Source organism: Candidatus Binatia bacterium (genome assembly GCA_036563615.1).
Taxonomy (GTDB): domain Bacteria; phylum Desulfobacterota; class Binatia; order UBA12015; family UBA12015; genus DATCMB01.
This window is the reverse complement of the sequence record DATCMB010000016.1, coordinates 170,679-228,349: the sequence shown is the minus strand read 5'-3', so window position 1 is coordinate 228,349 and position 57,671 is coordinate 170,679. Positions and strand designations below refer to the sequence as shown.

Annotated in this window: 42 protein-coding genes and 2 pseudogenes (2 of these 44 cut by a window edge); 24 read left to right on the top strand and 20 right to left on the bottom strand. The window is 71.6% G+C overall.

Annotated features, from left to right (window positions below; all coding sequences use genetic code 11):
• The 3 genes in view from VIS07_13725 to VIS07_13715 are tightly spaced (at most 38 nt apart) and all read left to right on the top strand, a layout consistent with a single transcriptional unit that may run on beyond the window.
• Positions 1 to 3,392 carry the 3' portion of a glycosyltransferase gene (locus VIS07_13725; protein HEY8516564.1) on the top strand. Its footprint begins 91 nt before the window's first position, so the window shows 3,392 of its 3,483 coding nt (coding positions 92-3,483); the start codon falls outside the window, past its left edge; its stop codon occupies positions 3,390 to 3,392.
• 38 nt (positions 3,393 to 3,430) lie between these two features.
• Positions 3,431 to 5,443 (top strand): hypothetical protein, encoded by a 2,013-nt coding sequence (locus VIS07_13720; protein ID HEY8516563.1) that lies wholly within the window; start codon positions 3,431 to 3,433, stop codon positions 5,441 to 5,443.
• Entirely contained in the window at positions 5,443 to 6,684 is a 1,242-nt protein-coding gene (locus VIS07_13715) for a hypothetical protein (protein ID HEY8516562.1), read from the top strand. The genes VIS07_13720 and VIS07_13715 overlap by 1 nt, the downstream gene beginning before the upstream one ends.
• Here the strand turns inward: VIS07_13715 and VIS07_13710 are convergent.
• Both VIS07_13710 and VIS07_13705 read right to left on the bottom strand, forming a co-directional pair.
• Positions 6,681 to 7,436, bottom strand: coding sequence for a methyltransferase domain-containing protein (locus VIS07_13710; protein HEY8516561.1), 756 nt, complete (start codon positions 7,434 to 7,436; stop codon positions 6,681 to 6,683). The two genes, VIS07_13715 and VIS07_13710, sit on opposite strands and share 4 nt — an antisense overlap.
• A 56-nt stretch (positions 7,437 to 7,492) precedes the next feature.
• The gene (locus tag VIS07_13705) at positions 7,493 to 8,416 is read right to left on the bottom strand and encodes a hypothetical protein (protein HEY8516560.1); all 924 of its coding nucleotides are present in this window, start codon (positions 8,414 to 8,416) and stop codon (positions 7,493 to 7,495) included.
• A 65-nt stretch (positions 8,417 to 8,481) separates the two neighbouring features.
• Between VIS07_13705 and VIS07_13700 the strand changes: the two genes are divergently transcribed.
• Positions 8,482 to 9,411, top strand: a complete 930-nt coding sequence (locus VIS07_13700; protein HEY8516559.1) for a methyltransferase domain-containing protein — start codon at positions 8,482 to 8,484, stop codon at positions 9,409 to 9,411.
• Between the two features lie 29 nt (positions 9,412 to 9,440).
• Here VIS07_13700 and VIS07_13695 read toward each other — a convergent pair whose 3' ends face one another.
• The gene (locus tag VIS07_13695) at positions 9,441 to 12,158 is read right to left on the bottom strand and encodes a S8 family serine peptidase (GenBank protein ID HEY8516558.1); all 2,718 of its coding nucleotides are present in this window, start codon (positions 12,156 to 12,158) and stop codon (positions 9,441 to 9,443) included.
• A 302-nt stretch (positions 12,159 to 12,460) separates the two neighbouring features.
• Between VIS07_13695 and VIS07_13690 the strand changes: the two genes are divergently transcribed.
• From VIS07_13690 to VIS07_13680, 3 genes are all read left to right on the top strand, one after another.
• Entirely contained in the window at positions 12,461 to 13,360 is a 900-nt protein-coding gene (locus VIS07_13690; protein ID HEY8516557.1) for an alpha/beta hydrolase, read from the top strand.
• Positions 13,361 to 13,451: 91 nt separating this feature from the next.
• Positions 13,452 to 14,855: an OB-fold domain-containing protein gene (locus VIS07_13685; GenBank protein ID HEY8516556.1), complete on the top strand. Its 1,404-nt coding sequence runs from the start codon at positions 13,452 to 13,454 to the stop codon at positions 14,853 to 14,855.
• Positions 14,852 to 16,012, top strand: a complete 1,161-nt coding sequence (locus tag VIS07_13680; GenBank protein HEY8516555.1) for an acetyl-CoA acetyltransferase — start codon at positions 14,852 to 14,854, stop codon at positions 16,010 to 16,012. Before VIS07_13685 ends, VIS07_13680 begins: the two co-directional genes overlap by 4 nt.
• 134 nt (positions 16,013 to 16,146) lie before the next feature.
• On the opposite strand, the gene VIS07_13675 is transcribed toward VIS07_13680, so the two are convergent.
• The 3 genes from VIS07_13675 to VIS07_13665 all read right to left on the bottom strand — a co-directional run bounded on the left by VIS07_13675 (position 16,147) and on the right by VIS07_13665 (position 22,281).
• Complete coding sequence (locus tag VIS07_13675; GenBank protein ID HEY8516554.1) at positions 16,147 to 17,547, bottom strand: cobyric acid synthase; 1,401 nt, start codon at positions 17,545 to 17,547, stop codon at positions 16,147 to 16,149.
• A gap of 55 nt (positions 17,548 to 17,602) precedes the next feature.
• Positions 17,603 to 19,141, bottom strand: a complete 1,539-nt coding sequence (locus VIS07_13670; protein HEY8516553.1) for a hypothetical protein — start codon at positions 19,139 to 19,141, stop codon at positions 17,603 to 17,605.
• Between the two features lie 80 nt (positions 19,142 to 19,221).
• Positions 19,222 to 22,281, bottom strand: coding sequence for a M1 family metallopeptidase (locus VIS07_13665; protein ID HEY8516552.1), 3,060 nt, complete (start codon positions 22,279 to 22,281; stop codon positions 19,222 to 19,224).
• A 117-nt stretch (positions 22,282 to 22,398) separates the two neighbouring features.
• Between VIS07_13665 and VIS07_13660 the strand changes: the two are divergent.
• Both VIS07_13660 and VIS07_13655 read left to right on the top strand, forming a co-directional pair.
• A pseudogene (locus tag VIS07_13660) lies at positions 22,399 to 22,563 on the top strand (3-ketoacyl-ACP reductase).
• A 101-nt stretch (positions 22,564 to 22,664) separates the two neighbouring features.
• Positions 22,665 to 22,814, top strand: a pseudogene (locus VIS07_13655) (hypothetical protein).
• A gap of 183 nt (positions 22,815 to 22,997) precedes the next feature.
• Here the strand turns inward: VIS07_13655 and VIS07_13650 are convergent.
• The 6 genes from VIS07_13650 to VIS07_13625 form a co-directional block, all read right to left on the bottom strand.
• Positions 22,998 to 23,366: a hypothetical protein gene (locus tag VIS07_13650; protein HEY8516551.1), complete on the bottom strand. Its 369-nt coding sequence runs from the start codon at positions 23,364 to 23,366 to the stop codon at positions 22,998 to 23,000.
• A 53-nt stretch (positions 23,367 to 23,419) separates the two neighbouring features.
• The gene (locus tag VIS07_13645) at positions 23,420 to 24,313 is read right to left on the bottom strand and encodes a rod shape-determining protein (GenBank protein HEY8516550.1); all 894 of its coding nucleotides are present in this window, start codon (positions 24,311 to 24,313) and stop codon (positions 23,420 to 23,422) included.
• Between the two features lie 18 nt (positions 24,314 to 24,331).
• Entirely contained in the window at positions 24,332 to 24,748 is a 417-nt protein-coding gene (gene rnk, locus VIS07_13640) for a nucleoside diphosphate kinase regulator (protein HEY8516549.1), read from the bottom strand.
• A gap of 132 nt (positions 24,749 to 24,880) precedes the next feature.
• Positions 24,881 to 26,500: an aldo/keto reductase gene (locus VIS07_13635; GenBank protein HEY8516548.1), complete on the bottom strand. Its 1,620-nt coding sequence runs from the start codon at positions 26,498 to 26,500 to the stop codon at positions 24,881 to 24,883.
• A 40-nt stretch (positions 26,501 to 26,540) separates the two neighbouring features.
• A complete protein-coding gene (locus VIS07_13630) occupies positions 26,541 to 28,592 on the bottom strand; it encodes a PQQ-binding-like beta-propeller repeat protein (protein HEY8516547.1) in 2,052 nt (683 codons plus the stop codon).
• Positions 28,593 to 29,018: 426 nt separating this feature from the next.
• A complete protein-coding gene (locus VIS07_13625) occupies positions 29,019 to 29,741 on the bottom strand; it encodes a hypothetical protein (protein HEY8516546.1) in 723 nt (240 codons plus the stop codon).
• A 269-nt stretch (positions 29,742 to 30,010) separates the two neighbouring features.
• Here VIS07_13625 and VIS07_13620 point away from each other — a divergent pair, with 269 nt between their 5' ends.
• Positions 30,011 to 32,101: an ATP-binding domain-containing protein gene (locus VIS07_13620; GenBank protein ID HEY8516545.1), complete on the top strand. Its 2,091-nt coding sequence runs from the start codon at positions 30,011 to 30,013 to the stop codon at positions 32,099 to 32,101.
• A 60-nt stretch (positions 32,102 to 32,161) separates the two neighbouring features.
• On the opposite strand, the gene VIS07_13615 is transcribed toward VIS07_13620, so the two are convergent.
• Positions 32,162 to 32,416 (bottom strand): hypothetical protein, encoded by a 255-nt coding sequence (locus VIS07_13615; GenBank protein HEY8516544.1) that lies wholly within the window; start codon positions 32,414 to 32,416, stop codon positions 32,162 to 32,164.
• A gap of 168 nt (positions 32,417 to 32,584) precedes the next feature.
• Here VIS07_13615 and VIS07_13610 point away from each other — a divergent pair, with 168 nt between their 5' ends.
• The 4 genes from VIS07_13610 to VIS07_13595 all read left to right on the top strand — a co-directional run bounded on the left by VIS07_13610 (position 32,585) and on the right by VIS07_13595 (position 36,699).
• Complete coding sequence (locus tag VIS07_13610) at positions 32,585 to 33,016, top strand: CBS domain-containing protein (protein ID HEY8516543.1); 432 nt, start codon at positions 32,585 to 32,587, stop codon at positions 33,014 to 33,016.
• Positions 33,017 to 33,027: 11 nt separating this feature from the next.
• The gene (locus VIS07_13605; GenBank protein HEY8516542.1) at positions 33,028 to 34,431 is read left to right on the top strand and encodes an SRPBCC family protein; all 1,404 of its coding nucleotides are present in this window, start codon (positions 33,028 to 33,030) and stop codon (positions 34,429 to 34,431) included.
• A 103-nt stretch (positions 34,432 to 34,534) separates the two neighbouring features.
• A complete protein-coding gene (gene accC / locus VIS07_13600; protein HEY8516541.1) occupies positions 34,535 to 35,902 on the top strand; it encodes an acetyl-CoA carboxylase biotin carboxylase subunit in 1,368 nt (455 codons plus the stop codon).
• Positions 35,903 to 35,913: 11 nt separating this feature from the next.
• Entirely contained in the window at positions 35,914 to 36,699 is a 786-nt protein-coding gene (locus VIS07_13595; GenBank protein ID HEY8516540.1) for a DUF1573 domain-containing protein, read from the top strand.
• Positions 36,700 to 36,756: 57 nt separating this feature from the next.
• Here the strand turns inward: VIS07_13595 and VIS07_13590 are convergent, their stop codons facing one another.
• A complete protein-coding gene (locus VIS07_13590) occupies positions 36,757 to 37,122 on the bottom strand; it encodes a hypothetical protein (GenBank protein HEY8516539.1) in 366 nt (121 codons plus the stop codon).
• Positions 37,123 to 37,274: 152 nt separating this feature from the next.
• Here VIS07_13590 and mfd point away from each other — a divergent pair, with 152 nt between their 5' ends.
• The 3 genes from mfd to VIS07_13575 all read left to right on the top strand — a co-directional run bounded on the left by mfd (position 37,275) and on the right by VIS07_13575 (position 43,970).
• Positions 37,275 to 40,865: a transcription-repair coupling factor gene (gene mfd, locus VIS07_13585; protein ID HEY8516538.1), complete on the top strand. Its 3,591-nt coding sequence runs from the start codon at positions 37,275 to 37,277 to the stop codon at positions 40,863 to 40,865.
• 41 nt (positions 40,866 to 40,906) lie between these two features.
• Entirely contained in the window at positions 40,907 to 42,808 is a 1,902-nt protein-coding gene (locus VIS07_13580) for a potassium transporter Kup (protein HEY8516537.1), read from the top strand.
• 61 nt (positions 42,809 to 42,869) lie between these two features.
• Positions 42,870 to 43,970: an aromatic ring-hydroxylating dioxygenase subunit alpha gene (locus VIS07_13575; protein ID HEY8516536.1), complete on the top strand. Its 1,101-nt coding sequence runs from the start codon at positions 42,870 to 42,872 to the stop codon at positions 43,968 to 43,970.
• A 100-nt stretch (positions 43,971 to 44,070) separates the two neighbouring features.
• Here VIS07_13575 and VIS07_13570 read toward each other — a convergent pair whose 3' ends face one another.
• Positions 44,071 to 44,952, bottom strand: coding sequence for a 5'-3' exonuclease H3TH domain-containing protein (locus VIS07_13570; GenBank protein HEY8516535.1), 882 nt, complete (start codon positions 44,950 to 44,952; stop codon positions 44,071 to 44,073).
• Positions 44,953 to 45,046: 94 nt separating this feature from the next.
• Between VIS07_13570 and VIS07_13565 the strand changes: the two genes are divergently transcribed.
• Positions 45,047 to 45,499: a hypothetical protein gene (locus VIS07_13565; GenBank protein HEY8516534.1), complete on the top strand. Its 453-nt coding sequence runs from the start codon at positions 45,047 to 45,049 to the stop codon at positions 45,497 to 45,499.
• An 88-nt stretch (positions 45,500 to 45,587) separates the two neighbouring features.
• Complete coding sequence (locus VIS07_13560) at positions 45,588 to 47,093, top strand: HTTM domain-containing protein (protein ID HEY8516533.1); 1,506 nt, start codon at positions 45,588 to 45,590, stop codon at positions 47,091 to 47,093.
• Positions 47,094 to 47,173: 80 nt separating this feature from the next.
• Here the strand turns inward: VIS07_13560 and VIS07_13555 are convergent, their stop codons facing one another.
• Positions 47,174 to 47,473, bottom strand: coding sequence for a hypothetical protein (locus VIS07_13555; protein HEY8516532.1), 300 nt, complete (start codon positions 47,471 to 47,473; stop codon positions 47,174 to 47,176).
• 155 nt (positions 47,474 to 47,628) lie between these two features.
• Here VIS07_13555 and VIS07_13550 point away from each other — a divergent pair, with 155 nt between their 5' ends.
• Positions 47,629 to 48,810 carry an alpha/beta hydrolase gene (locus VIS07_13550; protein HEY8516531.1) on the top strand — a complete coding sequence of 394 codons (1,182 nt, stop codon included), beginning with the start codon at positions 47,629 to 47,631 and terminating at the stop codon, positions 48,808 to 48,810.
• A gap of 22 nt (positions 48,811 to 48,832) precedes the next feature.
• On the opposite strand, the gene VIS07_13545 is transcribed toward VIS07_13550, so the two are convergent.
• Positions 48,833 to 51,328 (bottom strand): mechanosensitive ion channel domain-containing protein, encoded by a 2,496-nt coding sequence (locus VIS07_13545; GenBank protein ID HEY8516530.1) that lies wholly within the window; start codon positions 51,326 to 51,328, stop codon positions 48,833 to 48,835.
• Between the two features lie 166 nt (positions 51,329 to 51,494).
• Between VIS07_13545 and VIS07_13540 the strand changes: the two genes are divergently transcribed.
• Complete coding sequence (locus tag VIS07_13540) at positions 51,495 to 51,911, top strand: NfeD family protein (GenBank protein HEY8516529.1); 417 nt, start codon at positions 51,495 to 51,497, stop codon at positions 51,909 to 51,911.
• A gap of 37 nt (positions 51,912 to 51,948) precedes the next feature.
• A complete protein-coding gene (locus VIS07_13535; protein ID HEY8516528.1) occupies positions 51,949 to 52,881 on the top strand; it encodes a stomatin-like protein in 933 nt (310 codons plus the stop codon).
• A 59-nt stretch (positions 52,882 to 52,940) separates the two neighbouring features.
• Here VIS07_13535 and VIS07_13530 read toward each other — a convergent pair whose 3' ends face one another.
• The gene (locus tag VIS07_13530) at positions 52,941 to 54,344 is read right to left on the bottom strand and encodes an MFS transporter (protein ID HEY8516527.1); all 1,404 of its coding nucleotides are present in this window, start codon (positions 54,342 to 54,344) and stop codon (positions 52,941 to 52,943) included.
• Between the two features lie 33 nt (positions 54,345 to 54,377).
• Between VIS07_13530 and VIS07_13525 the strand changes: the two genes are divergently transcribed.
• The gene (locus VIS07_13525) at positions 54,378 to 55,358 is read left to right on the top strand and encodes an NAD(P)-dependent oxidoreductase (protein ID HEY8516526.1); all 981 of its coding nucleotides are present in this window, start codon (positions 54,378 to 54,380) and stop codon (positions 55,356 to 55,358) included.
• A 38-nt stretch (positions 55,359 to 55,396) separates the two neighbouring features.
• Here the strand turns inward: VIS07_13525 and VIS07_13520 are convergent, their stop codons facing one another.
• Positions 55,397 to 56,947: a SagB family peptide dehydrogenase gene (locus VIS07_13520; GenBank protein ID HEY8516525.1), complete on the bottom strand. Its 1,551-nt coding sequence runs from the start codon at positions 56,945 to 56,947 to the stop codon at positions 55,397 to 55,399.
• Between the two features lie 79 nt (positions 56,948 to 57,026).
• Positions 57,027 to 57,485: a MaoC family dehydratase gene (locus VIS07_13515; GenBank protein HEY8516524.1), complete on the bottom strand. Its 459-nt coding sequence runs from the start codon at positions 57,483 to 57,485 to the stop codon at positions 57,027 to 57,029.
• Positions 57,486 to 57,558: 73 nt separating this feature from the next.
• Between VIS07_13515 and VIS07_13510 the strand changes: the two genes are divergently transcribed.
• Positions 57,559 to 57,671, top strand: partial view of a GNAT family N-acetyltransferase gene (locus VIS07_13510; protein HEY8516523.1) — the 5' end (the start) only. It continues 1,075 nt past the right edge of the window; only the first 113 of its 1,188 coding nucleotides appear in the window; it begins with the start codon at positions 57,559 to 57,561; the stop codon falls past the right edge of the window.

The window sequence follows — 57,671 nt, the reverse complement described above, 5'->3', positions numbered from 1 at the left end:
CCTTGACGCCACCGCTGCGCATTCCGCCCGACGCGTACAGCCGCAACTGGTGGATCGCCCGCCTGTGCCACCGGGCCTTCGCGTCCGGCGAGCCCTTCACGGTGCTCGACGTCGGCGGGTCGGGCGGGCTGATGGGCGAGTTCCTGCACGACGTGCGCGTCGTCGACCTGCGTCGCGGCTCGGACGTCGACACCGTCGCCGACGCTCGCCGGCTGCCGTTCGAGGATCGGTCGTTCGACGTCGTCTGCTGCAGCGACGTCCTCGAGCACGTCGCCGAGCGTGACCGCGGGCTCGTGCTGAGCGAGCTCGTGCGCATCGCGCGCGAGCTGGTGATCGTCGCCGGGCCGTACCGCACGCCCGAGATCGAGCAGGCCGAGGACGCGCTGCGCGAGTTCCACCGTCGCTCGACCGACGGGCTGCCGCACCAGTGGCTCGAGGAGCACCTGCAGCACGGACTGCCCTCGCGCGCCTGGCTCGAGGAGTGGATCACCGCATCGGGACGCAGCTTCCGCCGGCTCGCGACCAACGACGTCGGCAACTGGCTGCTCGTCCAGATGCTGATCTTCCTCAACATGTTCGACCTCGACCCGCAGGTCGGCGACTTCTTCGAGGACTACAACCGCGACATGGCGGCGTACGGCGACGTCTCGCACTCGCCGTACCGGTACATCCACGCGATCCCGCTCAGCGCGCGGCGTGACGCCGGCCTGCAGTCGGTCGAGGAGGAGAACCAGGCGCTCGCCGAGCGCGCGCCGAAGGGTCCGTCGCCGGCGCTGGTGGCGCGCGTGTTCGGCGCGGTCGGCGGCGCCATTGCGGCGAAGAACACCCGCCACGAGGCGACGATCGCGGCGGCGGCGCGGCGCGTGGTCCTGCTCGGCGCCGGCGAGCACGCGCTGCGCGACGGCGAGCGCTCCCGCACGCAGCTCTCGCACGAGGAGGCGCTCGCGCGTTGCGCCGACCTCGAGGAGCAGCTGCGCCTCGCGCGCGAAGCGATCGAGGGTCACGAGGCGTTCATCCACCAGCAGCACGAGCAGATCGAGCACACGCGCGCGATCCTCGACGCGGTGCTGCGCTCGAAGTCGTGGAAGATCACCGCGCCGCTGCGCCAGCTCGCCGAGTCGGCGCGCCAGCTCAGCGACCTGCCGCGCCGCCTTCTCGGCCTCGAGCCGCGCCGCCCGCCGATGCTCGGCGGCGAGCCGCGCAAGGCGGTGCTGTTCCTGAGCGGCTGTCCGGGCGACGCCAAGCGCTACCGCTGCGACCACCACGCGGAGCAGCTGCAGCTCCTCGGCATCACCGCCGACGTCGCGATCTACGGCGAGATCAACCTCTCGTGGGCGCTGCGCACCTACGGCTACTTCGTCCTGCACCGCGTGCCGTTCGGTCCCGACGTCGACCACTTCATCCGCGAGGTGCGCCGCACCGGCCGCACGGTCGTGTTCGACACCGACGACTGGGTGTTCGACGTGAGCTCGATGCCCTACGTCGCGGCGCTCGAGGGCAAGCCGCGCGAGGAGCGCGAGCTCTACCGCCGCGGCCTCGAGCGCTACCGCGCGACGCTGCAGCGTTGCGACGGCGCGATCGTCTCCACCGAGCCGCTCGCGCGCCGCGCCAAGGGCCTCGTCCCCCAGGTGCTCGTGCACGAGAACGTCGCGAGCCGCGACATGGTGCAGCTCGCGGCGCAGGCGCGGCGCGTTCGCGAGCTGCGCGGGCAGGCGAGCCGGTCGACCGGAGAGGTCGTGATCGCGTACCTGAGCGGCACCCCGACGCACCGCCGCGACTTCGCCGAGGCCGAGAAGGCGATCGTCTGGCTGATGGATCGCTATCCGGGCGTCCGCCTGCTCACCGTCGGCCACATCGACGTCAGCGGCACCTTCGGCCGCTTCGGGCCGCGCCACTCGCACGTGCCGCTGATGCCGTGGCAGCGCCTGTTCGCGCTGATGGCGAAGGTCGACATCAACCTCGCACCGCTCGAGAAGGGCAACCCGTTCACCGAGTGCAAGAGCTCGATCAAGTACCTCGAGGCGGCGCTGGTCGGCGTGCCGACCGTGGCGAGCGCGCACCCCGACTTCGAGCGCGTGATCGAGCACGGGCGCAACGGGCTCCTGGTGCCCGACCGCGACGGCTGGCGCGACGCGCTCGCCCGGCTCGTCGAGGATCCCGCCGAGCGCGAGGCGATGGGCGCGCGCGCGCTCGAGGACGCGCTCGCGCGTCACCGCACCACCACCGCCGCGCCCGGGCTGTTCACGAAGCTCGCGTCGCTGCGCAAGCGCGGCGCGGTCGAGCGCCCGCTGATCATCAACTGGATCGTGCGCGCGCCGATCGCCGGCACCGGCGGCGGCTACTGGACGATCTTCCGCCTCGCGAACCACCTCGGCGCCGCGGGGCACCGCGTGCGCGTCTACGTCGAGCCGATCGCGCACCTCGAAGGGCTCTCCGAGGAGGAGATCCATCGCTTCCTCGAGGAGAACTTCGGTCCGCTGAAGGTCGATCCGGTGATCGGCCACCAGCACATCCTGCCCGCCGACGTCTCGATCGCGACCAACTGGCCGACCGCGTACACCGTCGACCGGCTCGCGGACTCGCTGTTCAAGGCGTACTTCGTGCAGGACTTCGAGCCGGAGTTCTACGAGGCGCGCGATCCGCTCTACCGCAGGGCCGAGGCGACGTACGAGCTGCCGCTGCAGATCATCACCATCGGCCGCTCGCTCGCGCGTCGCATGGAGGAGGTGACGGGGCGTCCGGCGTTGTCGATCGACTTCGCGGTCGACCACTCGATCTTCCGCCTCGAGCGCGATCCCGCCGAGCGCGGCGCGCCGACGCGCATCCTGTTCTTCGCGCGTCCGAGCCTGCCGCGGCGCGGCTTCCCGCTCGGCATCGAAGCGCTCCGCCGCGTCAAGCAAGCGCGTCCCGACGTGCGCATCGCGATGTTCGGCGCGAGCGACGAGGAGCTGCGCGAGGTCGACTTCGAGTTCGAGAACCTCGGCGTGCTGAGCCACGCCGATCTCGCGCGCGAGATGAACGCGTCGCACATCCTGCTCTGCTTCTCGCTGTCGGCGAACATCTCGTGGGTGCCGCTGCAGGGCATGGCGTGCGGCTGCGCGGTGGTCGAGGCCGACGTGCCGGGCGTGCGCGAGATGATCGACGACGGCAAGACCTGCCGCCTCGCCGAGCCGGAGCCCGAGAGCGTCGCCCAGGCGCTGATTGGTCTGGTCGACGATCCCGCGCAGCGCGAGCAGCTCGGGCGGGCCGCGGCCGCGGAGATGCAGCAGCGGACGTGGCAGGGATCGGCCGAGCAGTTCGAGCGCATCCTGCGCGAGCGCTGCTTCGTGCGCCTCGACTGGACCAGGACCGCGTCGCGCGCGCCGCACGCTTCCAGGCCCGCACGGGCGTGAACGGCGGTGCTTGACGGCGGCGACGCGCCCGGACGCACGTGAGCCTCGAGCTGCCGTCGGCCGCGACGGAGCTGCGCGTCCTGCTCGTCACGCTGGCGATGCTCTTCGTGCCGGGCTGGGCGCTCTTGTGCGTGCGCCGCGCCTGGCGCAGCTACGCGCCGCTCGAAGCGTGGGCGGTCGCCGCGAGCCTCGGCGTCGCGTTCTGGCCAATCCTGTTCTTCCTGCTGCGCGTGATCGCACCCGGCGTCGCGCTCGGGCGTGGCGCGCTCGTCGTGCTGCTCCTCGCGCTCGGCCTGATCGCCTCGGCGGCGCTGCGTCGCGAGGCGCTCGCGACGGTTCGGTTCGCCGGCCTCGAGTGGCTCGCGCTCGGCGTCGTCCTCGTGACGCTCGGGACGCGCGTGTGGGTCGCGCACGTCGAGCCCTTCCCGGCGTGGTCGGACTCGCTGCACCACGTGCTGCTCACCGAGCTCACGGCGCGGCACGGACGCTTGCCGTCGTCGCTCGAGCCGTACTTCCCGGTGTCGGTCGACCGCTACCACCTCGGTCTCTACGCCCTCACCGGGACGCTGCAGCTCCTCGCCGACGTGCCGGCGCACACCGCGACGCTGTGGCTCGCGCAGGTCCTGAACGGTCTCTGCGGGCTCGGCGTCTACCTCGTGCTCGACCGCCGCGTCGGCCGCGTGCCGGCGGTGATCGGCGCGGTGTGCGCGGGCCTCGTCTCGCACCAGCCGGCGTTCTACGTGAACTGGGGACGGTTCACGCAGCTCGCCGCGCAGACGATCGTGCTGCCGGCGTGGCTCGTCGCCTGGGACGCGCTGCGCGCCGCAGCGGGCGGCGCGTCCAGCGGCGACGCGTCCGAAGGCGACGCGACCAGCGGTGACGCCGCGCGCGCGCCCGCCTCGCTCTTCGCGACGGCGCTGCACGCCTGCCTGCTGGTCGCGGGCGTCTTCCTCCTGCACTTCCGGGTCGCGCTCTTCCTGGTGCCGCTTCTCGCCGCAACCTTCGCGGCCGAGCTCTGGCGCGTGCGCGCGGCGCCGCAGGCGCGACACCGGCTGCTGCTCGTCGCCGCGCTGCTGGCGCTCGCGGCGGGCGCGCTCGCGGCGCCGGGGATGGTGCGCGCGGTGCACGGCTACGTCGCCGGACACTGGGCGGCGGCGCAGTTCCGCGGCGGCATCGCCGCGCCCGACGGCGACCGGCTGACCGGCGATCCCGAGTACTTCTCGTTCTCCGTCGAGAGCATCGCCTACCTGTTCGCGGGGCCGGCGACGATCGCCGTCGTGCTCGCGCTCGCGGCGGTCGCGGTCGTGCGGCGCAGCACGCTCGCGTGCTTGACGGTCGTGTGGGTGGTGGCGCTGCTCGCGCTCGGCGAGGCGCACCGGCTGCGGGTGCCGTTTCTCCAGTTCACGAACGTCGGCGCGGTGCTGATCGCGCTCTACCTGCCGGCCTCGCTGCTGGTCGCGACCGGCGTGCACGAGCTGCTCGGCTGGCTGCGCGCCGGAGCGACGGTACGGAGGGCCGTGCTGCTTCTGTTTCTCGTCCTCGGCGCGCTCGGCGCGCGCGACCGGGTGACGCAGCTCGAGCCGCACCGCTTCTTCGTCACGCCCGCCGACCTGCGCGCGATGGCGTGGATCCGCGAGAACACGCCGCCCGACGCCATGTTCGCGGTGCGGACGATGTTCTGGCTGCCCGGCTTTCCGCACGGCACCGACGCCGGCTACTGGATCCCCTATCTCACGAATCGGCGCACGACCGCGGGCTCGATGCTGTCGAGCCTCTCGCCGCGGATGTCGAACTGGGGGCGCGAGGTGTCGAAGCGCGTGCTGCGCGTGCAGACGACGCGAGACGACGACGAGGCGATGCGCTTCCTTCTGCTCCGCGGCGTGCGCTACTTCTACCTCGGAGCGCGGGGGGATCCGGCGGACGCGGAGCGCATCGCCGCGTCGCGCTACGCGAGGCTGCGCTATGCGGAGGACGGGGTGACGATCTTCGAGCTCGATCCGATGCCGATGCTGGACGGCATCCCGAAGCTGCGCGAGCTGCTGGGCCGCTGATGAAGCGCGCGGCGACGATCTGCGGCAGCGTCTCGATCGTCCTCGCGCTGATCGTTTCGCGACGTCCCGACGCGCTCACCAATCCGCAGTTCTGGGCCGAGGACGGCAGGCTCTGGTTCGCCGCGGCGCACAACCGCGGTCCGCTGGTCGCGCTGCTCGAGCCGGCGGCGGGATACTTCCAGACGTTTTCGCGCTTGACGGCGGCAGCGGGTGTCGCCGTCGGGCTGCGCGCCGCGCCGCTCGTGTTCAACGTCGCGGCGATCGTCGGGCAAGCGCTGCCGCCGCTCTACCTGCTGTCGTCGCGGCTCGCGGGCGCGATCCCGGACTGGCGCCTGCGCGCGCTCGCGGCGCTGATCCTGATCGGCCTCCCGAACTCCTTCGAGGTGCAGAGCAACGTCACCAACGTGCAGACGCACCTCGCGATCCTGGGCTTCCTGATCGTCGTCGCGGACGCGCCGCGGCGCCGTGCGTGGGCGGCGTGCGACCTCCTGCTGCTGATCGTCGGTGGGCTCAGCGGGCCGACCTACGTCTTTCTCGTGCCGGTCGCGATCGCGGTGTGGTGGCGCGAGCGCAGCACGTGGCGACTCGTCGTGCTCGCGACGGTGGCCGCCACGGCGGTGGTGCAGACGGTCGCGTTTCTCACCGCCGACGGCGGCGGTCGGTTCGCGACGCCGCTCGAGCCGACGGTGCGGCGCTTCTTCGGCATCGTCGGCGGGCACATCGTCGTCGGCGGACTCGCCGGCGCGCCGGTGCACGGTCGGCTGTTCCTCGGTCAGGGCGATCCGGGGCCGCTGCTGCCGGCGCTCGGCGTCGTCTGCGTGCTCGCCGTGGCGCGCGCGTTCGTCGTCACCTCGAGCTTCGCGCTGCGCCTGCTGATCGTGTTCGGCGTGCTCGTGCTCGGCGCAGCGCTGACCTCGCCCGCGGTCGACGCCGCGCCGCGCTGGCAGGCGCTGCAGTGGCGCGACGTCGGCATCCGCTACTGGGTGATCCCGACGGTCGCGTTCCTCGCCGTCGTGCTGCGGTCGGCGTGCGCCGATCCGTGGCGCGGCGCGCGCTGGGTCGCGCGCGTCGCGCTCGCGGTGCTCGTGCTGGTCGGCATGCCGCTCGACTGGCGCGTCAAGGCGCGTCCGGACCTGCGCTTCGCCGACCAGGTCGAGCGCTACGAGGACGCGCCGCCGGGCAGCGTGGTGCGGATCCCGATCCCGCCGGCCGGGTGGGAGATGCGGCTGCGCAAGCGCTAGGCCGCCTTGCGGCGCAGCGCGACGTGGAACTCGTTGAACGCCGGGTCGTTGGGGCCGCAGGCGGCGAGCTCGAGGTCGGGCAGGAAGCCGTTCGCGATCAGCTCTTCGAGCTGCGCAAACAGCTCCTCGTCCTGCCAGACGTTGCAGTGCGGATCGGCGAGCCCGCTCGCGAGGTTGCGCACCGCGAAGTCGTGCAGCTCGCGAAGCGAGCAGCGGTCGAAGCCCGGCAGCCAGGCGCGCGCGAACTGCATGATCTGCGCGAGCGGCGGCTCCGTGACGCCGGCGTGGTGACGCTCGAGGAGCTCGTCGAGCGTCGTCGAGGGGCGCCCGGCGTCCGCCGTCCGGCGCTTGTCGGGGACGGCGAGAAAGACGATGCCGCCCGGACGGACGAGACGACCGGCGTCGCCGAGGAACGCGATCGGATCCGGCGTGTGCTCGAGGACGTGACAGGCGATCACGTAGTCGTAGCGCGTCGTGATCTGCTCGGAGAGCGCGCGTCCGCGGGCGACGACGTGGGTGATCGGCGCGATGGTCTCGCGCGGCACCGCGAACATCGCGACCAGCTCGTCGGTCGAGCGCCAGTCGGCGAACTCGCACGCGCCGTGCTCGGGTAGGACGGTCGGTAGGTCGAACGCGCCGATCTCGAGCCCGCGCGCGCTCGCCGGGTCGATCAGCCGACGCAGGAACGCGACCCGCGCCGCGCGATAGTCCTCGCGGTCGACGATCCGCACCGCGGGCTCCGGCTCGGCCATCGGTTCGCGCGCGCTCACCCGGGCCAGCAGAGAAGCGCGCCGACGTCGTGTCAAGATCACGATTGCTCGCCTCCTCGCCCGAGCCGGTCGAGCGCCGACTGCAGCAGCGCGCGGACGTCATCGAGCTCGGGCGGCGCGACGGGCGCACCGCTCTCGCCGATCACGACGATGATGTCGCCGTCGGTCGCGGGATCGGTGTAGGGCGAGGTGAGGGCGAGGATGCGGCCCGCGCCGCGAAGCCAGAGCGCCGCCTGCACCGTCTTCTCCGTCAGCACGTCGTCGAAGACGTGGAAGTGGTGCTCGATCTCGGCTCCGGTCGAGGCGCGCAGGATGCCTTCGGCGAACTCGTTCTTGGACATCTCCGGCCAGTGCGCGGCCCAGCCGACGCAGCCGGCGATGAAGTGCTCGCGCGAGCCGAGCGAGGTCGATTGCTCGCCGAGCGCGTAGTCGAGCAGCACGTGCTCGATCGTCGTGGCAGGTCGGAGCGCGTCGCCCGCGCACACCAGGCGGTGCGGCAGCGACAGGATCGCGACGCCGTCGCGCCTGAGCCAGCGAAGCCACGCGAGCAGCGTCCCGATCGGGTCCGGGGTGTGCTCGAGCACGTTGTGCGCGATCAGAAAGTCGACGCCGTCCGGAAAGCGCGCGGAGATCTCGTCGACGTGGCGGGTCGGCGGCGTCGCCGCGCCGGCGAAGTACTGCGCGAGACCGGCGGCGTCGCGCGTGTCGTAGTACTCGCAGCGCACGCCCGGCGGCAGCAGCGACGGGTACGGACCGGCGCCGATCTCGATGCCGGTCGTGCCCGCGAGCAGGTAGGACGCCGAATGACGCAGGCGGATGTCGTCGCGTCGCACGAACGGGTAGGGCGCCTCCGCGCCGAAGTGGGACGCTGCAAGCGGCGCGTACCGAGCGAGCAGGTGCGAGAACGGCCGACCGTTCCGCAGCCGCGACAGTGCCGAGCGCACGAGCGTCATGGGCGACATGGCGAACCCTATTGCCGTCGTGAGCCGCTTCCACGCGACCTCCGTCCGGCAATGCAAATTCTTGTATGCTGATCGCGGGCGGAGAAGGCAACGGCGATCGCGCGCCCCGCGTCGCGCGTGGGCAACGGTTGACATCCGACGGCTCGCATGGCGGTTCTCCGCCGCGGATGTCCTTGCTGGCGAACGCCTTGCGGAGCTTGCGTCGCGGACGTTCGAGTGGCGCGGAGAGCGCGTCCGGGACGGGCGGCGACGTGGCCGACAACCTGCGCGCGAAGTTCGCGCGGCGGCTGCGGGGCGAAGGCGTCGAGATCGGCGCGCTGGCGAGCCCGCTCTGGCTGCCGCGCGGCGCTCGCGCCCGCTACGTCGACAAGTTCGACTACGAGAAGCTGTGCGCGCACAACCCGGACGTCCCGCCCGAGCGCATCCGAAGGCCCGACGTCGTGTGCGACACGATGACGCTCGACCTGCTGCCGGACCACGCGTACGACTTCGTGATCGCCTGCCATCTGCTCGAGCACGCGCACGACCCGATCCGTGCGCTGCTCGCGTGGCACCGCGTGCTGAAGCCCGGCGGGCTCGCGCTCTGCATCGTGCCCGACGCCCGCTACACCTTCGACCGCGGACGGCCGCTCACGAGCCTCGACCACCTGCTGTGGGACTTCGCGAGCGCAGGGACGGAGATGAAGCGCCTGTCCGACCTCGCGCACGTCGCCGAGTGTAACCTCAACATGCACGCGTCGCTCGACGCGCGCTCGGCGATCGAGCTCGGCTGGCGCATTCTCGAGGACAGCTACGACACCCATTTCCACGTCTGGACGCACGACTCGCTGCGTGCACAGCTCGAGTCGCTGATCGCCGACTACGGGCTGCCGTTCGTGCTGCTCGAGAGCGCGTGTGACGAGCAGGTCGAGATGCTCTTCCTGCTCGAAGCGGTGCCCGCCGACCCCGCACGCTTCCGGTTGGTCGACGGCGTGGTCCCGCGCGCGACGCGGTAGCCGGTCGCGCGCGGGACGACGTCTTTCCGCTACGGACGCCAGCCGGTGATGGGCTGGACGCCCTGGCCGCCGAACTGGCCGAGCCCGAGGAACTCGCCCGTCTTCGAGCTCCGGTAGCGCCAGTTGTTGTTCAGCTTGCGGAAGATGGCGGGATCCATCTTGCCGTCGGCGTCGAAGTCCGCCGGCACGGCGACGAAGCCAGCGCCACCGAAGCCGTTGAACGCCTCCACGACGCCGCCGAAGCTCGACATCCGCAGACGCCAGCGGCCCTTCTTCTTCTGGTAGAGCGCCGCGTCCATGCGACCGTCGCCGTCGTAGTCGGCGGGCACGGGGCGGAAGCGGCCGGCGCCCGCACCGCCGAACTTGAAGGTGACGTCACCCTCGGTGCTGCCGCGGTACGACCAGAAGCTGCCTTCCTTCTGGTAGGTCGCGGGGTCGCAGCGGCCGTCACCGTCCCAGTCGCCGGGGATCGGCAAGCGGCCGGGGCCACCGAAGCCGTTGATCTGCACGAGCCCGCTGGTCGAGCCCTGGTACTTCCAGTTGCCGGTCGCCTTCTCGTAGACGCCCGGATCGGCGATGCCGTCACCGTCCCAGTCACAGACCGTCGGGAGGAAGCCGGCGCCGCCGAAGCCGTTCAACGGCGCGATCGCACCGGCCGAGCCCTCGAAGATCCAGTTGCCGTTCTGGGTGTTGTAGACCGCGGCGTCGGCCTTGGCGTCGCCGTCGTAGTCGGCCGGGACCGCACGCCACTCCGGGCCACCGAAGCCCTGCAGCGAGCCCGACGCCCCGGTCGAGCCGGTCCACGCCAAGGTGCCGGTCGCGGCGACGTAGGTCGCACGGTCGGCGATGCCGTCGCCGTCCCAGTCGTCGCGCGTGCCGTCGCCGGGGACGCCGGGCAGGATCGCCGCGGGCACCTGCACGAGGCCCCAGCCGTAGTACGGGTCGGGGCCCGCCAGGTCCGGATCGCCGTCGTCGAGCTCGATCGCCGACCCGGCGAGGATCAGCTTCACCTGCGCCGGCGTGAACGGCGCGAGCCCGCGCTCGATCCGGTGCGACTGCAGCAGCGCCACCACGCCGGCGACGTGCGCCGCTGCGGCCGACGTGCCGTTGAACGTTCCGAGGAAGGCGAACTCCTTCTCCGTGGTCGCGAAGTTCAGCACCTCGCCCGGCGCGGTCAGGTCGGGCTTCATCGGGCCGTTGGGATCGGACGTCGGACCCCACGAGCTGGTCTCGAGGAGGACGTCGAAGCCCGGGAAGCCGCCGGCGGCGACGGCGATGGTCTCGTTGACCACCGCCAGGTCGTTCAAGCTCTTCTCGGAGGTGAAGTAGGTGAACTCGCCCGCGCCCACCGTGCAGTTGATGCGGAAGTTCGGCCGCTCGTTGCCGGCGTCCTTCATCCGCTTCACGGCGATGAAGTAGTAGTCGTAGAACGAATCGGTCTCGACCGGCAGCTCCTTGGAAAAGGAGTCGCCGAGCGCCACGTCCGTCCCGGGGACGATCGAGACGCCGGCATCGCTCGGACAGTAGGGGTAGTCGGGCGGATCCTGCGCGTCGAAGCGCTCGCGGAAGCGCAGCAGCTGCATCCGGAAGTTGTTCGCGTTGGGCGAGTCGGTCGCGCTGTAGCAGGTGATGCGCACCTGGTTGAAGCTCTCGGACGCGTAGACCCAGTCCTCCCAGTCGGCGTCGAGGATGATGTCGTTGATCGGCGACTCACCGTCGAAGACGTGGTACGAGGAGTCGTCGTTCGCCGTATTGCAGAAGTCGTCCTTCTTGCAGAACGTGCACGGCGTGAACCGCGCCTCGTAGTGACGCAGCGCCTCGTTGCCCGCCGGCACGACGACGGTCGCACCCGCCGCGGTGGCGTAGACGATGTCGTCGGCGAACGGGTTCGTGCTGCCCGGGTCGCTCATCGTGCGGATGATGTGCAGCGGCACGAGGATCACCTGCGCGCCGTTGTCCACCGCGTGACGGATCGCGAGCTTGATCGCCGCCGGCGTGACCAGCCCCTTGCCGTTGTAGTCGAGCCGGTAGAGCACCAGCGTCGCGCCGGGCGCCACCTCGTGCACCACCTCGGCCGCCGCCGTGCCGTGCTCGCGCACGCCGCCGCCGTGCACCGCCTGGTTGTTGATGGTCGTGGCGATGCCGTTGATGCGGAACTGCATCGACACCGGGATCGCGGGCAGCTCACCCGCCGCGATGGTCTCGTTGAGGGTGTGCCACTCGGAGTCGATGATTGCGACCTTGATGCCGGCGCCCGTGAGACCGGCCGCGTTCGCGATGTCCGAGCCGATGACCTCGAGCCCCTCGCTGTCGATCTCTCCCGACGGCGTCGCGAACGCGGGCGAGAGCACGCGGCGGACGAAGCCCAGCGAGCTCAGCTCCTCGCGCTTGCCGACGGGCACGTCGGCCTCGAGCGAGTCGAAGTTGACGATCGCGGTCTCGCCGACGTCGACGCCGTGCTCGGCGAGCTGCGCGAGCGACTCCTGCAGCACCTCCCGCGGGTCGAACGAGCGCCACAGCGGGATGCCGGTCGCGATCGCGTCGGCGATCGCCTGGCGACGGTCCGCGAAGCGCTCTTGGTCCGCCTGCGGCAGCGCGTCGACGTCGAGGACGATCTCGACGCGCTCGAGCTGCGGCTCCGCCACTTTTGCGGCGGCCGCCACGGACGCGACCAGGGCGATCGTCAGCGGCGCGGCAAGCAGAGCCAGCGTCGACGGAATGAGGCGTCGGTGGAAGATACGGGCCATTAGAGGATGCTCCTTGCGGCTTCCCGGATGTGAGCGGTTTGGGGCCGCCCGGGAAGGCGTGGGGTCCGACGGCGCGCGAGCAAGCGATGGGCCGGATTCGGTCGCTCGCTCAAAAGAGGTGCCGCCTCCTAATACGTTGCATTCGTGTCAGACGTTCGCTCATCGTGCAGAGGTGCTCGGGGTGTGGCGCGTTGCCACGGTAGCCCGCTCTGCTCGCCGCCGTGAGGCTTGCTGGGAAGGTTGTCTTACCGGTTGGCGACGCAGCGTGCCGCTCGCGGGCGACCCGTGATACACCCCGGCGCATGCCTGTCGACGAACGAGCCGGAGCCGACTTTCTCGGACCGATCTCGCGCATCTACATCTCGCAGCGCCTGAAGCTGCACTACCTCGACTGGGGGAACGAGCACAAGCCGCTTTTGTTGCTGATCCACGGTGGCCGCGACCACGCGCGGAGCTGGGACTGGGTCGCGGCGGACCTGCGGCGCGACTTCCACGTCGTCGCGCCCGACCTGCGCGGGCACGGCGACTCCGAGTGGGCGGTCGGCTCGATCTACTCGCTGATCGACTACGTGCTCGACGTCGCGCAGCTCCTCAAGGTGATCGATCGCTTCCCGGTGCACATCATCGGGCACTCGCTCGGCGGCTCGATCGCGCTGCACTACTCCGGCATCTACCCCGACCGGGTCGCGAAGGTGATCGCGATCGAGGGGCTCGGGCCGTCGCCCGACATGATCGCGTCGTTCAAGGACACGCCCGCCGCCGATCGCATGCTGCACTGGGTGCGCGAGATGCAGTCGCTCGCGCGTCGCCGGCCGCGCTACTACGCGACCCTCGACGAGGCCGTCGCGCGCATGCGCGAGGCGAACCCGCGCCTCACCGAGGAGCAGGCGCGCCACCTGACGATCCACGGCGCGCAGCGCGAGGAGGACGGCTCGTACCGCTGGAAGTTCGACAACTTCACGCGCGCGGTGTCGCCCTACCTGTTCAACGTCACCGACGCGCGCAACATCTGGGGGCGGATCACCTGCCCGACGCTGCTCGTGCGCGGCACCGAGTCCTGGGCGAGCGATCCGTCGAAGGACGGCCGCGCCGAGGCCTTCCAGAACGCGCGCGTGGTGAACGTCGAGGGCGCCGGGCACTGGGTGCACCACGACCGGCTCGACGTCTTCCTGCCGCTCGCGCGCGAGTTCTTCGGGGTGTGATTCGGTCGCGCGGCCTGGGCGCGGATGGTAGCGATTCCGGGTCACCGGTCCGCCGCCCCGGCGGACGTCTCGCACGAGGACACGCTCGACCATGGTGGGAATCAGCTCGATCGGGATCTACGTCCCGCGCTCGCGACTCGACCGCTCGCTCCTCGCCAAGGCCTGGGGCAACAAGCAGCCGCCGGGTGAGAAGGCGGTCGCGTTCTACGACGAGGACGCGCTGACGCTCGCCGTCGCCGCCGCGCACCGCTGCCTCGAGGACTTCGACCCGCTGCAGATCGACGGGCTGTTCTTCGCCTCGACCTCGTCGCCGTACCGCGAGAAGCAGGTGGCGAGCGTGGTCGCGACCGCGTGCGACCTGCCGCGCGCGATCATCACCGCGGACTTCGCGGGCTCGGTGCGCGCCGGGCTCGCGGCGCTGTCGGCCGCGGTGCGCGCCGTGCAGAGCGGGCAGGCCCGCCGCGTCCTGGTGGTCGCGTCCGACTGCCGGCCGGCCGAGCCCGAGAGCGACCTCGAGGGCGTGCTCGGCGACGCCGCGGTCGCGGTGGTGGTCGACGGCAAGCCGCGGCTCGCGGAGTTCGTCGCCGCGGCGGCGGTGGCCGAGGAGTTCACCTTCCAGTGGCGCAGCAACGAGAGCCGCGGCGTGCAGACGCAGGACGTCCGCTTCTCGGTGACGCACGGCTACCTGCGCGACATGGCGGAGGTCGTGTCGCGGGTGATGAACGAGCAGGGCGTCGGCACGGGCGACCTCGCCGCGCTCGCGATCGGCACGCCCGACGCGCGCACCGCGCAGCAGCTCGCGAAGGAGGTCGGCGTCGACGCGAAGACGTGTCTCGTGCCGACGCTCATCCCGCGGATCGGCGTCACCGGCTCGCCCGATCCGCTGCTGCAGCTCGCGGGTGCCGTCGAGCGGGCGAAGCCTGGCGACGACATCGTCGTCGCGGCGTACGGCGAGGGCGCGGAGGCGCTGCTGCTGCGCGCCACGGACGGCGTCGGCGCGGGCTCGGTGCGGCCCGGCGTCGAGCAGGCGCTCGAGCGCACGCTGGCGCTGCCGAGCTACGAGAAGTACCTCAAGTACCGCCGCATCCTCGGCCAGGACGAGACGCCAGTCGAGCTCGTCAGCAACGTGCTCGAGGCGCGCGAGCTGCAGCAGGACACGCGGCTCTACGGGACGCGCTGCGGCGCATGCGGTCTCGTGCAGTACCCGATGGCGCGCGTCTGCCTGCAGTGCAAGGCGCGCGAGGGGCTCGAGCCCGTCAAGCTCAACAAGAAGGGCACGATCTTCACCTACACGGTGGACCATCTGGCGGCGAACCTCGACCACCCGCTCGGCATGGCGGTGGTCGACCTCGAAGGCGGCGGCCGCGTCTACGTCCAGATGACCGACTGCACGAGCGACGAGGTGAAGATCGGCGCCCCGGTCGAGCTCACCTTCCGCCGGCTGCACGCCGGTGGCGAGAACTACAACTACTTCTGGAAGGCGCGCCCGCTATGAACTCGATTCGCGACAAGGTCGCCGTGATCGGCGTCGGCTGCACGAAGTTCGGCGACCTCTACGACATGACGTACGAGGACCAGGTCTGCGAGGCCGCGTTCCAGGCCTACGCGGACGCGAACATCGACCCGAGCGAGATCGACGCGGCGTACGTCGGCACGTACCTGCCGCACGCGCAGGGCGGCAAGGCGGGGATCTCGCTCGCCGATCCGCTACGGCTCTACGACCGCCCGGTGACGCGCGTCGAGAACTTCTGCGCGACCGGCACCGACGCCTTCCGCAACGCGTGCCTCGCGATCGCGTCGGGGCAGCACGACATCGTGCTGGTCGTCGGCTCGGAGAAGCTGAAGGACCGTCCCGGGCGCGGCATCCCGCGCGTCGGCCACCAGATCCTCGCCAAGGGCAACACCGCGCCGGGACTCTTTGCGCTCGCGGCGAACCGCTACATGCACGAGTTCGGTCTGACCCGCGAGACGCTCGCCAAGGTCGCCGTCAAGAACCACTGGAACGGCGCGCGCAACCCGCTCTCGCACCTCAAGATGGAGGTCACCGTCGAGCAGGTGCTGAACGCGCCGATGATCGCGTGGCCGTTCGGGCTCTTCGACTGCTGCCCGACCACCGACGGCGGCGCCGCGGCGATCCTCTGCCGCGCCGACATCGCGAAGCGCTTCCGCGACGACTACGTGCTGGTGAAGGGCGCCGCGCTCGCGGTCGCGACCGGACGCCCGTACTTCGACCCGACGTTCGACTACGTCGGCTTCCGCTCGACGCAGGCCGCGGCGCGGCTGGCGTACGAGCAGGCCGGCATCCAGCCGTCCGACGTCGACTTCGCCGAGGTGCACGACTGCTTCACCTGGACCGAGATCTCGAACATCGAGGACCTCGGCTTCGCGAAGAAGGGCGAGGGCGGCAAGTGGGTCGAGGAAGGCCGCACGCGGGTCGACGGCGACCTGCCGATCAACCCCTCGGGCGGCCTCAAGTCGTTCGGCCACCCGATCGGCGCCTCCGGCGTGCGCATGATCTACGAGTGCGTGCAGCAGCTGCGCGGCAACTGCGGCGAGCGTCAAGTCAAGGATCCGGAAATCGGGCTCGCGCACAACGTCGGCGGCCCGGGCGCGGTGTCGTGCGTCGTGGTGCTGGGTCGGCAGGACAGCTGAGCGAGCGAAGATCGTCGTCGAAAACCTGGCGGCCGACGCCTTTTCCCGAGCTCCGCTGTCGCACGGGGTCGAGCGACGTGACCGCGTCGCGCGCGGCACGCTCGTTCGTGGCCGCGCGCGACACGCCCCGCCCGTCACACGCGCCAGCCGGACGCCGCGACGACGTCCGCGACGCGGTCGAGCTCCGCGTCGAGCGTCGCCTCCCAGTCGCGCGTCTCGCCGCGCCAGCCGAGCTCCTCGAGGAAGGCCTGGCGAAAGCGCGTGTCGGCGAACAGACCGTGCAGGTATGCGCCGCGCACGTTGCCCTGCGCGAAGCCGAGCCCGTCCGGCAGCCACTCGACGACGCCGGGCGTGAGCGGCTCGCTGCGGCCGTGGCGGATCTCGTAGCCGCGCAGCGTGCCGCCGCGCCACGCGACCTCCGTCCAGCGCGCGATCTTGTCGGGCGCGAGCTCGGTGCGCAGCTCGAGCAACCCGAGCCCTTCCGCGTCGCCGCCCTCCTCGAGTCCGTGCGGGTCGGCGAGCGTGCGGCCGAGGATCTGCAGGCCGCCGCAGATGCCGAGCACCGGACGACCGGCTCGCGCCGCGCGCACGACGCGCTCGCCGAGCCCGCTCTCCCGTAGGTGGCGCAGGCTCGCCGCGGTGTTCTTGCTGCCGGGGAGCAGCACCGCGTCGAACGCTTCGAGCGCGGTCGCCCGCTGCACGGGAACGACGCGCACGCCGTGCTCGTGCACGAGCGGATCGAACTCCTCGAGGTTGCTGGCCCACGGGTAGAGGACGAGGGCGACGTTCACCTGCCCCGGCGCGAAGTGCGCCGCGTGGCGGAAGGCGTCTTCCTCGGGCAGGACGTGGCGCACGTACGGCACCGTCGCGACCACGGGCACGCCGGTCTGGCGCTCGAGCCACGCGGGTGCGTCGCCGAGCAGCGTCGGATCGCCGCGGAAGCGGTTGAGGACGAAGCCGCGCACGAGCGCGCGCTCGTCCTCCGTCAAGCACATCCAGGTGCCCAGCAGGTGCGCGAACGAGCCGCCGCGGTCGATGTCGGAGACGAGGTAGACGTCGGCATTGCACTCGAGCGCGACCGCCATGTTGACGATGTCGCTCTGCCGCAGGTTGACCTCGGCCGGGCTGCCGGCGCCCTCGACGACCAGCTGCTCGTGCTCGGCGAGGAGCTCGCGCAGTGCGCGCTGCACGATGGGCCAGAGGTACGAGCGGCGCTCGAGCCACGGCATGCGCGTCGCGCGCTCGTCGTAGCGTCCGAGCACGATCACGTGGCTCGCCGTGTCGGCGCTGGGCTTGAGCAGGATCGGGTTCATCCGCACGTCGGGCGTGACGCGCGCCGCGAGCGCTTGCAGGTGCTGGGCGCGCCCGATCTCGCCGCCATCCGGCGTCACGGCGGCGTTGTTGCTCATGTTCTGCGCCTTGAACGGCGCGACGCGTACGCCGCAGTTCGCGAGGTGGCGGCAGAGCGCGGTCGCGAGAAAGGACTTCCCGGCGTCGCTCGTGCAGCCGAGGATCATGATCGGTGTGCGGGACACGGATCTCGTCGATGCTTCGATGCTTCCCGCGGGATCTTGCCGCGCGCGGCGCGCGTCAGTGCAGCGTGCGCTCGATGGTCTCGAGCCGCGCGAGCTGGACGTCGCGCTGGTCGATGACGCGACCGTCCTCGTCGCTCAGCAAGAAGCCGTGCGAGTAGCGCTGCACCTGACAGCGACGCTTGCGCGACCACGGCTCGCTCCAACCGGGTGCGCTGCCCGCGACCACCTCGAGCGCTGCGGGCAGGGCGATCGCGAGACGGCAGAGGTCGGAGAGGCGCGTCTCGTCGGGGTCGACCCACGGCGCGGTGAACACGACGTCGCGGAAGCCCCAGCGCAGCCGCACGCGACCGTGCAGACGGCCGTACTCGTAGAGCCAGAACAGCGACTTCGCGTCGGCGACGAGACGGCGGAGAAGCCGCGAGCGATCGTGCTTGCGCAGGTAGCCGCGAAGCTTCGCGGGATCGGCGAGCGGACGCGAGATGCCGCACGAGCCCCACACCAGCATCGCGGTCGTGATGCGCAGCGTGCGGCCGCGGCGGTTGAGCCGCATCGACTTCTGCGGCGGGGTGAGGTCGACGACGCGACGCTCGCCGGCGTCGAAGCCGAGACCGCGCAGCAGCGCGCGCACGTCGAGGCCGATGATCACGTCGTAGCTCGCGAGCCGCTGGCGGACGCGCTCGAGCCACGCCTCGTCGTCGCCCGCGACGACGGTCTCGATCCCTCGGTCCGCGACGTCGATCAGCACGACGGCCTGCGGCGCCGAGGTCGGAAACGCGTGCACGACGACGCGCCGCAGCCGCGCGAGCTCGAGCGCGCTCGCGATGCGGATGCGCTCGATCTCGTTCCAGCGCGCGGCGAGCGTCGCGCGGTCCGGGTGGTACACGGCCCACTTGCGCTCGCGCTCGGCGCGGCTGCGCACCGCCTGGCGCGTATCGGGGACGATGGGGTGCGCGGCGTCGAGCACCCAGCGTCCCTCCGCGGTCTCCTGCACCGGAGCGTCCTTGTGCCAGCGCGCGGCCGACGCGCGCGAGAGCTGGGAGCCGCCCGTGAACTTCGTCGCGAAGGCGACGACGTCGTCGGCGGGCAGCGAGCCGCCGTGCGCGTCGAGGATCGCGACCGCGACGCGCAGCGCCGGGAACGACGACGGGATGCCACGCTTCCACGCCGTCTCGAGCTCGGACCGCGTGAGCGCCTCCTGCGGTCCCGGCGGCCACGCGAGGGCGATGTCCTCGCCCGGCAGCGGATCCTCGAAGAGCGGGTTCAGGCCGTAGCGGATCACCCAGTCGTCGAGCTCGTGGTGGTGCACGTCGAGGGTGTAGTGGTCGCCGTCGCGGTAGACGGGAGGCCGCGCCGGCTTGCAGCGCGTGAGCGAGCGCAGCGCCTCGTCGCGCGTGGCGATGCCGACCTCCGCGAAGCGCTCGGCGACCTCGGCGAGCGTCATCGGCGCGCCGCGCTCGAGCAGCGCCACGACGAGCAGCCCGTAGGTGTTCGCCTGCGGATGATGCTTGACGCGCGCGAGATCAGGTGTGGGGATCTCGAGCTTCCGGCACCACGCGTTGACGTCCGCCGGAGCCGGACTGCCCTGGGTGCTCATTGCATCGCCATAGCCGCCCGGACGGCGGGACGCTAGCCCTGCGCCGCCCGGACGACGTCCGGCGAATCTTTATCCGACGGCTAGCCGACGACCGGCGCGTCCGTCCCGGGCGCCTGCGCCGGCTCCGGCGACGCGCCCGGCGCGGGCTCGGGCGACGGCTCGAACACCACGCCGCGCGCGACCAGCCAGGCGCGCAGGTCGCGACCGGCCCGCCGCCGCAGCTCCTCGTTGATGTCGAAGCGCTCGAGGGCGAGCTTGAGCGCCCGCGTCGCCGTCTCGACGGGGTGCGCGCGGAAGAACATCGCGACCTCCTTGCGATGCTCGCGCGTTTGCAGCGACGCGGTGGCCTCGATCACCCGCGACACCATCATCGGGGGCAGCCGCTTCACCAGCACGGCCCAGTTCTCCTTGATGAAGCGCCAGGTGATCTCGCGTGCGGCGCGGTTGCCAAGCAGCCGAATCAGCAGGAAGCCGACGTCCTGGGTCGGGATCTCGGGCGTCAGCGTCAGCTCGGCGGCGCGCCGCGCGAGCTCCGGATCGCGGAAGTCGCCGAGCGCGAGCTGGAAGCGCCGGCTCTCCTGCGGCGTGCGCGCCTCGGCGACCGCGCGACGCATGCGCTCGAAGCGCTCCTCGTCGCCGTCGCGGGCGACGATCGCGATCAGCGGGTCGACGAGATTCGGCTCGACGCTCGAGCGGTCCTGCAGGTAGCGCAGGAAGCGCGGCACCGCCTCGCTGGCGACCTCGGGATCCTCGCCGAGCAGGCCGACCAGACGCAGCAGCGAGCCGCGACGCAGCTTGCGCTCGTCGTCGTCGGTCGGCGCGGCGTCCCAGCCGAGCTCCTGCCACGCGGGGCGGAAGACCTCGGCGATCCAGTCGATGAACGGCTTGCGGGTGTCCGCCCCGGCGCCCTCGACGACCTGATCCTCGATGAAGGAGAGCGGCGCGGCGAGCGAGTCGAGCACCTCGTAGTCGGTCTCGTTGCCCATCGCGCCGACGAGATCGAGGAAGCTCGCGATGCGCGCGCGGCCCGAGCGCACGATCGCCCACTGGTGGCCGACGAGCCCCATGCGCTCGACCGGGGTGAGCGCCGTCGCGAGCTCGTTCGCGAGCGCCGAAAGCGTCTCGGGGTCGTGCAGCACGCGGTAGAAGCCGCCCTCGCCGACGTTGCCGTAGAACCACGGCACGTGCTTGCCGCCCGGCACCGGGATGCGCTCCTTCGCGCGCTTGATCAGGAAGCGCTCGACGCGCGGGCCACGTCCGCCCGTGCCGGCGAACTTGACGACCATCGGCAGCGGCCACGCGGACGCGCCGCCCTCGGGGAACTTGGTCGTCGGGCTCGCCTTGAAGCGCTCTTGCTTGACGACGAGCGACGCGGGCTTCGCCTCCTCGTCGCGCTCGAAGCTGACCAGCGGGAAGCCCGCCTGGCGCACCCAGGCGCGCACGATCTGCGCGACCGGCTGACCGGACGCTTTCTCGAGCGCGTTCCACAGGTCGGCCGCGACCGCGTTGCCCTCACGATGATCGCGGATGTAGGCCTGCACGCCGGCGCGGAACTTCTGTGGGCCGAGGTAGTGCTCGACCATGCGCACGACCGAGGCGCCCTTCTCGTAGGTGATGGCGTCGAAGTTCTCGGTTGCCTGCGCCGCGTTCTCGACCTCGGCGTAGATCGGGTGCGTGTTGGCGAGCGCGTCGAGCGCGAGCGCCGCGGCGCGATGCGGCTCGAAGTTGTTCCACATCCGCCACTCGGGCTTCCACTCGTCGACGATCTTGAACGCCATCCAGGTGGCGAACGCCTCGTTCAGCCAGAGGTCGTCCCACCACTTCATGGTGACGAGGTTGCCGAACCACATGTGCGCGAGCTCGTGCGCGATCACCTCGGCGACGCGCTTCTTCTCGGCGAGCGAGATGGTCGCCGGGTCGACGAGCAGCAGCGTCTCGCGGAAGAACACGGCGCCCGCGTTCTCCATCGCGCCGGCCTCGAAGTCCGGCACCGCGACCAGGTCGAGCTTCTCGTACGGGTAGGGCAGGCCGAAGTACTTCTCGAGGCGCGTGAGCGTCTCGACCGCCGCCTCGAGCGCGAAGCCGGTCAGGTGACGCTTGCCCGGGACGTGCCAGACCCGGATCGGCACCTTGCCCGCGTAGCGCACCTGCGAGCCCTCGAGCTCGCCGACGGCGAGCGCGCAGAGGTACGTCGAGAGCGGCGGCGTCGTCTTGAAGTGGAAGGTCGTCGTGCCGTTGGTGTTGTTGACGCTGCGCTCGAGCGGGTTGTTGGAGATCACCGTCAAGCCGGCGCGCGCGGTGACGGAGAAGGTGAAGCGCGCCTTCAGATCCGGCTCGTCGAAGCACGGGAAGAAGCGGCGGGCGTCGGCCGCCTCGAGCTGGGTGAAGGCGTAGCGCTGGTCGCCGACGCGGGCCATGTACAGGCCGCGCAGACGCTCCTGCAGGTTGCCGTGGTAGGCGAGGCTCAGCGCGTACTTGCCCGGACCGACCGGACGCAAGAACTTCACCTCGACGGTCTCGCGCGCGCCGTGCGGCACGATCGCGACCGCCACCTGGTTGATCGGCGGTCCGACCGGCTTCGCGCCCGGCACCATCGGCTTCGGCGGCTTTTGCGGCTTGCCGTCGCGCGGCGCGATCTCGGCGTGATCGATGGTGATGTCGGCCGCGTGCAGCTCGATCGACGGCCGCTGATGCTTGAGCTCGAGCTCGATCATCACCTCGCCGCGGAAGTTCGCCCGCACGAGGTCCGGCAGGATGTGGACGTGGTAGCGGATCGGCTTGACGTCGCGCGGCAGACGGAAGGCGGCGTCGGTGGTCGGTTTCAGGAGCGCCCGTGCCTTGGTCTTGCGGGCCTTCTTGCCGGCGGCCTTGGCGCGCGAGGGGCGCGGGCGCGACGTCGACTTGGCGGCCTTGCCGGAGGTCGATGCCCGTCCGGTGGGTGCCGCAGCCGGGCGCTTCTTGGCCGGCGTGCTCTTCGCGGCCTGCGCCGTCTTCTTGGTCGCCGGCCGACTCTTTCCCGCCGAAGCGGCGCGACGACGCGCTGCGGCGGGCTTGGCGGCGCGCGTCCTCTTGGCGGCGGCACCCTTGCGGGCCTTGGTGGCCCCCGAGGCCTTCTTCGCCTTGCTGCTCTGTTGCTTCAACGAGGATCTCCTGAAGATGGCGGCTGCCGTGCCCGGGCGCACCGCGCCCGGTGACGCACGAGCCCCGCCTGTCGCGTTTCCTTGCCGCGACGAAGGCTCCAGCGCAAGACTACGGCCATGCGAAACCAGGCTGCGCTCCTTGCGGGGCGCGCGCTGGTCGCCGGTGGGGACGCTGGGATTGGCAAGGGGATCGCCCCGCCGTTCGCCGAGCAGGGCGTGCGCGTGGTGGTCGCGGAGCTTCGCTCGAACGCAGCGAGGAGACGGCGCGAGGATCCAGGAAGCGGGCTCGAGGCTGTAGCGATGACAACCGACGTCCGCGATCTGGACCAGGTTGCCCAGGCGGGCTTCACCCGCTCGATGACGCTCGAGCTCGCGCGCACCGCGTGCGGGTGAACGCCATCGCGCCCGACGTCTGCCTCACCGAGGGCCTGCGGGCGATGGGGTCCGAAACGGCCCACGCGCGGCACGCGTACGTGGTGTGCCGCTCGGGTGGCCGCGGAGCCGGCCGGGGGCGCCGGCCCGCCGTGTTCCTGGCGTCAGACCTCGCGAGCTACGTGACCGGGGTCACGCTGCACGTCGACGGCGGGACGCACGCCGCCGGCGGCTGGTGCATCGATCCCGGCGGCAGCGGCTGGGTGCTCGGGCTCCCGCCTGGCACCGACGACGGCGGCACGACGCGCGAGGTGCGCGTCGCGCGCCGCCACCTCACGCGTCGGTCACTCGCCGATGAACTTCTTGCAGCTCGGGTCCTGCGCCTTGAAGACCGCGAACTCGGGCTGCCCGGACTTCGTCTTGGTCGCCGGCGTGATGGTCACGAGGTCGCCGACCTTCACCGGCGGGGGCTCCTTGTAGGCGAAGGCGAGCGCCGCTTCGGAGATCTCCCGATTCGGATCCATCAGGTTGATGAAGTTCGGATCCTTGTGGATCGCGACCACGCAGTACGGCACGGTGTAGATGTACGGCGCTGGCCACTCGGGGCTCTGCGTGAGGTCCTTCTCCGCATGTGCCCCACCCGCCAGCACCACACCGAGCCACGTCGCGGCGACCGCAGCTCCGACCTTGGGCAGCGTCCAGTTTTTGCGCATGGCGCGCCTCATATCCCAATTTGGAACGGACTGTCGAGAGCAGGGCGGGACGCTCAGAGCTCCGACCAGCCCACCTCGCGCAGCCCGCGGGCGAGGGTGCGCGCGCCGAAAATCACCGCCGACTGCGGCTGCGGCACGACGCGCACCGCGATGCCGGTCGCCGCGGCGACGCGCTCCCCGAGGCCGTCGAGGCAGGCGCCGCCGCCGGTCAGCGTGATGCCGCTCTCGATCACCTCGCAGGCGACCTCGTGCGGCAGGTCGCGCACCGAGCGGCCGACGAAGCGCGCGATGGTTTCGATCGCCTCGTCGGCGGCCGCGACGATCGTCCCGGCAGCGACGGTCTCGTCACGACCTTGCGTCACCCGGACCGGTCGATTTCCCGCCGCGCGCAGCTCCGCGAGCCGCTTGCACAGCGCCTCGGCGTCGGCGGCGTGGATCCGCAGCCCGACGCGGTCGGCGACGGCGTCGCGCACCGCGTCCTGAACGGCGCCACACGCAAAGCGCATCGCATAGGACGCGATCAGCTCCGCTGATCGCAGCACGCCGACGTCGGTGACGCCGTGCCCGACGTCGACCACGAGCTGCGCCCAGCGCTCGGGCTCGAGCCCGGCGCCGACGGCCGCCGCGAGCGGCTCGGGCAGGACGGCGACCGGGTGCGCGCCGGCGCGCTCCAGCGCGGCGAGCAGCGCGCAGCGCTCGGCGTCGCTCGCGTCGCTCGGCGCGCACACCACCGCGCGCCAGCCGCCGAGCGTGAAGCGACGGACGCGGTGCAGGACGTCGGCGACCAGCTCGCCCGCCGCCGGCACGTCGACCACGACGCCGGCCAGCAGCGGGCAGCGCTCGTCGCCCGGACGGTGCACGCGGCAGGCGACCACCCGCTCGTCGCTGAGCGCGCAGGCGCGCGCCGTGTGGCAGCCGAGATCGAGGGCGACGTAGGGCGAGATCACGTCATCTCGCCCGCTCGACTAGAGGTGGTAGTCGCCGGCCGCTTCCGGCTGGTAGACGACCGCCGACACGCGCAGCCGTCGCGTACCACCGCGCGGCAGCGGCCACTCGATCGACTGGCCGACGGAGAGCCCGAGCAGCGCCGCACCCACCGGCGCGAGCACCGAGACGCGCCCGCGCGACAGATCGGCGTCGCGCGGGTAGACCAGCGTGAGCTCCATCTCCTCGCCCGTGTCCTCGTCGACGAAGCGCGCGCGCGAGTTCATCGTCACGACGTCGGGCGGGATCTCGGTCGGAGCGACGACATCGGCGCGACTGAGCTCGGTCTCGAGCTCGTCGCACTCGCGGACGTTGCGGCCGTTCGCCTGGCCCGCAATGAGCCGGCTCAGCCGGAGGAGATCCGGCTCGGTCACCATGATGTGTCGCTCGGTGCTCATGATGAAGGGAGGATAAGTCCTGCTGAAGCAGGATTCAAAGGCGGGGATCCCACGGTCGTGCCCCCGCCCACCCGGACCTCGGGCGCTGCCGGCCCCGACGCGATCGCCGTGGCCCGCCGCCCCGAGCCTCGCTCAGACCTCGATCGTCAGCCGCTCGTGCGCGCGCACCATCTTGGCGCGGATCGGCAGCTCCCACGGACACGCGCCGGAGCAGGGCGCGGGGCAGGTGAGGCAGCGCCCGGCGTCGAGCCCGGCGCGCACGAGCTTCGCGTACTTCTCGCGCGCGATCTCGGTGCGGCCATAGTCCGCGTAGTACATGTCGTAGCGGAGCACGGTGTCGATCGGCAGGCCGTTCGGGCACGAGCCGAGACAGAGACCGCAGTGCGGCCGGCAGTAGTCGGCGCTCGCGAGGCGGTCGTAGCGCTCGAGCAGCGCCTGGTCGCGGTCGGTGAGCTGCGTGCCGGACGCGTAGAGGTACTCGTCGCAGTGCTCGAGCTTCGAGAACGACACCACGAGACACGACACCGATGGGTTCGACAGCACCCAGCGGAAGGCGGCCTGCGAGTACGCGACCGCGTCCTCCTTCATGCCGGGGATGTTCGCCGCCTTCGCGCCCTTGAGCGTCTTCATCGCGACGACGCCGATGTCCTTGGCGTGCGCCTCGTCGATGATCTCGCCGATCTGCGGCCAGAGGCCGTGGTGGTAGGCGAGCATCATGACGTCGAAGCGGTTCGAGTCGATCGCCGCGCGCGCGACCTCCTCGAGGCGCGGCGTGTGGGTCGAGACGCCGAGGAAGCGCGCCTTGCCCTGCTCCTTCAGGCGATCGAAGGCCTCGTGGAAGTTCGGCGCGAGCAGCCGCTCGACGCGGTCGCACGAGTGGATGTGGATCAGGTCGACGTAGTCGGTCTGCAGCCGCTTCAGGCTGCCCTCGACCGCGCGGATGATCTCCGGCACCGGCGTGTCGTCGGGCAGGTGTCCTTCCGCGGTGCAGAACTTGGTCGCGAGGAACATCTTGTCGCGACCGCCGGTCTCGCGGATCGCCTCACCGAGGATGAGCTCCGAGGTGTGGTGCGAGTAGTCGGGTGCGGTGTCGAAGTAATTGACGCCGCGCTCGATCGCGCGCACCGCGACCTCCTTGTCCTTGATCTGGCCCGAGCCGAGCGAGATGTCGGACACCATCGCGTTCGTGCGTCCGAGGCGCCGGTAGCTCTTGACGCGCGAGCCGGCCCACTCGGGACGCTGCACGGGCGCCGTCTTCTCGACGTCGGCGAGGAAGATGTCGCGCGCGACCGGTCGCCAGCGTCCGTTGGTGAACAGCACGCCGGCGCCGCCGGCGACCGCGGTCGCGACACCGCTCGCGCCGACCGCGCCGGCCGTGGCGAGGAAGCTGCGTCGCCCGCTGTCCGCCAGCGCCGGCTCGCCTGCCGGCGCCGCCGGCGCGGCGGCGCCGCGCGACGCGACCGGCGTCAAGAGCCAATTCGGCTCGGTCGCGCCGCAGCGGCGACACACCGGACGGCGTAGCCGCAGGAAGCCCGCGACGAAGGCGGCGAGCGCGACGACGAGCGCGAGCAGCGCCGCCGGCACCGCCGGCGAGAAGCCGTGGCGCACGCCCTCGAGCATCGGCACCATCCGCGGCGCCACGCCGAAGGCGACGAGAGCGAAGGTCAGCGCGAACAGCGCCAGGCGCACCGGCCAGGCGACGCGCACGACCTCGACGGACCGCTCTCCTCCACAGACGCTGCAGCTCGTCATCGCGCGACCATACTCCCGCTACACGGCCGTCACCAGCCGTTTACGGCAGCCGGTAGGCGCGCACCCCGCCGTTCGGGCTGACGATGCCGTAGCCGACGTAGACTCTGTCGCCCTTGATCGCCGCGCGCGACGAGGTCGGCTCGGGGAGCTGGAGGGTCTTCAGGCGCTCGCCGGTCGCGGCGTTGTAGACGTAGAAGTCCGGGACGTCGTTGGTGCCGGTGAAGAGCACGTCGTTCTTCACGCCGACGTGCGCGTACGCGCGCCCGATCTCCGAGGTCCACAGCGTCTTGCCGTCGCGGACGTCGAACGCCATCAGGTGCGGCGGCGCCGGGTTCGCGCGCGGGATCATCTCGAAGAGCGCCGCGTAGATCCGGCCGTTCTCGTAGGCGATCGCGCCGTTGAACAGACCGAAGCCCGCGAAGCCCGGCGACACCGGCGTCGGCAGCACCTCGTTGGTCCAGGCGATCTCGCCGGTCGCCTCCTCGAAGGCGTACAGCGTGCCGTCCTTGCTGCCGGAGACCAGCAGCTTGCGCAGCCGACCGCGCGAGTCCGGCACGTCGAGCAGCAGCGGACCGTTCAGGAAACCGAAGTCGTGGTACGCGCCCTTCGTCTGGCACGGACCCTTGCCGTTGCACATCGCGTCGGTGCCGCAGTCGATCGCCGTGTCCTGCGCGCAGTAGCCGAACTGCTCGGGCGGCTGCACGCGGTTGATCCACTCGGTCGCGCCGGTCGCGGCGTCGAGCTTCATGATCGAGTCGGAGTCGCCGATCGACGGGAAGGTGTAGCAGCCGACGCTGTTGACGTAGACCCAGCGGCCGTCCTCGCTCACCGCCGGCTGCGCCGTGACGCCGGCGCCGCGGCCCTCGACGCACTCGCCGTTCTCCGGGCAGTCCGACGAGTCCTCGCAGGTGATCGAGGTGTCGGTGCGGCAGACGCGCTCGGGAACGTTCTGGCGCTCCCAGAGCAGGTCGCCGGTCTCGAGGTCGAGCGCCGCGGTGCGACCGTTGGTGCAGGGGTTGTCGGTGTGCGACGCGATGCCGACGAAGATGCGGCCGTCGGCCACCGTCACCGCGGACCAGATGTGGTCCACCGTCGGATCGCCGACCTGCACCTGCCAGACGACGTCGCCGGTGCGTCCGTTCAGGCGGTACACGTTCGAGCGCGAGTCGCCGATCAGGATGTCCTCGCTGCCGGGGACGAGCGTCACGCCGGCCTGGATGCCGAAGCCGCCGGCGGCGGTCGCGAACGACCACTTGAGCTCGCCGGTCTGCGGGTCGAGGGCGTAGAGGTTCGCGTCCCACGCGCCGACGTAGACGAACTCGTCGGTCACGACGGGTCCGGCGGTGACGCCGCCGCCGGTCGGGAAGTCCCACGCGAGCTCGAGCTGGGCCGCGTTCTCGGGCGTGATCTCGCGCGGCGCGGGCGGCAGGAAGAACGACTCGGGGACGCTCACCTCGCCGAGGTCGGTCCACTGCTCGGGCGTGCACGGGCCCTGGCGGCACGAGTCCGCGCCCGCGCACTCGAGCTCGATGTCGTCGCCGCTGCGGCCGGTCTCCACGCAGAACACGAAGCTCGGCTCGAGGCCCTCGCCGCGGTAGACGATGCCGGTCACCACGCCGTCGTCGAAGCGGGCGATCGACCAGCGCTCGTCCTCGAGGTCCTTGTTGACGAGCGTGCTGTCGCCGTCGGGCGTGATCTGCACGCCCGAGCCCGGCTGCTCCTGCTGCGGTGCGGCGACCGCGCGCAGCGCGAGCGCGCCGCTCGCCTCGCCCTCGTCGCCGCCCTCCTCGGGCTCGAAGAACGACTCGGGCAGCGTCACCTGGCCGATCTCCGTCCACTGGTCGGGCGTGCACGGCGAGGCGGTGCAGCGCTCGGCGCCGGAGCACGCGAACGAGAGCTCGCCGTCGGACTCGGCGAGCTGCTCGCACCAGACGAAGCTCGGGTCCTCGCCGTCGGGGTAGTAGACGTTGCCCGAGACGGTCTCGGCGGAACGGACGATCGACCAGCGCTCGCCGCCGACGTCCTTGCTGATCAGCGTGCGGGCGCCGTCGGGCGTGATCTGCAGCCCGGACTGCGCGGCGGCGGATGTCACGGCGGCGAGCACCGCCGCCAGAGCGATGGCTGAAACGCGTAGAAGCACGTTTGGAACCCTCCGGAGAATTGGCTCAACCGGACGAGCGGTGAGCGAGGACGCCCGCTCGCCTGGTTGCACCGGTCGAGAAGCGCATGCGCGCGAGCGAACGCCTCCACCTACGTCGGGCGCGGAGAAGGTGTCAATCGCGACATCGGCGGCGCCCGCGTCGCCACGGGCGAACGGTTCGAGTTGGGGTGCGAACGGACGCAACCCGGCGTCGAACACGCGGCGGCGCGCACGGGGCGAGCGGATCGTGCGCGCCCCGGACCCGCTGCGCCGCGCGCCGAGAAGGCCGCGGCGCGCTGCTCGACCGGCGTCGGCAGACGGCCGCGCGGCGCGCGCAGTCTCCGGACGACCACGTCGCTCTCGGGCGACGCCCGCTGGTCAGACCGCGGCGCGCGCGGCGGCGCGCAGCACGTCGCGATTCTTTGTATAGACGTAGCGCACCATGTCCTCGGGGTAGCGGTGCTCGCGCCCGACGGGGCACGCGTCGCGCACCGCGAGCCACTCGCGCCAGAGCGGCGGCACGGGATCGTTCGGCGGCGCCTCGGCGGCGAGGCGCTGCGCGCGCTCGAGCGCCGGCGCGCAGCGGTGCGCGCAGTCCTCGCAGGTCGGCGTGATCGCGGGCGGCGCTCCGGTCGGTCCTTCGAGGTCGAGCACGACCACCGCGCGCAGCCCGATCCACGGACCGTAGGTCGGGTGCACGCACAGCATGCCGGGCGCGAGCCAGGCGAGACCCGAGACCTGCGCGAGACGCTGCATTGCGACCCGGCGCGGCGGCGGATCGTGCGCGAAGCGCACCGCGTGGCGGACGTTCACCCCGGCGAGCGCGCCGCGCACGACGTCTTCCACCCAGCGGTCGAGCGGATGCTCGTGCTCGAGGCGCGCCGGCTCGGCGCGTAGCGCCGCGACGAAGGGGCGCCAGAACGCGCGCGTGCTCGCGAGCAGCAGCGCGAGCGGACCCGGTCGGCCGACGTCCGGCAGACGGTACTCCGGCGGCACCGCGGCGTCGTACCAGGCGCCGTTCAGCGTTTGCGCGAGATCGATGCCCGACGCGCGACAGCGCGCGGCGATCTCGCGCACGACCTCCTCGCCCGGCTGCGGCACGCCGACGACTGTCGCGTCGCGCGGCGCGCGCCGCAACCCTGCTGGCGCGCGCGGAAGGCGTCGACGTCCTCCTTCGAATGAGGGGCCGAACGCGGACGTCTGCTTCCCGCGACGTGCCCGCCGAGAGCCGGCGGGCGAGGGCCGCTCGCGAGCGACGACGGTGGTGCTGCGGGACGGGCCTACGTTTCCTGCTGAAGAAACGAGCGCGGGTCGTGACGGTTTGATGACCCGCGCGCGGTCGCTACGCTGTAATCCTTTCGGGTGAAACGATGCCGCACGAGGTCGTGGAGGAAGAGCTCGCGCTGCTGAAGCGCGTGAACGAGCTTCTCGCGGGGACGGCGCCGGCGTCGGCGCCGAAGGAGGAGTCTCTCGTGCGCGAGCTGGAGCACCTGCGCGCCCAGCTCCGCGAGGCGAAGGCCGAGGACCAGCCGGCCATCCTGCAGCAGTGGGACCGGCAGACGGCGCTGCTCCAGAAGCTGCGCTCGACCGAGCGCGCGCCGGAGGTCGAGCTCGCGTCGCCGTACTTCGCGCACCTGCGCCTGCGCGAGGGCCGCGTCGAGCACGACATCCTGCTCGGCAAGACGCCACGCATGCTGCCTGGCGTGCCGATCGTCGACTGGCGCAACGCGCCGATCTCGAAGATCTTCTACCGCTACCGCCAGGGCGAGGAGTACGAGGAGGAGATCGCCGGACGCACGCGCAGCGGCGAGGTCGCCGTGCGGCGCGTGGTCGCGATCCGCAACGGCAAGCTGGTGCGCGTCGAGGCGCCCGAGGGCGTGTTCCGCGCCGACGAGGAGGCACCCGACGGCTGGCGTCGCGTCGAGAGCGAGCCGCCGCGGCTCGCGGGCGGCGCCGGCGCCGCGCTGCGCGCGCACGACGTGAAGCCGAACGAGCACGGCCACCTGCGCTCGGAGCCGCCGACGCTCGCGCGCCGGGCCGACAAGCACCTCGCCGACATCGCCGGGCTGATCGACCCCGATCAGTTCGACCTGATCACGCGTCCGGCGAGCGGCTTCCTGGTGATCCGCGGCACCGCCGGCTCCGGCAAGACCACGGTCGCGCTGCACCGCATCGCGTACCTCGCCTACGAGGACCCGGCGATCGACTCGTCCGAGACCATGGTGGTCGTCTTCTCGCCGGCGCTGCGCGACTACGTGAGCCACGTCCTGCCGGCGCTGCAGGTCAACAAGGTGCAGGTGCGGACGTTCGGCGAGTGGGCGCGCGATCAGGTGCAGCGTCTGTTCCCGCTGCTGCCGCGCGACGTGCGCGAGATCACGCCCGCGACCGTCCTGCGCATGAAGTTCCACCCCGCGATGCTCAAGGCGCTCGAGCAGCAGGTCGAGCGCGTTCCGGGTCGCGGCGCCGCCGAGCAGGCGCTCGACGACTGGGCGAGCGTGCTCGCGAACCAGGAGCTGCTCGAGGAGGTCTTCGAGCGCGAGGCGCCGGGCGCCTTCAGCAAGGACGACATCGCGCGCGTCGTCGCGTACAACCGCTCGCGCAACGAGGAGCTCGCCGGGTGGCGCGCGGGCGATCTCGAGTCCGGCGCCGAGCTCGACGAGGCCGATCTACCGCTCCTGCTGCGCGCCTGGCAGCTGCGCGTCGGCCCGCTGCCGGGACCCGGCGGACGCCCTCTGCGCTACCGCCACCTCGCGATCGACGAGGTGCAGGACTTCTCGCCGCTCGAGGTGCAGGTGCTGCTCGGCTGCCTCGCGAAGGACGGCAGCATCACGCTCGCCGGCGACACGCAGCAGCACATCGTGCAGGAGGGCGGCTTCACGTCGTGGATGGATTTCCTCGGCCAGCTCGGCATCTCCGGCGTCGAGGTCAGCACGCTGCGCGTGAGCTACCGCTGCACCGCCGAGATCGCGCGCTTCGCGGTCGAGCTGCTCGGCGACCTGCGCGAGGACGAGGAGCCGCCGGTGACGGTGCGCTCCGGCCCGCCGGTCGAGCTGCTGCGCTTCACGGCGCACGGCGCCTGCGTCGCGTACCTCGCCGACGCGCTGAAGGAGCTCGCGGAGGCCGAGCCGCTCGCCTCGGTCGCGATCTTGACTCCGACGCGCGAGCTGAGCCGCCTCTACGCGACCGGGCTCGCGAACGGCGAGGTGCCGCGCGTGCGGCAGGTCGAGAACCAGGACTTCCGCTTCACGCCGGGCGTCGAGGTGACCGAGATCGAGCAGGTGAAGGGTCTCGAGTTCGACTACGTCGTGCTGGTCGAGACGAGCGCGAGCCACTTTCCCGACACGCCGGCCGCGCGCCGTCGCCTGCACGTCGGCGCGACGCGTGCCGTGCATCAGCTGTGGTTGACGAGCGTCGGGACGCCGTCGCCGCTGGTGCGCGCGCTGCTCGGCGAGCGGGACTAGGCGCGCCGCGCGACGGCCGCGCGCGCCCGCGGCTCGCTCCCTCGGCTCACTCTCTCGGCGTCAATCCAGCGCCGCGCGGTCCACGGCGGCGCAGATCGCCGCCACCGCTTCCTCGACGCTCGCGAAGCGCTCCTGGTCGATGACGTCGAGCACCGAGCGCACCGGTACGATCCGGCCGCTCGAGTCGCTGATCTCGATCTCGCCGACGGCGTAGGCGAGGCCTTCCTTGTCCATCGGGAAGTCCTCGCCGCGCAGCGCCTCCTCGACGTCGTCGATGCCCTCGAGCGCGACCGGCCTGCCCAGCACGTCTGCCATGCGCACGCCGCAGTGCACCCGGCATGCCACGGTCCGGAGCGCGCGGGGTGCGGAACTTGCTGCCCTGGTCCGTGTGGCGGACGGCCCGCCGGCTCCGCTCGACGGCGCGACCGAGCGCCGCGCCGCGACGGCACGGATTACAAACCGCTGCAGCAAGGGAGGCGAACCATGCAAGTCAAGCAGGTGATGACGTCCGACGTCGACGTCGTCGGACCCGACGACGTGATCCGCGAGGCGGCGATGAAGATGCGCTCGCTCGACGTCGGCGCGATCCCGGTCTGCGACGGCGACCGTCTGTGCGGCATGCTGACCGACCGCGACATCACGATCCGCGCCGTCGCCGAGGGTCGCGACGCCGCCGGCACGCCGGTGCGCGACGTCATGACGCCCAACATCGTCTACGTCCTCGAGACCCAGGACACCGACGAGGCTGCGCGTCTGATGGAGGAGCGTCAGGTGCGACGGCTGCCGGTGCTGAACGCGAAGAAGCGACTGGTCGGCATCGTTTCGCTCGGCGACCTCGCGGTCGGGACGCGCGACACCGAGCGCATCGGCCAGACGCTCGAGGAAGTCTCGGCGCCGGCCGAGCCCAAGCGCTGAAGGAGAAGGTCATGGCGTCGCTGCTCGGAGGGAAGCCGCGCGAGGTCGGCAGCGAGATCGTACGCACGATCGGCAAGAGCGGCGCCGCGCAGGGCGCGCTGCGCGCGGGCGAGAAGCTCGCCGAGCGCGCGCAGCGCTCGCAGCGATGGCTCGCGGCGACGACCCGCTCGCTCGCCTCGCAGCATCCATCGACCTGGTTGCCTGCGCGGCGCGCGTCGTCCACCTCGTCGCACGACGGCGGCAGCGCGCTCGGTCACGGTCTTGGCTTGACGGCGGCGTTCTCGCTCGGCGCCGCCGCCATGTACTTCTTCGACGCGCAGCACGGACGGCGCCGCCGGGCGCGCGTCCGCGACGGCCTCCACCACTCCGAGCGCAAGCTCGTGCGCGTCATCGACGCCGCACGCAAGGACGCGCGCAACCGCGCGCAGGGCATGGTGGCGCGTGCGCGAATGGTGGCGAACGCGAGCGACTCCGAGGCGGTGTCCGACGCGACGCTCGCCGAGCGCGTGCGCTCGCATCTGCCGTACGCGGCGGCGCACCCCGGCGCGATCGAGGTGAAGGTCGAGGACGGCGTCGTCGTCCTGCGCGGTCCGGTGCTGCGCGACGAGGTCGAGGGGCTGCTCGAGACCGTCGCGCGCGTGCGCGGCGTGCGCGCGGTGCGCAACGAGCTCGAGATGCACGTCGCCCCCGACGGCATCTCCGCGCTGCAGGGTGAAGCGCGCCGTCGGCGTCGAGTATCGTTCTGGCAGCGCCACAACTGGCCGCCCGCGGTGCGCGTCGCCGGCACGGCCGCGGGGCTGCTGCTGATCGGCGCCGCGGCGCGGCACGGTCTGCGCGGCGCGCTCGCGCTCGTCGGCGGCGCGGGGCTGCTGCTGCGCGCCGCGACCAACAAGGCGCTCGCCGAGCTGACCGGCATCGGCGCGGGACGCCGCGCGGTCGACGTGCAGAAGACGATCCACATCAAGGCGCCCGTCGAGCAGGTGTTCCGCCTCTGGAGCGATCCGACCAACCTGCCGCGCTTCCTGTCGCACGTGCGCTCCGTCGTCCCGATCGAGGGCGGGTGGCTGCGCTGGCAGGTCAGCGGACCCGCCGGGATCCCGCTCGAGTGGGTCACCGAGACCACGCGCAACGTCGAGAACCAGCTTCTCGCCTGGCAGACCATCCCCGGCTGCGTCGTCGAGCACGCGGGCGAGATCCGCTTCGAGAAGATCGACGGCACGACGACGATGCACGTCCGCATGTCGTACAACCCGCCGGGCGGCGCGCTCGGACACGCGGTCGCGTCGCTGCTCGGCAGCAATCCGAAGCAGGCGATGGACGACGACCTCGTGCGCTTCAAGTCGCTGCTCGAGACCGGCAAGACGACGGTCGGCGGGCGCGCGGTGCGGCGCGAGGAGCTGCTCGCCGCGGAGTGACGCGCCGTTCGCCGCGAACGCGGGCGCTTCGTCGACGTGACCGCGCCTTTCGCGCGGGCGTGCTTGCTGCTCTTGCAGAGCGTCCGCTACCTTCGAGCAGCCGATGTTTCGCAAGGTGCTGATCGCGAACAGGGGCGAGATCGCCGTGCGTGTGATCCGCGCCTGCCGCGAGCTCGGCGTCCGCACGGTGGCCGTCTACTCGACCGCCGACCGCGAGGCGCTGCACGTCCGGCTCGCCGACGAGCGCATCTGCATCGGTCCGCCGCCCTCGGAGCACAGCTACCTCAACATCGGCGCGATGATCTCGGCGGCCGAAGCGCGCGGCTGCGACGCGGTGCACCCGGGCTACGGCTTCCTCTCGGAGAACGGCGACTTCGCCGAGGCCTGCATGCGCTCGGGGCTCGCGTTCATCGGGCCGCGCGTGCGCAACATCAAGCTCATGGGCGACAAGGCGCGCGCGCGACGCTTCATGCGGCGCGCCGGCGTGCCGGTGCTGCCCGGCAGCCCGAGCTCGGTGCGCACGCTCGAGGAAGCGGAGAAGATCGCGCGTGAGGTCGGCTACCCGGTGCTGGTCAAGGCGACCGGCGGCGGTGGCGGACGCGGCCTGCGCATCGTGCGCGATCCGCAAGGGCTCGCCGCCGCGATCGACGCGGCGCGCAGCGAAGGGCAGGCGGCGTTCGGCCAGCCGAAGATCTACATCGAGAAGTACGTCGAGCGCGCGCGCCACGTGGAAATCCAGATCCTCGCCGACCAGCAGCGCAACGCGGTGCACCTCGGCGAGCGCGAGTGCTCGCTGCAGCGGCGCTACCAGAAGGTGCTCGAGGAGTCGCCGTCGCCCGCGCTCGACGACCGTCTGCGCGCGCGCATGGGACGCTCGGCGCTGCGCGTCGCCGCCGCGATCGGCTACACCAACGTCGGCACGGTCGAGTTCCTGCTCGACGAGCGCGGCACCTTCTACTTCATCGAGATGAACACCCGCGTGCAGGTCGAGCACCCGGTGACCGAGGCGGTGACCGGCATCGACATCGTCAAGGAAGGAATTCGCGCCGCCGCCGGTCTGCCGCTGTCGCTGCGCCAGCGCGACGTCGCCCTGCGCGGCCACGCGATGGAGTGCCGGATCAACGCCGAGGACCCGTTCACCATGCGGCCGTCGCCGGGCACGGTGCGCGCGCTGCGTCTGCCCGGCGGGCCGGGCATCCGGGTCGACACCGCGCTCTACGCCGGGGCGGTCGTGCCGCCGCACTACGACTCGCTGGTCGCGAAGGTGATCGCGCACGGCCGCGACCGCAACGAGGCGATCGCGCGCATGCGCTCGGCGCTGACCGAGTTGCAGATCGAAGGGATCACGACCAACGTTGCGATGCACACGGCGCTGCTCGAGGACCGCGACGTCCTCGCGGGGCGCGTGCACACGCGATTTCTGGAGGGATGGCTGGCAGAGCGTACGCTGCAGCCGGCGTGCGCGTCCTGAAGAGGTGGGGGATGAGGAAGCGGACCGTGACCAGGGAGGGCCGCGGTACGGCACGGATCACGCTGGCGATCGCGACGCTGCTCGCGCTCGGGGGATGCGCCGCGACGTCGTCGCCGCAGGGCACGTACCTGCCGCCACCGAGCGGCGTGCACCTCCTCGCGCTCGAGGAGCAGTACGACTTCGGGGCGGTCGAGAGCGGGCCGCCGGTGCGCCACGTCTTCAGGCTCAAGAACATCGGCCCCGAGGTGATCGAGATCCAGTCGGTCTCGGGCGACTGCGGCTGCACGGCGGTGCTCGCCTCGAACAGGTTCCTCGCGCCCGGCGAAGAGGCCGCCATCGACGTCACGCTCGACACCTACCGGCTCTCCGGTCCGCAGGTGAAGGTGGTCGGCGTGCGGAGCTCCGACCCGGTGCGCCCCGAGCTCACGCTGAAGCTGCGCGGCACGGTGCAGACCCCCGTCCGCGCGCAGCCCGACCGGCTCTACCTGGGTCGCGTGCCGGTCGGCGCCGTGGTGAGCCGGCACGTCGACGTGCAGCTCCCGCCGGACGTGCAGGTGACGAGCGTGCGCTCCGACAGCCCGCGCTTCACCATCCAGACCTCGCCGCTCGACGGCGGCACGAACGGCCTGCGCGTGCGGGTGACGCTGCTGCCGAACGGCCAGGTGGGCGCGTTCGACGACCGCATCGTCATCACCACGTCGAGCCCGCGGCAGCCGGAGCTGACGATCCCGGTGCTGGGCGCGATCGAGGGCCGGCCGATCTACGCCCGCTCGGCGCGGAGCAGCGCCACACGCTGACGCGGGCGCGGCGCGCCGACAGGGGACGCGCGGCGCGCGGACGGCGTCGGCGTCGCGCTAGCGCGACGGCCCGGATTCGCCGGGCTCGCTGCGCCGGGGATCGAGCGCCGTCGTCAGCGCCCCGCCGATGCGCTCGAGGCGCTCGACCACCTCGGCGAGCCCGCTCGCGAGCTCGCGCACCGACTCCTGCACCGCGTCGACCTTGCGCTCGAGCTCGCTCTCCTCGCCCGAGAGCACCGTGCCCTGAACGTCGACCACGCGCCCGAGGCGCCCGACGAGGTCGACCAGGCTGTCGACGTTCGCCGAGGTCCGGCTGATCTGCGTCGCGGTCGACGTCAGATCGGCGGCCAGCTCCTCGATGCGGCGCTCGAGGCGGCGGATGCGCTCGGCGAGCAGGTCGCGCGGCTCCTCGGCTCGGCTCATGGCGACGCGCTACCAATGCCGAGGCCGCGAGGCCAGGCCGCACGCTTCGCGATCGGACGGCGGCCTCTGGAAAAGCGAGGGCCGACTCGCGATGCTATCCATAGCCGCCCACGCCGCTTCGCGGCCCCGGCCCGGGCGGCGTCCAGTCGCAAATGTCGCAAGCCGAGCAAACCCCGAGCCGGCGCAGCCTCGCCGCAGCGCTGAGCCTCGTCCAGAAGCGGCTCGGGACGGAGCGCGAGGCGCGCGTCCAGGGGCTGCGCGGCTCGTCGCGCGCCGCGTTCGTCGCGGGGCTGCACCGCGCGCTGCCGCGTCCGATCGTCGTGGTCGCGGCCGACGCGCGCGCCGCCGAGACCCTCGCCTCGGACCTGCACCTCTTCCTCGGCGAGGAGCCCGCGCAGTCGGCGCTGCGCAAGCGCGTCCACGTGCTGCCGGCGTGGGACGTCTCGCCGTTCGCGCCGATCTCGCCGAGCCCTGAGACCGTCGCGCAGCGGATCGAGGGCCTGCACCACCTCCGCCAGACGCGCAACCCGATCATCGTCACGACGCCCGAGGCGGTCCTGCAGCGCGTGATGGCGCCCGCGGTGCTCGACCAGGCGAGCTCCTACGTCGTCCAGGGCGACACGCTCGACCTCACCGAGCTCGCGGCGCGGCTCGCGGACTGGGGCTACCGCCGCCGTCCGCTGGTCGAGGATCGCGGCGAGTTCGCGGTGCGCGGCGGGCTGATCGACGTCTTCGTCACCGGGCTCGCCGACCCGGTGCGCATCGAGCTCGTCGGCGACGTCGTCGAGTCGATCCGCACCTTCGATCCGCGCTCGCAGCGTCGGCTGGAAGCGCAGGAGGACGCGCTGATCCTGCCCGCCGCGGAGTTCCCGGCGCACGCCGCGAGCGATCCGGACGCGCGGCGACGCATCGAGGACCGCGCGCGCGAGCTCGAGATGCTGCGCGAGGAGCGTCAGCAGCTCCTGCAGGCGGTCGCCGAGGGTGTGCCGCTGCCCGGGCTCGAGTTCATGGCGCCCTACCTTGTCGAGCTGGTGCCGCTGACGACCTACCTGCCGAAGGACGCGGTCATCGTGCTCGACGACGACGCGGCGATCGAGCGCGCGGCCGAGGAGGCGTGGCAGAACATCGTCGAGCACGCCGCGATGGCGGAGGAAGAGCGCCGCTTCCACCCGCCTGCGGAGATGCTCTACGTGCGTCCGGACGTCCTGCAGCGCGAGATCCGCGCCTGGCCGCGCGTCAACCTCGAGGAGCTGACGACGCTCGACAGCGAGATCCCGGGCGGGCGCGCCGAGCGCGTGACGACGCGTCTGCCGTTCGAGCTGCGTGCGACGCGTCTCTTGCGCGAGGAGAAGGGCTTCGCCGATCTCGCGCAGCGCATCCGCGAGTGGACGCGCCGGGGCACGCGGGTCGCGCTCGTGGTCGGCAACGCGGCGCAGGCCGAGCGTCTGAAGCACATCCTCGAGGGGCAGAAGCTGATCGTGCCGGCGCTCGGCGAGACCCTACCCGAGGTGCTCGAACGGAGCGACGCGCCGGGAGCGTTCATCCTGCAGGGCGAGCTCTCGGAGTCGATCGAGCTGCCCGACGACGACGTCGTCTGCATCGCCGAGACCAACCTCTTCGGCGAGCACCGGCACACGCGGCGGCGCAAGTCGGTCGCGCTGACGCTCGACCAGGTGATGCGCTCGCTCGAGCAGCTCAAGCCGCAGGACTACATCGTCCACCTCGACCACGGCATCGGCATCTACCACGGCCTCAAGCACATGACGGTCGGCGGCATCGAGGGCGACTTCCTGCACCTCGAGTACCAGGGCGGCGACCGCCTCTACCTGCCGGTCGACCGCGTCAACCTGGTGCAGAAGTACGTCGGCGGCGACGGCGCGCAGCCGGTGCTCGACAAGCTCGGCAGCAACTCCTGGGAGCGCGTCAAGAAGAAGACGAAAGAGTCGATCATGGCGATGGCGCACGAGCTGCTGTCGCTCTACGCGACCCGCGCGCGCCACCAGAGCCACGCGTTCTCGACCGACGATCCGTATTACCAGGAGTTCGAGGCGCGCTTCCCGTTCGACGAGACGCCGGACCAGAAGAAGGCGATCGACGACGTGCTCGCGGACCTCGCCAAGCCGAAGCCCATGGACCGCCTGGTGTGCGGCGACGTCGGCTACGGCAAGACCGAGGTCGCGATGCGCGCGGCCTTCATCTGCGTGATGGAAGGGCAGCAGGTCGCGGTGCTGGTGCCGACGACCGTGCTCGCGCAGCAGCACACCGAGACCTTCCGCAAGCGCTTCGAAGGCTACCCGGTGCGGATCGACACGCTGTCGAGCTTCCAGACCAAGCGCCAGAACCAGGAGGTGATCGAGCGCCTCAAGTCGGGCCGGACCGACATCGTCATCGGCACGCACCGGCTGCTGCAGAGCGACGTCGAGTTCGCGAAGCTCGGGCTGCTGGTGATCGACGAGGAGCACCGCTTCGGCGTCAAGGACAAGGAGCGCATCAAGCAGATGCGCAAGCTCGTCGACGTCCTGACGCTCACCGCGACGCCGATTCCGCGCACGCTCGAGCTGTCGCTGACCGGCATCCGCGATCTGTCGGTGATCGAGACGCCGCCGCTCGACCGTCAAGCAATCCGCACGTACGTCACGAAGTTCGACGACACGGTGATCCGCGAGGCGATGCTGCGCGAGCTGCGCCGCGGCGGGCAGATCTTCTTCGTGCACAACCGCGTCGAGTCGATCGAGCGCATGGGCGAGAAGCTGCGCGCGCTCGTGCCCGAGGCGCGGATCGGCATCGGGCACGGCCAGATGAAGGCGCACCAGCTCGAGAAGGTGATGCTCGACTTCATGGAGGGCCGCTTCGACGTGCTGCTGTCGACGGCGATCATCGAGTCCGGTCTCGACATCCCGAACGCGAACACGATCTTCATCAACCGCGCCGACACCTTCGGGCTCGCGCAGCTCTACCAGCTCCGCGGACGCGTCGGACGCTCGCCGGCGCGCGCCTACGCGTATCTGCTGATCCCGGGCGAGCGTCTGCTGACCCAGGAGGCGCGGCTGCGTCTGCAGGTGCTGCAGGAGCTCGACGACCTCGGCGGCGGCTTCAAGATCGCGGCGCACGACCTCGAGATCCGCGGCGCGGGCAACCTGCTCGGCAAGCAGCAGTCCGGCCACATCACCGCGGTCGGCTTCGAGCTCTACACGCAGATGATGGAGCAGGCCGTGCAGGAGCTGCGCGGCGAGCCGCCGAGCGAGGAGATCGAGCCCGAGCTGCACCTCGGCATCCCGGCCTACATCCCGGATTCCTACATCGACGACGTCAATCAGCGCTTGACGTGGTACAAGCGTCTCGCGGCGCTGAAGCGCCCCGAGGACCGCGAGCCGATCCTCGACGAGCTGAGCGACCGCTACGGACCGGTGCCACGTATCGTACACACGCTGATCGACGTGATGGACGTGCGCCGGCGGCTCGCGGCGCTCCGCATCACCGAAGCGCGGATCCGCGGGCCGCGGCTCGCGCTGCGCATCCACACGAGCTCGCCGCTCGCCGGCGAGGCGCTGGTCGAGCTCGTGCAGTCGCAGGGGCGGCAGTACGCGCTGACGCCCGACGGCACGCTCACGGTGCCGGTCGAGACCGGCTCCGAGGAGCGGACGCTCGCGTCGGTGTGCGACGTGCTGGCGCTCCTCGAGGCGCAGGCGGAGCGTGCCCATGAGCGCGCGTCCGCGTCGAGAGCGCCCGGGGCCGTCTCTTGAGCACGCTCGCCAAGCCGTCTCCGTCCGCGCCTGCCGAGCCTTTGCCGGACTCGGACTCCCACGTCCAGGGCTCGCTGCGCGCGCTCGCGCTCGGCGCGCTCGGCGTCGTCTACGGCGACATCGGCACGTCGCCGCTCTACGCGCTGCGCGAGTGCTTCGTCGGACCGCACGGGGTCGGGGTCACGCACGCCAACGTGCTCGGCGTGCTGTCGCTGATCTTCTGGTCCCTCGTGATGGTCATCTCCGTCAAGTACCTGACGTTCGTCATGCGCGCCGACAACCAGGGCGAGGGCGGCACGCTGGCGCTGCTCGCGCTGTCGCGCGCCGGCGCCGCCGACCGCACGTCGCCTGCGGGTCAGTACGCCTTGCTGCTGCTCGGTCTGTTCGGCGCAGCACTGCTCTACGCGGACGGCATGATCACGCCGGCGATCTCGGTGCTGTCCGCGGTCGAGGGCCTCGGCGTCGCGACGCATGCGCTCGACCACTTCGTCTTCCCGATCACGATCGTCATCCTGATCGGCGTGTTCGCGGTGCAGCGTCGCGGCACCGCGGGCATCGGCGCCGTGTTCGGGCCGGTCATGCTGCTGTGGTTCGCGGTGCTCGCGGCGACGGGGCTCTACCGCATCATCGTGCAGAACCCCGACCACGTCTCCGTGCTGGCGGCGATCAATCCCTGGTACGCGGTCGAGTTCTTCGCGCATCAGGGCGTCACCGCCTTTCTCGTCCTCGGCTCGGTCGTCCTGGTGATCACCGGCGGCGAGGCGCTGTACGCCGACATGGGGCACTTCGGGCGCAAGCCGATCCGGCTCGCTTGGTATGCGGTGGTCCTGCCCGGGCTGCTGCTCAACTACTTCGGGCAGGGCGTGCTGCTGCTCGAGCGCGGCGGCGAGGTGCGCAACCCGTTCTACGAGGCGGCGCCGCCGTGGGCGCTCTATCCGCTGGTCGCGCTCGCGACGACGGCCGCGGTGATCGCGTCGCAGGCGATGATCTCGGGCGCCTTCTCGCTCACGCAGCAGGCGGTGCAGCTCGGCTTCGTGCCGCGCTTCACCATCGTCCACACCTCGGGCGCCGCGCACGGGCAGATCTACATCCCGCAGGTCAACACGGTGCTCGCGATCCTCTGCATCCTGCTGGTGATCGGCTTCGGCGACTCGAGCTCGCTCGCCGGCGCCTACGGCGTGGCGGTCACCGGCACGATGCTGATCACGTCGTTTCTGTTCTACGCGGTCGCGCGCGAGCGCTGGCAGTGGTCACGGCTGCGCGCGGGAAGCGTGGTCGCGCTCTTCCTGACCTTCGACGTCGCGTTCTTCGGCGCGAACCTCGTCAAGTTCGCGCACGGCGGCTGGTTCCCGATCCTGGTCGGGCTCGTCGTGTTCACCATCATGACGACCTGGAAGCGCGGGCGCGCCGAGCTGAGCCGTCTGCTGCGCCTCGGCAGCTTGCCGATCGACCTCTTCCTCGCCGACCTCGAGACCCAGCAGCCGCCGCGCGTCCCCGGCACGGCGGTCTTCATGACGTCGGACATGAGCGGCGTGCCGAACGTGCTGCTGCATCACTTCAAGCACAACAAGATGCTGCACCAGCGCGTCATCCTGCTGTCGATGATCACCGAGCGGCGTCCCGAGGTGCCGGCGAGCGAGCGCATCGAGATCGTGCCGCTCGAGCACGGCTTCTATCGCCTGATCGCGCGCTTCGGCTTCATGGAGAAGCCGTCGATCGACGTCGTGCTGCGCAGCGCGGCGTCGCAGGGGCTGGTCATCGAGGTGCCGTCGACGACCTTCTTCCTCGGCCGCGAGACGCTGCTCGCGACCGGCCGCTCGGGGATGATGACGTGGCGCAAGAAGCTGTTCTCGTTCCTCGCGCGCAACGCACCGTCGGCCGTGCAGTACTTTGGCATCCCGCCGAATCGGGTGATCGAGCTCGGCGCGCAGTTCGAGATCTGACGTCGCGGGCGAGATGGCGCGCCGGGCGGCGCACCATTAGGAGGTCTCGAGGAGGGCTCGCATGGCCGCACTCGAACCCGTGCTCACCGCGCCGCAGAGCAAAGGCCACCTGTCCGTCGCACGGCTCTCGCGCTGGTGGTACGTCGCGTGCCGCTCGAAGCAGCTCGGCACGAAGCCGATCGCCCGCACGGTGCTCGGCGTGCCGATGGTGCTGTTCCGCACGTCGGACGGGCGTCCGGCGGCGCTGCTCGACCGCTGTCCGCACCGTAACGTGCCGCTGTCGCTCGGTCGCGTGCTCGGCAACGGGCGCCTCGAGTGCCCGTACCACGGCTGGCAGTTCGACGGCACCGGACGCTGCCGGCTGGTGCCCGGCCTGTGCAGCGAGGGCAGCGGCGACTGCGACGACGTCCCCGGGCGGCGCACGCCGGCGTTCGCCGTGCGCGAGCGCGACGGCTTCGTCTGGGTCTACCCGAGCGCCGACGAGGAGCCGCGCACCGAGCCGCCGCCGCTGCCGCACGCCGCCGACGCCGGCTACACGACGGTCGTGCGCGAGCTCGAGATGGAGAGCACGCTGCACGCCGCGGTCGAGAACGCGCTCGACGTGCCGCACACCGCGTTCCTGCACCGCGGACTCTTCCGCGGCAACGGCGAACGCCACGAGATCAAGGTCGTCGTGCGCGCGATCCCGCGCGGCGTCGAGGCGGAGTACATCGGCGAGCCGCGGCCGCCGGGTCTCGCCGGTCGTCTCTTGTCGCCGAGCGGCGGCATCGTCGAGCACTGGGACCGCTTTCTGCTGCCGTCGATCGCGCAGGTCGAGTACAAGCTCGGCACCGAGAACCACCTGCTCGTGACCTCGCTGTGCACGCCGGTCAGCGACTTCACGACCCACATGTTCGCGGTGGTGAGCTTCCGCTTGCGCGTGCCCGGCAGCTTCGTGCGTCCGCTCTTGACGCCGGTCGCGATGCGCATCCTGCGTCAGGACGCGAGCATCCTGCGCGTGCAGGCGAGCACCATCCGTCGCTTCGGCGGCGAGCAGTACATGTCGACCGAGATCGACGTGCTGGGTCCGCACATCTGGCGCCTCCTGAAGCAGGCCGAGGCGGACGCGCTGCCGGCGAGCGAGGAGACGACGACGCTGCGCGAGCTGCGGCTCGCGGTGTGACGCGGGCGTCGGCGCGTGAGGTGCGTGGCCGCGAGGTCGTGAGGCGAGCGGCGGGGCGTGAGGCGGCCGCGACGTGCGAGGCGAGCGGCGCGGCGCCGCGTCAAGCAACTCCGAGCCGCGCCGCGATGTTCTCCGCGCGCCGCGCGACCATGTCGCTCTTGAGCCGCGCGCACATCGCGGGGAACGCTTCCGTCGGACCGCGCCAGCGCCAGTCGTCGACGGTGCCGACGTCCGCGCTCGTGCGCAGCGTCGCAAGGTCCTTGAACAGCATCGCCGCCTGACGATTGGCGGCGAGGTTCGCCGCCAGGCGATCCGCGCCGCGCAGGCTCACGTCCCACGTCTTCGGGTCGTCCGGGATGTCCTCGATGTGGCCGTAGCGGGTCAGGATCGCCGCCGCGGAGCGCGCGCCCCAGCCGGGGATGCCCGGGAAGCCGTCGGCCGTGTCGCCGACCAGCGCGAGCAGATCCGGGATCGACGCCGGCGGCACGCCGTACTTGTCGATCACGCCGGCCTCGTCGCGCACCAGGTTGCGGCGCCGGTCGACCTGCACGACGCGCGCATCGCGCACGCACTGCGCGAGGTCCTTGTCCGGCGTGCAGATCAGCACCTGCTCGACGCGCGGGTCGGCGTCGGCGACGGCCGCCGCCGAGGCCAGCGCGTCGTCCGCCTCGAGCTCGATCATCGGCCACACCGCGACGCCCATCGCGACCAGCGCCTCCTCGAGCGGCTCGAACTGCGCGCGCAGCGCCGGGTCGATGCCCTCGCCGGTCTTGTAGCCCGGCCACAGCTCGTTGCGGAACGACTCGATGACGTGGTCGGTCGCGACGCCCACGTGGGTCGCGCCCGACTCGATCAGGTTGAGCACGGATCCCAGCACGCCGCGCAGCGCGCCGACGTCCATGCCGTCCGCGCCGGCGTGCGCGGGTACGGCGTAGAAGTGGCGGAAAAGCTCGTAGGTTCCGTCGACGAGGTGGACGCGCATGGGGCGTCCATAGCGCAGCCTGGCGCCGGATGCTGCGCTCTCGACGCTCGCAGGTCGCTGTTCGAGCGCGGCGGTGCGGTGTAAAGTCGGTGCGATGAAAAGCCACATCCTCGCTCCGCGCGCTTCGCTCCTGGCGCTCGCGCTCCTCCTCTTCGGTCTCGCTGGAACGCTCGCCGCCTGCTCGCGCGACGTCGACAGCGTCGCGAAGATCGAGGCCGAGATCGCGCAGTACCGTCGCGAGCCGTCGGACGCGCTCGCGGCGCGCATCGATGCGTCGTTCGCGCAGCTGCAGGCCGACATCTCGCGGCTGCGGGCCGAGGCCGAGCAGGAGCAGGGCGAGGCGCGCACCGAGCTGCTCGCGCGTGCGAACGCGCTCGAGGAGCGCCGCGACGCGCTACGCAAGGACTACTACGCGGCGCGCGTCGAGCACGCGGCGGAGGCGGCGAAGTCGGCGGCGAAGCAGCTCGGCGAGTCGGTCGGCAAGGGGCTCGAGCGCGCCGGGAAGAAGATCCAGGACGCGATCGATCCGCCGCCGGCGAACGACTAGCGCAGAGACGACGTCCGGCGACGCTGCTTGTCGCCGGACGCGACCTCGTCTACCGTCCCGCCGTCGATCGGACGAGGGAGTGATGCGCATGGACGAGGTCCGCGCGGGAGCGCTGGCGACGACCGCGGGTACGGCCGATGCCGCTGCGCCCGGGGCCGCTGCGCCGGCGGGCCTCGCCGGCACGTCGCGCAGCGCGCGCGAGGCGGGGCTCGTCGCGCGCGTCGTCGACAAGCTGTTCTCGCCGGTCGATGCGTCCTCGCTCGGCGCCTTCCGCATCCTCTTCGGCGTCGTGATGTTCGCCGAGGTCGGCCGCTACTTCGTCGAGGGCCGCATCTGGCGCTACTACATCGAGCCGAAGTTTCTCTTCACCTACGAGCTCGCGCCCTTCGTCAAGCCGTGGCCCGGCGCCGGGATGTACGTCCACTTCGCGGTGATGGGCGTGTGCGCGCTGGGCATCGTGCTCGGCTTCCACACGCGGCTCGCGACCGCGCTGTTCGGCCTCGGCTACACCTACGTCTTCCTGCTCGACAAGGCGCAGTACAACAACCACTACTACCTGATCAGCCTGCTGTGCCTGCTGATGACGGTGGTGCGCGCGAACCGCTGGGCGTCGATCGACCGCTGGCGGAGCGGCGCGCCCTCGGTGGTTCCGTTCTGGAATCTGTTCTTGCTGCGCGCACAGGTCTTCCTGGTGTACTTCTTCGCCGGCGTCGCGAAGCTGAACAGCGACTGGCTCGGCGGCGAGCCGATGCGCTCCTGGCTGCGCGAGCGCGCGCACTACCCGGTGCTCGGGCCGTTCTTCACGACCGAGGCGGCGGCCTACTTCTTCAGCTGGGGCGGCGCGATCTTCGACCTCTCGATCGGCTTCCTCCTGCTGTCGCGCCGCACGCTGCCGATCGCGTTTCTCCTGATCCTCGTCTTCAACATGACGAACCACTGGCTCTTCGACATCGGCGTGTTCACGTTCCTGATGATCTGCGCGACGATCCTGTTCGACGAGCCAGACGTGCCGCGTCGCCTCTTCGGCCAGCCCGCGCCGGCGCTGGTGCCCGAGCCGAGCGACACCCGCTCGCGCCACCGCGCGCTCGTGCTCGGCTTCCTCGGACTATACTTGACGGTGCAGACGCTGCTGCCGCTGCGCCACTTCCTCTATCCGGGCAACGTGAGCTGGACCGAGGAGGGGCACCGCTTCTCCTGGCACATGAAGCTGCGCAGCAAGCGCGGCAAGCTGAAGGTGCTGGTCACCGACCCGAGCACCGGACGCACCTGGAAGGCGGACCTCGGCGAGGATCTGACGCCGCGCCAGATGACCAAGATGGCGGCGCGCCCGGACATGATCTTCCAGTACGTGCACTACCTGCGCGACAAGCTCGAGCGTCAGGGCATCCGCAACCCGATCATCAAGGTCGACTCGCGGATGTCGCTCAACCGACGCCCGTACCAGCACGCGATCGATCCGAACGTCGATCTGGCGAAGGAGCCGAAGCTGCTCCTCGCGCACGCGCCGTGGCTCGTGCAGCTCGACGAGTCGCTCGAGCCGGGCACGCTCTCCGACGAGGAGTACGCGGCCGGTCCGCGTCGGCGGCGGCGGTGAGCCGAAAGCGCTGAAACGAAAAGGGGCCGGACGGTCGTCCCGTCCGGCCCCTGCTGCTTCGACGTCGTCCGACGCTTCCCTCAGAAGACGTCGTCGACGTCGTCGATGTCGTCGTCGTTGTCGTCGTCGTCGTCGAAGATGTCGCAGATCTCGCAACCGAACACCGAGCAGACGCCGTCGTCGTACGTGTAGTCGTCACAGAGGTACGTCGCGGCATACGCGATGCACTGCGCTTCGGTCGCGAACTCGATCGAGTCCGAGCAGTCGTCGTCGTCATCGCTCCCGCAGGCGTTGATGCCGAGCGTGAGCGTCAGGACGAGAACAGGGACTACCCAGAACACCGCGCGCCATGGCGAAATGACGCTTCTCCTCTTCTCCATCGTCCCGCCTCCTGATGTTCCCTCGATGTTCCGAGGTGTCCTGCGTGCGGCGGATACACCGGATCCTGACGTCGAGTCAACGGAGTTCGCATTTGCTTCGCGATTGCGTCCGCGACCCCGGCGCTCGTAAGGGAGCGAGCAGGAGGATCGTGAAGATGGATCTGCTGTCGACGCCGCGCCCGTTCGGCATGAGCTACTGGCCGCTGCCCGAGGACGCGCCCAAGGTGGCGGTGGGGCGCGAGCCGATCCGCATCGTCACGCACGACGGGGCGCTGGTGCGCGGGATTCTGTGGACGCCGCGAGCGGGGACGCGATGGCGCACCGCGGTCGTGCTGACGCATCCGCGCGGCGACTTCTCGGTCCACTACGCGTGTCCGCTGCTCGCCGCGGCGGGCTACGGCGTGCTCGGCTTCGGCACGCGCTACCTCAACAACGACACCGACTGCCTGCACGAGAACTGCGTCACCGACGTCGCTGCGGCGGTCGCCTACATGCGCACGCGCGGCGCGGAGGCGGTGGTGCTGTTCGGCAACAGCGGCGGCGGCTCGCTCATGGCGCTCACGCAGGCCGAGACCGGCTGTGGCGACGGCTGGATCGGGGTCGCCGCGCACCCGGGCGAGGGCGTCTTCATGGGCCAGGTGATCGACCCGTCGGTGGCCGACGAGAACGACCCGCTGTCCGTGGTCCCCGAGCTCGACATGTACAACCCGGACAACGGCTGGCGTCCGTGGCCCGAGCCGTCGCGCTACGACCCCGCCTGGCTCGAGCGCTACCGCGCGGCGCAGCTCGCGCGCATCGCGCGCATCGACGCGATCGCACGCGAGGCGATCGCCGAGTCCGAGAAGGCGCGCCAGGAGGCGAAGTCGCTCGAGAAGGGCAGCGACGCGTGGCGGCGCGCGCGCCGTCGCGCGGTGCACACCCCATACTTGACGATCTACCGCACGCTCGCCGACCCGGCGTACCTCGACCCGACGATCGATCCCGACGATCGGCCGCTCGGCTCGCTGTTCGCGTTCCCCGATCCGTTCGACGCCAACTACGGCCGCGGCGGCCTCGGGCGCGTCATGACCCCGCGCGGCTGGCTCTCGACCTGGTCGGCGCTGTCGTCACGCGCGCGCCTCGCCGACACGATGCCCAAGGTGCGCGTCCCGACCTTGATCCTGCACCCGACCGCCGACACCGAGATCCGCTTGCGTCAAGCACGCGAGATCCGCGACCGGGCGGGCAGCGACGACGTCACCTACCACGAGCTGAAGGGCGCGCCGCACTACCTCGAGGGACACCGCAAGGAGGCGATGGAGATCGTCGCCGACTGGCTGCGGGCGCGCTTCCCCTGACGCGCGTTCGCGCGCGTCGCGCTCAGCGCGTGACGTCGCCGTCGCCCGGTCCGTCGCCGTGCGACGCGTCCTCCTCCGCGTCCTCCTGCGGCACCGGCACGTCGCGGTGCGGCGGCAGCAGACCCGCGTCGTGCAGCGCGCGGTAGACGCGCAGCGCGAGCTCGCTGCGGATCGCGTCGACCTTTTCGGGCTGCTCGGTCCACGCATGCACGGTGAAGTCGAGCGAGCTGTCGCCGAAGCCGCCGAACAGCACCTCCGGCGCGGGCAGCACGGCGATCCGCGGCGTCTCCGCGACGACGCCGCGCAGCAGCGCGATCACGTCGTCGGGATCGTAGCCGAGAGCGACGCGCACCGGAACGTCGATGCGGTGCAGCTTGTCGGTGAGCGTCCAGTTGGTGACGGGCTGTGCGATCAGGTTGGCGTTCGGGACGATGACCTCGGCGCCGTCGGTCGTGCGGACCGTGCTCGAGCGGATGCCGATGCGGCGCACCTCGCCGACGAGGTTGTTGATCGACACCGTGTCGCCGACCTGGATCGGCCTCTCGAAGAGCAGGATCAGGCCGGAGACGAAGTTGTTCACCACGTTCTGCAGCCCGAAGCCGACGCCGACGCCGAGCGCACCGGCGAGGATCGTGAAGCGGTTCAGATCGAGGCCCATCGCGGCGAGCGCGAGCAGCGAGCCGCCGATCAGGACGACGTAGTGGACGAGGCTCGAGATCGCGTACGGCACGCCGCGCGGCAGCGCGATCTGCGGGTAGACGTCCTCCTCGAGGATGAAGCGCAGCAGCCGCGACAGCACCAGCGACAGCCACACCATGAGCAGGAAGGCGAGGACGTCGCCGATCGACACCGTCAGCTCACCGAGCGGCAGCTGCGCGCGCAGGATCGCGAGCACCCACGTCACCACCGGCTCGACGAGCTCGAACAGGTGCGCGACGGCCACCGCCCAGGTCACCACTGCGAGCCCGATCAGCAGCCGCCAGGCGCGCGCCTGCAGCATCGGCCGATGACGGCGCACCATGCGCAGCATCCGGAGCGGCCAGGCGCGCAGCGCGTACGCGACCAGCCCATCGAGCGCGCGCGCGCACGCGAACAGCGCGGCCGCCAGGTAGACCGACGTCAGGACGCCGGCGCCCAGCACGTGCGCGAGCCGCATGTAGCCGAGCAGCCCGCTCGCGAGCGCGACCGCGAGCAGCAGCACGACGAGCCACGCCGCGTAGCGCAGCATGCGCTGCAACGTCGACGGCGCGTGATCGTCGTCGACGTCGTCGAAGCGGTGGCTGCGGATCATCCAGCCGACGACCGCGATGCCCGCAGCCAGCTCGGCGAGCAGGATCGCGTGCTCGATCGGCGGCACCGACGCGACCAGGTCGCGCACGCGATCGAGCAGGAAGAAGATCGCGAACGCCCACACCGCGGGCACGAGACGCTGATCGATGAGCGCGCGCACGATCCGGGTGAGCGGGATCAGCGTCAGCACCCCGATGATCTGGTTCACCATGTGCGGCGCCCACGGGTAGAGCAGGTTCGACGTCGACGCCGTGACCAGGAACGCCGAGGAGTACGGGAAGGCGAAGATGTGCGCCGCGCGCTCGAGCGCCGAGTCCTGCTCGAGCCACGTGCGCGTGCGCGCGTGCGCGCGTCGGAACACGACGACGAGCGCGACGAGCAGGGCGCCCTGGAAGAGCAGCGACGGTCCGGCCTGCTGCAAGAAGGGCGGTAGCGCCGCCAGCTCGTCGCGCAGCGAGTTGCGGATCGCGACCGCCATCTCGCCCGGCTCGCGCGGCGACGACCGCAGCGCGCCGAGCAGCGGCTCGGCGTTGCGCACCAGGATCCGGCCGACCTCCTCCTTGCGGTACGTCGTGATGTCGTAGATCGCTTCGTCGCAGCTCGCGATCGCGCGCACCACGCGGTCCTGCAGGCTCAGAATCTCCGCGCGATGGCTCTCGACCTCACGCCGCGCGCGGCGGATCGCGGCGAGCGTCTCCTGCACCCGCTCGATGACCGGCGACGGCGCGTTCGACTCGCGTGCCTGCTCGAGCGACGCGCTCCAGAGGTCGACGAGCCCGTCGAGCTCTTCGATCTGCTTCTCGCTCTGGGTCGCATAGCGGACCAGCACCTCGTTCCAGCTCGCGAGCTGGGCGCGGTCGCCCTGCCAGGTCGCCGTCATCTGGCTCAGGGCGCGCAGCGTCGGCCCGGAGTCGAGCGCGAGGTCGTGCGTCCGCCGACGTTGCTTGAGCCGCTCGGTGAAGGGTCCGAGGGCGTCGGCGATGCGGCTGACCTCTTCGGTCTTCCGTAGCGTTTCCTCGAGCGTGCGCAGGCGCGCCGTCGTCTCTTCGGCGCGCGTCGCGATCTCGGGGACCGGGATCACCCGCGGCGGGGCGGGTGTCGCCTCGGGGGCGGCGCTCGCCGTGGACGCCTCCTGGGCGGGCGCCGTCGCCACGCCGAGCGCGACGACCAGCGCCGCGACGGCCAGCGATGTCGTGAGCGCGATGGAAGCCGGGCGCGCAGACCTCACGGCCTCGAAGCTCTAGCAAGCCCGGCGAGCCACGCACGGCCGACGGTGGCGAACGTCAAGGCGCGCGCGCGTCGGGTCGGCCGAGCGCGCGGGCCGAGGACGCGCGACCTGTTTGACGCTGCAGCGCGCCGTGGTCTAGTCGCACGCGATGCCGTGGTGGGCGTGGATGCTGCTCGGGGCAGCGCTGCTGGTGGTCGAGATCGCGCAGCCGGGCAGCTTCTTCGTCCTGTTCTTCGGGATCGGCGCGATCGTCGTGGGCGCGCTGGTCGGGATCGGGCTGCTGACCGAAGCCTGGACGCAGTGGCTGCTGTTCTCGGTGACGTCGGTGGCCACGCTGCTCGTCTTCCGCAGCCGTCTGCTCGCGCGCTTCCAGCGCAGCAAGGCGAGCACGGTCGGCTCGGAAGGGCTGATCGGCGAGCGGGCGACGCTGCTCGAGGACCTCGAGCCTGGCGACGTCGGGCGCGCGGAGCTGCGCGGCTCGGTGTGGAAGGTACGCAGCCGCGAGCAGCAGCGGCTCGCGAGCGGCGCGCGCGTGCGCGTCGAGCACGTCGACGGCTTGACGCTCTGGGTGCGTCCCGAGTGACGGCGAGGCGCACGAAGTGGAGACGATCGGAGGCGGTATGACGGGTGTCCTGACGGTGGTGGTGGTGCTCACGATCCTGACCGCGATCGTGATCGCCAAGACGGCGGTGGTGGTGCCGCAGCAGAGCGCCTACGTCGTCGAGCGGCTCGGCAAGTACCACAGCACGCTCGGCGCGGGCTTTCACATGCTGGTGCCGTTCATCGACGTGATCCGCTACCGGCACTCGCTGAAGGAAACCGCGATCGACATCCCCGAGCAGGTCTGCATCACGCGCGACAACGTGCAGGTGCGCGTCGACGGCGTGCTCTACCTGCAGGTGCTGAATCCGGAGCGCGCGTCCTACGGCGTCGCCGATCCGCTGTTCGCGATCAGCCAGCTCGCGCAGACGACGCTGCGCTCCGAGATCGGCAAGATCGACCTCGACAAGACCTTCGAGGAGCGCGCGCACATCAACGTCCAGGTGGTGCAGGAGCTCGACAAGGCGTCCGAGCCCTGGGGCGTCAAGGTGCTGCGCTACGAGATCAAGAACATCACGCCGCCCGAGGACGTGCTCGCCGCGATGGAGAAGCAGATGCGCGCCGAGCGCGAGAAGCGCGCGATGATCTTGACGTCGGAAGGTCAGCGCGACGCCGCGATCAACCAGGCCGAGGGCGAGAAGCAGCAGGTCATCAAGCAGTCCGAGGCGGCGCGTCAGCAGCAGATCAACGAGGCGGAGGGCCAGTCGGCGGCGATCCTCGCCATCGCGACGGCGACCGCGGAGGGCATCCGCAGGGTCGCGGAGGCGATCAACGTGCCGGGTGGCTTCGAGGCGGTGCAGCTCCGCGTCGCGGAGCGCTACATCGAGCAGTTCGGCGCGCTCGCGCAGAAGGGCAACTCGCTCATCGTGCCTGCAAATCTGACCGACATCGCGTCGATGGTGGCGAGCGCGATGACCGTCGTGCAGCATCAGAAGGCCGAGCCGAGCGCGTAGGACGCCGTCGCGCAGCGAGCGTCGCGTCGCCGCGCACGCCGACCGCGCGCGGAATGTCGTCAAGCATACGGCGCTCGCGCGCGCGGACGACCGGGCAGGCGGAAGGCGACGACCAGCGCGACGGCGAGCGCCGCGACGGTGGTCGCGAACACGGCCGCGATCGCGCTCGCGAGCGGCCACGCGGCCGCGGTGAGCAGCGCGAGCACGGCGCCTCCCGCGCCCGTGCCGAGCGCGGTGCCGAGCGTGATCGAGAGCTGCAGCGCGGCCGACGACTCGCCCTGACGATCGGGTGGCGCGGTCTCGAGGATGACGAGCGCGCTCGTCGAGTACGCCATGCCCATGCCGAGCGCCGCGACGCCCCAGGCGAGCGTCGCGACCATGAAGGGCACGTCCGGCAAGAGCACCGACACCGCGGCCGCGATCCCGAGCGCGACCAGCGCGACACCCGCCGCGACGAGCCCGCTCCGGCTGCGTCGCGGCGCTTCGCGCGCCTGCACCCACGCGCCCGCCGTCCAGGTGAGCGTGCCGAGCGTCAGCGGGAGGCCGGCGAGCGACGCGGGCTGTCCGCGCACGTCGGTCAGCGCCAGCGGCACGAACGCTTCGGCGCCGAAGAAGGCGAGGCCGATGAGCCCCATCACCGCGACCGCCGCCGGCTGACCCGGTGCCGCGCGCAGCGTGCCCTCGGGCAGCAGACGCCGCAGCGCCGGCACGCCGATCGCGACGCCGGCGACGAACAGCAGCGGCGAGGCGAGCTGCGCGACGCCGTCGAGCGCGAGCAGCGTGCAGCCGGCGCCTGCCGCGAGCAGCACCGCGCTGCGCAGACGGTCGTCGCGCGTCGCCGCCTCGCTCGCCCGCGACAGCCTGCGCAGCGCGGGGATCGCGACCGCCGCGGCGGCGAGCGTCGGCGGCGCGAGACCGAGGAACACCCAGCGCCAGCCGACGTGGTCGGCGATCAGACCGGCGAGCGCCGGACCGACGAGCCCGGGCACGACCCAGGCGCTCGACAGCAGCGCCAGCATGCGCGGCTTCGCGGCGTCGTCGTAGCCGGCGGCGATCGCGGCGTAGCTCACGGCGCCGATCGCGCCCGCGCCGAACCCCTGCACGAAGCGTCCGGCGACGACCACCGGCATGCTCGGCGCGACCCCCGCGACGACGAGCCCGGCGACGAACAGCGCGGTGCCGGCGATGAACGGCGGCGTGAGACCGCTTCTGTCCGAAGCGCCGCCGGCGGCGACGATCCCGACCAGGTTCGCGAGCATGAACGCGCTGAACGTCCAGCCGTAGAGGTGCAGGCCGCCGATCTCGCGGACGGTGACCGGCAGCACGGTCGCGACCGCGAGCGCCTCGAAGGCGGTGAACGCGACGACGGCGACGAGCCCGATGGTGAGCGCGCGCCGCGATCGGTCCCAGACGCCGCGCGCGCCGCTCGACGGCGGCGTCGCGCGCTCGACGTGCGCGTGCATCGTGCGCTTCTCGCACGGCGCACCCGACGAGTCATGCGGAATCCACGAACGCCTGTTCACGCGCATGGACGCGTGATAGCGAAGCCGCGAAAGGACGGCGGCCGCGTGGACAAGAAGCGTCTCGGCTTCGTCGGTCTCGGCAACATCGGCGGCGCGGTGGCGGCGAACCTGCTCGCCGACGGCCACGAGCTCTGCGCGTACGACGTCGATGCCTCACGCGTCCGTGCTCTGGTCGAGCGCGGCGCGATCGCCTGCGGCTCGGTCGCCGACGTCGCCGTGCGCAGCGAGATCACGTTCCTCTCGCTGCCGTCGCCGCGCGTGATGGAGAGCGTCGCGGACGAGTGGCTGTCCGCGGCGACCGACGACGCGGTGCTGATCGATCTCTCGACCAACGCGCCGGAGACCGTGCGGCGTGTCGGCGAGCGCGTGCGCGCGGCGGGACGTCACCTGCTCGAGGCGCCGCTCACCGGCGGCACGCCCGGCGCGAAGGCGCGCATGCTGACCTTCATCGTCGGCGGCGACGAGGCGGTCTTCGCGCGCTGCCGGCCGCTGCTCGCGCGCCTCGGGCGCGCGAGCTTTCACCTCGGACCGCTCGGCGCGGGCAGCGTCGGCAAGCTCGTGAACAGCCTGTTCGCGTTCGCGACGACGTGGGTCTCGCTCGAGGGGCTCGCCGTGTGCGCGAAGAGCGGCATCGACCTGCGCACGATGGTCGAGATGGTGCGCGCCGCGGGCGGCGGAAACTTCTTCCTGGATCGCATGGTCGAGGGCATCAACCAGCGCGGACGGCCGACGGAGTTCGCGCTCGACCTCGCGGCGAAGGACGCGGGGCTGCTGCTCGACGTCGCGCGCGAGCTCGGCGTGCCGACGCCGGTCGCCGCCGAGGTCGCGCAGGGGCTGGTCGCCGCCAAGGCGCTCGGATTCGGTGAGCGCGACTTCACCGACATCGTCGAGGTGGTCGAGCGGCTCGCGGGCGTACGGCTGCACCTGTCGCCGCCGCGCACGCCCGCGAGCTGAGCGCTCGCGCCGCGCTGCCGCGCTGCGCTGCCAGCGAGCTAGCGACGCTCGCGCGCGCGTCGCGGCCGCTGCGGCACGCCGACCGCCATCAAGAACATCACGCTCTTGTCGCGCGCGTGCGGCGAGAAAAAGTCGGTCACGTCGTCGTCGAAGAACGTGAGCCCGGACGCGCCGAGACCGAGCGCGTAGGCCGCGAGGTACGTCTTGCCGCCGCCGATCGCCGCCTCGAGCTGGGCCGCGCGGTAGCCGCGGTTGCCGAGCGCCGGCAGCATCTCGTGCAGGTCGGTGAGCCAGAAGATGTCGACCGCGGCGTCGGCCGGGATCTGCTGGCCGAGGCCGAGGTAGCCCGCCTCGCGGCGAAACAGACCTGCGCGCAGCAGCACGAGCGCGTCGCGCTCGCGGTCGAAGAAGTACGTTCCCGGCTCGAGTCCCTCGACCGCGTTGACGATCAGGTAGAGGCTCGCGCGCTGCGCGTGCGGCGCGAGGAAGTCCGCCGGCACGCCGCGCGTCGCGGAGCGCAGGATCGCGGCGAGGGCCGCGAGCTCGATCGGCTCCTGCGAGAAGTGGCGCGTCGAGCCGCGACGCAGGATGACGGTTTCGATCGGATCGCGCCCGGCGTCCTCGGGCGTGGGCGGCAGCGCGATCGCGTCGTCCGCGGGCGGCGTCGTCGACGACGGCAGCGGGCTGCGCCACGCGCGCACCTCGTCGCCGTTCTCGAGGAAGCCTGCGCGGTGCGCGGCGGGAATCGCGGGATACGCGACCTCGCGCGCCGACGGCGGCAGCGTCTCGTGCGTGAGCGGCGGAGGCGGCGCGGGGAGCGGACGTGGTGGCGGTGCGCCGCGTCCGAGCGCGACCAGACCGAGCGCCGCCTCGTGCTCGACGTCGAGCCCGAGGAGACCGTTCACCTGCTCGTCGACGAAGCCGAGCACGATCTCCGCGGGTAGCCCGCGCGCGGACGCGACCGCGAGCAGGTTCGCGAGCACCGTGCCCGAATCCCAGAAGGCGTGCCGGTACGCGCGCGCGCGGTACTTCCAGGCGTTGCGCCAGTACGTGCTGCCGAACGCGATCACCACCGGCGCCGCGGCGACGTGCTCTTCCGCCGCAGTCGCCTCGACGAGCACGGCGCGGTGGTCGCCCTCCCGCAGGCGGCGCAGCGCGAAGTCGTGCGGCGAGAAGTGGTAGACGCCGGCCGGCAGGTCGGCGAGGTCCGCGCACGTCACGTACAGGTCGATGTGGTGCAGGTTGCCGGTGCAGGCGGCGGCGCGGAAGTACGCTTCCCCGATCTGGTAGGTGCGCTTCCGCACCACGCCGGCGCAGAAGTAGAGCAGGTGGCCGAGCGTGCGCAGGTCGATCGCGGTGCTGCCACTCGACGACTGCGCCGAGAAGTCGTCCGCGAGCACGTCGAGCGCGGCACGCGACGAAGGGATCGAGTCACGCTCGAGCGGGATCGGCTCGAGCTGCGTGTAGATCTTGAACGGCCGGGGCATGATGTCCCAGTCGAGGAAGTGCGGATCGCTCCGAATCCTCGACAGGGAGTGCTTGGTCGCGTCGTGGTAGGCCCAGGCCTGTGCCACATCGCGGTTGCCCATGCCTCACGCGTACACCCCTTGCGGGGCCTAGAACAGCGCCGCGCGCGCGAGATGAACGCGACACTCGGTCGCGCGCAGATCAGGCGGGCACGGTGCGCGCGCGCATCATCGCGTAGCGCTTTGCACGACACACGATCTCGCCGCGCTGGTTCGTGCCGACGTGCTCGAAGAGCACGATGCCGACCTCCGGACGCGACTTCGAGCGCCGCGCTTCGAGCACCGTCGTCGTCACCGTGATCGTGTCGCCGACGAACACCGGCTTCGGGAACTCGACCTTCTCGAAGCCGAGGTTGCCGACCGTCGTGCCGAGCGTCGTGTCGGAGACCGACAGCCCCACCACCAGCGCGAGCGTGAACATGCTGTTCACCAGCGGGCGCCCGAACTCGGTCGTCTTGGCGTACTCCGCGTCGAGGTGCAGCGGCTGCGTGTTCATGGTCAGCGTGGTGATGAGCAGGTTGTCGGTTTCGGTCACCGTCCGGCTCGGCTCGTGCCGGAAGGTCGCGCCCACCGGAAGATCCTCGAACATCTTTCCCGCCATGCGCGCTGCCTAGCACAAGTCGACGCCTCCGCGCGCGCTTGCCGCCGCGCGGTACGCGGGCGAGGATGAGCAGGTGGCGTCGCCCGGCGAAGAACCGAAGATCTTCACGCTGCGCATCCTCACCCAGCTCGCCAACGACGTTCGCCGCGAGGAGTGGGACGCGCTCGCGGCCGGCGAGTCGCCGTT

Bases quoted from the DNA above. Each gene is read 5' to 3' on its own strand.
- VIS07_13715 (HEY8516562.1), top strand. From the start codon at position 5,443: ATGAAGCGCGCGGCGACGATCTGCGGCAGCGTCTCGATCGTCCTCGCG.
- VIS07_13710 (HEY8516561.1), bottom strand. From the start codon at position 7,436: ATGGCCGAGCCGGAGCCCGCGGTGCGGATCGTCGACCGCGAGGACTAT.
- VIS07_13705 (HEY8516560.1), bottom strand. From the start codon at position 8,416: ATGTCGCCCATGACGCTCGTGCGCTCGGCACTGTCGCGGCTGCGGAAC.
- VIS07_13700 (HEY8516559.1), top strand. From the start codon at position 8,482: ATGCTGATCGCGGGCGGAGAAGGCAACGGCGATCGCGCGCCCCGCGTC.
- VIS07_13695 (HEY8516558.1), bottom strand. From the start codon at position 12,158: ATGGCCCGTATCTTCCACCGACGCCTCATTCCGTCGACGCTGGCTCTG.
- VIS07_13690 (HEY8516557.1), top strand. From the start codon at position 12,461: ATGCCTGTCGACGAACGAGCCGGAGCCGACTTTCTCGGACCGATCTCG.
- VIS07_13685 (HEY8516556.1), top strand. From the start codon at position 13,452: ATGGTGGGAATCAGCTCGATCGGGATCTACGTCCCGCGCTCGCGACTC.
- VIS07_13680 (HEY8516555.1), top strand. From the start codon at position 14,852: ATGAACTCGATTCGCGACAAGGTCGCCGTGATCGGCGTCGGCTGCACG.
- VIS07_13670 (HEY8516553.1), bottom strand. From the start codon at position 19,141: ATGAGCACCCAGGGCAGTCCGGCTCCGGCGGACGTCAACGCGTGGTGC.
- VIS07_13650 (HEY8516551.1), bottom strand. From the start codon at position 23,366: ATGCGCAAAAACTGGACGCTGCCCAAGGTCGGAGCTGCGGTCGCCGCG.
- rnk (HEY8516549.1), bottom strand. From the start codon at position 24,748: ATGAGCACCGAGCGACACATCATGGTGACCGAGCCGGATCTCCTCCGG.
- VIS07_13635 (HEY8516548.1), bottom strand. From the start codon at position 26,500: ATGACGAGCTGCAGCGTCTGTGGAGGAGAGCGGTCCGTCGAGGTCGTG.
- VIS07_13620 (HEY8516545.1), top strand. From the start codon at position 30,011: ATGCCGCACGAGGTCGTGGAGGAAGAGCTCGCGCTGCTGAAGCGCGTG.
- VIS07_13615 (HEY8516544.1), bottom strand. From the start codon at position 32,416: ATGGCAGACGTGCTGGGCAGGCCGGTCGCGCTCGAGGGCATCGACGAC.
- VIS07_13610 (HEY8516543.1), top strand. From the start codon at position 32,585: ATGCAAGTCAAGCAGGTGATGACGTCCGACGTCGACGTCGTCGGACCC.
- VIS07_13605 (HEY8516542.1), top strand. From the start codon at position 33,028: ATGGCGTCGCTGCTCGGAGGGAAGCCGCGCGAGGTCGGCAGCGAGATC.
- accC (HEY8516541.1), top strand. From the start codon at position 34,535: ATGTTTCGCAAGGTGCTGATCGCGAACAGGGGCGAGATCGCCGTGCGT.
- VIS07_13595 (HEY8516540.1), top strand. From the start codon at position 35,914: ATGAGGAAGCGGACCGTGACCAGGGAGGGCCGCGGTACGGCACGGATC.
- VIS07_13590 (HEY8516539.1), bottom strand. From the start codon at position 37,122: ATGAGCCGAGCCGAGGAGCCGCGCGACCTGCTCGCCGAGCGCATCCGC.
- mfd (HEY8516538.1), top strand. From the start codon at position 37,275: ATGTCGCAAGCCGAGCAAACCCCGAGCCGGCGCAGCCTCGCCGCAGCG.
- VIS07_13575 (HEY8516536.1), top strand. From the start codon at position 42,870: ATGGCCGCACTCGAACCCGTGCTCACCGCGCCGCAGAGCAAAGGCCAC.
- VIS07_13570 (HEY8516535.1), bottom strand. From the start codon at position 44,952: ATGCGCGTCCACCTCGTCGACGGAACCTACGAGCTTTTCCGCCACTTC.
- VIS07_13565 (HEY8516534.1), top strand. From the start codon at position 45,047: ATGAAAAGCCACATCCTCGCTCCGCGCGCTTCGCTCCTGGCGCTCGCG.
- VIS07_13560 (HEY8516533.1), top strand. From the start codon at position 45,588: ATGGACGAGGTCCGCGCGGGAGCGCTGGCGACGACCGCGGGTACGGCC.
- VIS07_13555 (HEY8516532.1), bottom strand. From the start codon at position 47,473: ATGGAGAAGAGGAGAAGCGTCATTTCGCCATGGCGCGCGGTGTTCTGG.
- VIS07_13550 (HEY8516531.1), top strand. From the start codon at position 47,629: ATGGATCTGCTGTCGACGCCGCGCCCGTTCGGCATGAGCTACTGGCCG.
- VIS07_13540 (HEY8516529.1), top strand. From the start codon at position 51,495: ATGCTGCTCGGGGCAGCGCTGCTGGTGGTCGAGATCGCGCAGCCGGGC.
- VIS07_13535 (HEY8516528.1), top strand. From the start codon at position 51,949: ATGACGGGTGTCCTGACGGTGGTGGTGGTGCTCACGATCCTGACCGCG.
- VIS07_13530 (HEY8516527.1), bottom strand. From the start codon at position 54,344: ATGCACGCGCACGTCGAGCGCGCGACGCCGCCGTCGAGCGGCGCGCGC.
- VIS07_13525 (HEY8516526.1), top strand. From the start codon at position 54,378: ATGCGGAATCCACGAACGCCTGTTCACGCGCATGGACGCGTGATAGCG.
- VIS07_13520 (HEY8516525.1), bottom strand. From the start codon at position 56,947: ATGGGCAACCGCGATGTGGCACAGGCCTGGGCCTACCACGACGCGACC.
- VIS07_13515 (HEY8516524.1), bottom strand. From the start codon at position 57,485: ATGGCGGGAAAGATGTTCGAGGATCTTCCGGTGGGCGCGACCTTCCGG.